General features: G+C 65.0%; 44 protein-coding genes and 1 pseudogene (2 of these 45 cut by a window edge). 22 read left to right on the forward strand and 23 right to left on the reverse strand.

The features are described 5' to 3' along the window. The 6 genes in view from panB to hda are tightly spaced (at most 43 nt apart) and all read right to left on the reverse strand, a layout consistent with a single transcriptional unit that may run on beyond the window. Positions 1-52, reverse strand: the beginning of a protein-coding gene (gene panB / locus BLA15945_RS20100) for a 3-methyl-2-oxobutanoate hydroxymethyltransferase (protein WP_059236002.1). Its footprint begins 764 nt before the window's first position; 52 of the gene's 816 nt are visible here — the first part of the coding sequence; it begins with the start codon at positions 50-52; the stop codon falls past the left edge of the window. Positions 53-95: 43 nt separating this feature from the next. Next, positions 96-782, reverse strand: coding sequence for a deoxynucleoside kinase (locus tag BLA15945_RS20105; RefSeq protein ID WP_059236000.1), 687 nt, complete (start codon positions 780-782; stop codon positions 96-98). Continuing rightward, the gene (gene folK, locus BLA15945_RS20110) at positions 779-1,321 is read right to left on the reverse strand and encodes a 2-amino-4-hydroxy-6-hydroxymethyldihydropteridine diphosphokinase (protein ID WP_006476832.1); all 543 of its coding nucleotides are present in this window, start codon (positions 1,319-1,321) and stop codon (positions 779-781) included. Before folK ends, BLA15945_RS20105 begins: the two co-directional genes overlap by 4 nt. Before the next feature lie 35 nt (positions 1,322-1,356). Then, a complete protein-coding gene (gene pcnB / locus BLA15945_RS20115; protein WP_174993220.1) occupies positions 1,357-2,895 on the reverse strand; it encodes a polynucleotide adenylyltransferase PcnB in 1,539 nt (512 codons plus the stop codon). Between the two features lie 5 nt (positions 2,896-2,900). Beyond that, entirely contained in the window at positions 2,901-3,578 is a 678-nt protein-coding gene (locus BLA15945_RS20120) for a histidinol-phosphatase (protein ID WP_034182802.1), read from the reverse strand. A gap of 11 nt (positions 3,579-3,589) precedes the next feature. Then, entirely contained in the window at positions 3,590-4,324 is a 735-nt protein-coding gene (hda, locus tag BLA15945_RS20125; protein ID WP_059235994.1) for a DnaA regulatory inactivator Hda, read from the reverse strand. 250 nt (positions 4,325-4,574) lie between these two features. Here hda and purM point away from each other — a divergent pair, with 250 nt between their 5' ends. After that, positions 4,575-5,630 carry a phosphoribosylformylglycinamidine cyclo-ligase gene (gene purM, locus BLA15945_RS20130; protein ID WP_059235991.1) on the forward strand — a complete coding sequence of 352 codons (1,056 nt, stop codon included), beginning with the start codon at positions 4,575-4,577 and terminating at the stop codon, positions 5,628-5,630. 106 nt (positions 5,631-5,736) lie between these two features. Then, positions 5,737-6,132 (forward strand): YybH family protein, encoded by a 396-nt coding sequence (locus BLA15945_RS20135; protein ID WP_059235989.1) that lies wholly within the window; start codon positions 5,737-5,739, stop codon positions 6,130-6,132. Positions 6,133-6,168: 36 nt separating this feature from the next. Here BLA15945_RS20135 and tet read toward each other — a convergent pair whose 3' ends face one another. Then, positions 6,169-7,362, reverse strand: a complete 1,194-nt coding sequence (gene tet, locus BLA15945_RS20140; RefSeq protein WP_174993221.1) for a Tet(A)/Tet(B)/Tet(C) family tetracycline efflux MFS transporter — start codon at positions 7,360-7,362, stop codon at positions 6,169-6,171. Positions 7,363-7,424: 62 nt separating this feature from the next. On the opposite strand from tet, the gene tetR reads away from it, so the two are divergent. Further along, complete coding sequence (tetR, locus tag BLA15945_RS20145) at positions 7,425-8,057, forward strand: tetracycline resistance transcriptional repressor TetR (protein WP_174993222.1); 633 nt, start codon at positions 7,425-7,427, stop codon at positions 8,055-8,057. A 5-nt stretch (positions 8,058-8,062) separates the two neighbouring features. Here the strand turns inward: tetR and miaA are convergent, their stop codons facing one another. Then, complete coding sequence (gene miaA, locus BLA15945_RS20150; protein ID WP_059235986.1) at positions 8,063-9,040, reverse strand: tRNA (adenosine(37)-N6)-dimethylallyltransferase MiaA; 978 nt, start codon at positions 9,038-9,040, stop codon at positions 8,063-8,065. Then, positions 9,037-11,040 carry a DNA mismatch repair endonuclease MutL gene (mutL, locus tag BLA15945_RS20155; RefSeq protein WP_174993223.1) on the reverse strand — a complete coding sequence of 668 codons (2,004 nt, stop codon included), beginning with the start codon at positions 11,038-11,040 and terminating at the stop codon, positions 9,037-9,039. Before mutL ends, miaA begins: the two co-directional genes overlap by 4 nt. 183 nt (positions 11,041-11,223) lie before the next feature. Here mutL and BLA15945_RS20160 point away from each other — a divergent pair, with 183 nt between their 5' ends. Next, positions 11,224-11,907, forward strand: coding sequence for a DedA family protein (locus tag BLA15945_RS20160; RefSeq protein ID WP_059235982.1), 684 nt, complete (start codon positions 11,224-11,226; stop codon positions 11,905-11,907). A 77-nt stretch (positions 11,908-11,984) separates the two neighbouring features. Here BLA15945_RS20160 and BLA15945_RS20165 read toward each other — a convergent pair whose 3' ends face one another. The 6 genes from BLA15945_RS20165 to BLA15945_RS20190 all read right to left on the reverse strand — a co-directional run bounded on the left by BLA15945_RS20165 (position 11,985) and on the right by BLA15945_RS20190 (position 19,765). Then, a complete protein-coding gene (locus BLA15945_RS20165; RefSeq protein ID WP_059235980.1) occupies positions 11,985-12,797 on the reverse strand; it encodes a mechanosensitive ion channel family protein in 813 nt (270 codons plus the stop codon). Positions 12,798-12,999: 202 nt separating this feature from the next. After that, positions 13,000-14,832, reverse strand: a complete 1,833-nt coding sequence (locus BLA15945_RS20170; protein WP_081051877.1) for an HAD-IIIC family phosphatase — start codon at positions 14,830-14,832, stop codon at positions 13,000-13,002. Positions 14,833-15,420: 588 nt separating this feature from the next. After that, complete coding sequence (locus tag BLA15945_RS20175) at positions 15,421-17,382, reverse strand: GSCFA domain-containing protein (protein WP_174993224.1); 1,962 nt, start codon at positions 17,380-17,382, stop codon at positions 15,421-15,423. Between the two features lie 434 nt (positions 17,383-17,816). Then, the gene (locus BLA15945_RS20180; protein ID WP_174993225.1) at positions 17,817-18,155 is read right to left on the reverse strand and encodes a hypothetical protein; all 339 of its coding nucleotides are present in this window, start codon (positions 18,153-18,155) and stop codon (positions 17,817-17,819) included. 177 nt (positions 18,156-18,332) lie between these two features. Then, the gene (locus tag BLA15945_RS20185) at positions 18,333-19,133 is read right to left on the reverse strand and encodes an ABC transporter permease (protein ID WP_059235975.1); all 801 of its coding nucleotides are present in this window, start codon (positions 19,131-19,133) and stop codon (positions 18,333-18,335) included. Then, positions 19,130-19,765 carry a hypothetical protein gene (locus tag BLA15945_RS20190; protein ID WP_174993226.1) on the reverse strand — a complete coding sequence of 212 codons (636 nt, stop codon included), beginning with the start codon at positions 19,763-19,765 and terminating at the stop codon, positions 19,130-19,132. Before BLA15945_RS20190 ends, BLA15945_RS20185 begins: the two co-directional genes overlap by 4 nt. 1,317 nt (positions 19,766-21,082) lie before the next feature. Here BLA15945_RS20190 and BLA15945_RS20195 point away from each other — a divergent pair. Together BLA15945_RS20195 and BLA15945_RS20200 are read left to right on the forward strand one after the other, a co-directional pair. Further along, positions 21,083-24,064 (forward strand): glycosyltransferase, encoded by a 2,982-nt coding sequence (locus BLA15945_RS20195; protein WP_081051876.1) that lies wholly within the window; start codon positions 21,083-21,085, stop codon positions 24,062-24,064. 62 nt (positions 24,065-24,126) lie between these two features. Then, positions 24,127-25,032, forward strand: a complete 906-nt coding sequence (locus BLA15945_RS20200; RefSeq protein WP_081051875.1) for an NAD-dependent epimerase/dehydratase family protein — start codon at positions 24,127-24,129, stop codon at positions 25,030-25,032. 132 nt (positions 25,033-25,164) lie between these two features. On the opposite strand, the gene BLA15945_RS20205 is transcribed toward BLA15945_RS20200, so the two are convergent. The 3 genes from BLA15945_RS20205 to BLA15945_RS20215 all read right to left on the reverse strand — a co-directional run bounded on the left by BLA15945_RS20205 (position 25,165) and on the right by BLA15945_RS20215 (position 29,871). After that, positions 25,165-26,595: a mannose-1-phosphate guanylyltransferase/mannose-6-phosphate isomerase gene (locus tag BLA15945_RS20205; RefSeq protein WP_174993227.1), complete on the reverse strand. Its 1,431-nt coding sequence runs from the start codon at positions 26,593-26,595 to the stop codon at positions 25,165-25,167. A gap of 76 nt (positions 26,596-26,671) precedes the next feature. Then, positions 26,672-28,720 carry a capsular polysaccharide biosynthesis protein gene (locus BLA15945_RS20210; RefSeq protein ID WP_174993228.1) on the reverse strand — a complete coding sequence of 683 codons (2,049 nt, stop codon included), beginning with the start codon at positions 28,718-28,720 and terminating at the stop codon, positions 26,672-26,674. Further along, on the reverse strand, positions 28,720-29,871 hold the full coding sequence (locus tag BLA15945_RS20215) for a glycosyltransferase family 4 protein (RefSeq protein WP_174993229.1): 1,152 nt from the start codon (positions 29,869-29,871) through the stop codon (positions 28,720-28,722). Before BLA15945_RS20215 ends, BLA15945_RS20210 begins: the two co-directional genes overlap by 1 nt. A gap of 175 nt (positions 29,872-30,046) precedes the next feature. On the opposite strand from BLA15945_RS20215, the gene BLA15945_RS20220 reads away from it, so the two are divergent. From BLA15945_RS20220 to BLA15945_RS20230, 3 genes are all read left to right on the forward strand, one after another. Further along, complete coding sequence (locus tag BLA15945_RS20220) at positions 30,047-31,225, forward strand: polysaccharide biosynthesis/export family protein (RefSeq protein WP_174993230.1); 1,179 nt, start codon at positions 30,047-30,049, stop codon at positions 31,223-31,225. A 154-nt stretch (positions 31,226-31,379) separates the two neighbouring features. Next, entirely contained in the window at positions 31,380-32,429 is a 1,050-nt protein-coding gene (gmd, locus tag BLA15945_RS20225) for a GDP-mannose 4,6-dehydratase (protein ID WP_059235963.1), read from the forward strand. Between the two features lie 121 nt (positions 32,430-32,550). Beyond that, positions 32,551-33,693: a glycosyltransferase family 4 protein gene (locus tag BLA15945_RS20230; protein WP_059236894.1), complete on the forward strand. Its 1,143-nt coding sequence runs from the start codon at positions 32,551-32,553 to the stop codon at positions 33,691-33,693. Here the strand turns inward: BLA15945_RS20230 and BLA15945_RS20235 are convergent. The 3 genes from BLA15945_RS20235 to BLA15945_RS20245 all read right to left on the reverse strand — a co-directional run bounded on the left by BLA15945_RS20235 (position 33,679) and on the right by BLA15945_RS20245 (position 36,940). Next, positions 33,679-34,818: a glycosyltransferase family 4 protein gene (locus BLA15945_RS20235; protein ID WP_233464264.1), complete on the reverse strand. Its 1,140-nt coding sequence runs from the start codon at positions 34,816-34,818 to the stop codon at positions 33,679-33,681. The two genes, BLA15945_RS20230 and BLA15945_RS20235, sit on opposite strands and share 15 nt — an antisense overlap. Before the next feature lie 165 nt (positions 34,819-34,983). After that, on the reverse strand, positions 34,984-35,643 hold the full coding sequence (locus BLA15945_RS20240; RefSeq protein WP_059235959.1) for an ABC transporter ATP-binding protein: 660 nt from the start codon (positions 35,641-35,643) through the stop codon (positions 34,984-34,986). Positions 35,644-35,788: 145 nt separating this feature from the next. Next, positions 35,789-36,940: a hypothetical protein gene (locus BLA15945_RS20245; protein ID WP_059235957.1), complete on the reverse strand. Its 1,152-nt coding sequence runs from the start codon at positions 36,938-36,940 to the stop codon at positions 35,789-35,791. 446 nt (positions 36,941-37,386) lie between these two features. Between BLA15945_RS20245 and BLA15945_RS20250 the strand changes: the two genes are divergently transcribed. The 7 genes and pseudogenes from BLA15945_RS20250 (at position 37,387) to BLA15945_RS20280 (ending at position 51,505) form a co-directional block, all read left to right on the forward strand. Continuing rightward, positions 37,387-38,592 carry a capsule biosynthesis protein gene (locus BLA15945_RS20250; RefSeq protein ID WP_174993232.1) on the forward strand — a complete coding sequence of 402 codons (1,206 nt, stop codon included), beginning with the start codon at positions 37,387-37,389 and terminating at the stop codon, positions 38,590-38,592. Then, entirely contained in the window at positions 38,585-39,376 is a 792-nt protein-coding gene (locus BLA15945_RS20255) for an SDR family NAD(P)-dependent oxidoreductase (protein ID WP_174993233.1), read from the forward strand. The genes BLA15945_RS20250 and BLA15945_RS20255 overlap by 8 nt, the downstream gene beginning before the upstream one ends. After that, positions 39,373-40,905, forward strand: a complete 1,533-nt coding sequence (locus BLA15945_RS20260; RefSeq protein ID WP_174993234.1) for an LTA synthase family protein — start codon at positions 39,373-39,375, stop codon at positions 40,903-40,905. The genes BLA15945_RS20255 and BLA15945_RS20260 overlap by 4 nt, the downstream gene beginning before the upstream one ends. A 3-nt stretch (positions 40,906-40,908) precedes the next feature. After that, positions 40,909-48,527, forward strand: a pseudogene (locus tag BLA15945_RS20265) (SDR family NAD(P)-dependent oxidoreductase). Next, on the forward strand, positions 48,524-49,441 hold the full coding sequence (locus BLA15945_RS20270) for a UDP-3-O-acyl N-acetylglycosamine deacetylase (protein WP_174993235.1): 918 nt from the start codon (positions 48,524-48,526) through the stop codon (positions 49,439-49,441). Before BLA15945_RS20265 ends, BLA15945_RS20270 begins: the two are co-directional and overlap by 4 nt. 64 nt (positions 49,442-49,505) lie before the next feature. After that, positions 49,506-50,834, forward strand: a complete 1,329-nt coding sequence (locus tag BLA15945_RS20275) for an aminotransferase class I/II-fold pyridoxal phosphate-dependent enzyme (protein WP_174993236.1) — start codon at positions 49,506-49,508, stop codon at positions 50,832-50,834. Further along, a complete protein-coding gene (locus BLA15945_RS20280) occupies positions 50,831-51,505 on the forward strand; it encodes a GNAT family N-acetyltransferase (protein WP_059235944.1) in 675 nt (224 codons plus the stop codon). The genes BLA15945_RS20275 and BLA15945_RS20280 overlap by 4 nt, the downstream gene beginning before the upstream one ends. Positions 51,506-51,529: 24 nt before the next feature. Here the strand turns inward: BLA15945_RS20280 and BLA15945_RS20285 are convergent, their stop codons facing one another. Both BLA15945_RS20285 and BLA15945_RS20290 read right to left on the reverse strand, forming a co-directional pair. Then, positions 51,530-52,363, reverse strand: coding sequence for a class II glutamine amidotransferase (locus BLA15945_RS20285; RefSeq protein WP_059236892.1), 834 nt, complete (start codon positions 52,361-52,363; stop codon positions 51,530-51,532). 156 nt (positions 52,364-52,519) lie between these two features. Beyond that, positions 52,520-52,849 (reverse strand): carboxymuconolactone decarboxylase family protein, encoded by a 330-nt coding sequence (locus BLA15945_RS20290; RefSeq protein WP_043189451.1) that lies wholly within the window; start codon positions 52,847-52,849, stop codon positions 52,520-52,522. A 130-nt stretch (positions 52,850-52,979) separates the two neighbouring features. On the opposite strand from BLA15945_RS20290, the gene BLA15945_RS20295 reads away from it, so the two are divergent. The 6 genes from BLA15945_RS20295 to BLA15945_RS20320 all read left to right on the forward strand — a co-directional run. Continuing rightward, the gene (locus BLA15945_RS20295) at positions 52,980-53,927 is read left to right on the forward strand and encodes a cupin domain-containing protein (protein ID WP_059235942.1); all 948 of its coding nucleotides are present in this window, start codon (positions 52,980-52,982) and stop codon (positions 53,925-53,927) included. A 103-nt stretch (positions 53,928-54,030) separates the two neighbouring features. Continuing rightward, a complete protein-coding gene (gene yiaA, locus BLA15945_RS20300; RefSeq protein ID WP_059235940.1) occupies positions 54,031-54,474 on the forward strand; it encodes an inner membrane protein YiaA in 444 nt (147 codons plus the stop codon). Positions 54,475-54,612: 138 nt separating this feature from the next. Continuing rightward, the gene (locus BLA15945_RS20305; protein WP_174993237.1) at positions 54,613-55,677 is read left to right on the forward strand and encodes a glycosyltransferase; all 1,065 of its coding nucleotides are present in this window, start codon (positions 54,613-54,615) and stop codon (positions 55,675-55,677) included. Between the two features lie 66 nt (positions 55,678-55,743). After that, positions 55,744-56,760 (forward strand): hypothetical protein, encoded by a 1,017-nt coding sequence (locus BLA15945_RS20310; protein WP_174993238.1) that lies wholly within the window; start codon positions 55,744-55,746, stop codon positions 56,758-56,760. Next, positions 56,757-57,506, forward strand: a complete 750-nt coding sequence (locus BLA15945_RS20315; protein WP_174993239.1) for a ferritin-like domain-containing protein — start codon at positions 56,757-56,759, stop codon at positions 57,504-57,506. Before BLA15945_RS20310 ends, BLA15945_RS20315 begins: the two co-directional genes overlap by 4 nt. Next, positions 57,503-57,671, forward strand: the 5' end (the start) of a protein-coding gene (locus tag BLA15945_RS20320) for a glycosyltransferase family protein (RefSeq protein ID WP_174993240.1). 989 nt of this gene lie beyond the right edge of the window; the window shows 169 of its 1,158 coding nt (coding positions 1-169); its start codon is at positions 57,503-57,505; the stop codon falls past the right edge of the window. The genes BLA15945_RS20315 and BLA15945_RS20320 overlap by 4 nt, the downstream gene beginning before the upstream one ends.

Here is a 57,671-nt window from a genome sequence, read left to right on the forward strand (position 1 = left end):
GCAGCTTGGGCACCGTCACGGCAGGCCGGCTCGATTCCTGGAGATAGGTCATGGGAAATCCGGGTCGATGGGTGAAGAACGACAGGCGGGACGCGTCAGCGCGTCGTCTCGCCCTTGACGAAGAATTCCTTGCGGCCGCGCATCGTCTCGATGCGCTCGACCAGCAGGGCGAGATCTTCGGGGGAGTCCAGCGGGTTCAGGTGTTCCGCGGCGACCGTCAGCACCGGCGTGCGGTCGTAGTGGTAGAAAAATTCGTTGTACGCGTCGACGAGCGAGCGCAGGTACGCATCGCTGATCTGCAGCTCCATCGGCAGCCCGCGCTTCTGGATGCGCGAGAACAGCACTTCAGGGCTCGCCTGCAGATAGACGACGAGGTCGGGCGACGGCGCCTGCGGCACGTCGACGTGCGTCGCGACCGAGCGATACAGCTGCCATTCGTCTTCCGGCAGGTTCAGCCGCGCGAAGATGTCGTTCTTCTGCGGCATGAAATCGGCGATGACGGGGCGGCCCGTTTCGAGCGCGCCGATCAGCTCGCGCGCCTGCTGCGCGCGCTGCAGCGCGAACGACAGCTGCACGGGCAGCGCGTAGCGCGCGGTGTCGCGATAGAAGCGTTCGAGGAACGGGTTGTCCTGCGGGCGTTCGAGCAGCGTCTGCATCGACCAGCGCTCGGCGAGCAGGCGCGCGAGCGTCGTCTTGCCGACGCCGATCGGGCCTTCGATCACGAGATAGCGGTGCGGGGCGCGCAGGTCGGGCGCGGTGACAGTCAGCGGAGTCGAGTTCATCGGCAGCGGGTCTTGTCGGCGTCTTCGCCGGCAGCGAGTGCCTTCTGCATCAGGCACTGGCAGGTTTGCACCTTCTCGACGCGCTGGTCTGCCACGGCGGCGAGGAAGGCGTCGGCACGGCCGCGCGCGGGAATGTCGAGCGCCGGCTCGATCTCGACGAGCGGCACGAGCGCAAACGCACGGTCGGTGAGGCGCGGGTGCGGGACGATCAGGTCGGGTTCGTCGATCGAATCGGCGCCGAACAGCAGGATGTCGAGGTCGAGCGTGCGCGGCGCATTGCGATACGGGCGCTCGCGCCCGAAGTGATGTTCGATCTTCTGGCAGAGCGCGAGCAGCTCACGGGCCGACAGCGTCGTGTCGAGCTTGACGACGCAGTTGTAATAGTCGTCGCCGCCCGCTTCGAAGGGCGCCGTGCGATACAGGCTCGATTTGCCGAGGATCGAGATGGTGCGCTGCTGCGCAAGGCACACCACCGCGTCCTTCAGGGTCTGGCGCGCATCGCCGAGATTCGCCCCCAGTCCGATATATGCAACCGTCATGGCATCACTTCCTACGTCGTTCGCCGGCGAGCGCGTCAGTCGTCGGAACCGCCCGCGGTATCCGGTGCCTGCTCGGCGGCACCTTCACCCGGCTGGCGGTTTCGCACACCGCCGCGGCGGCGCCGCTTGCGGGGCGATTTTTCCTTCGAGCCGCCCTGCGTGAGCAATGCCTCGCGAGCAGCCGCGTCGCCTTCGATGAAATCCGTCCACCACTGTCCGACTTCCGCATCGAGCTCGCCGGATTCGCAGCGTAACAGGAGGAAATCATACCCCGCTCTAAACCTTTGGTGTTCCAGCAGCCGCATCGCGCTGCGGCCCGAGCGTTTCTCGAGGCGCAACTGCAGGCCCCAGATCTCGCGCATGTCGGCCGAATAGCGTTTGTGGATCGCGAGTTTCTCGGTCTGCATGTCGAGCACGTCGTCCATCGCGCGATGGAGCGCCGGCACCGGAATTTCGCCTTCGGCCGTGTATTGCTCGAAGCGCTGGCGCATGTCGTGCCACAGCAGCGTCGCGAACAGGAAGCCCGGCGACACCGGCTTGCCGGCGCGCACGCGCGCGTCGGTGTTGTTCAGCGCGAGCGTGATGAACTTCTCGCCCTGCGGCTGTTCGAGTACGACGTCGAGGAGCGGCAGCAGCCCGTGGTGCAGGCCTTCCTTGCGCAGCCGCGTCAGGCATGCGAGCGCGTGGCCCGACAGCAGCAGCTTCAGCATTTCGTCGAACAGGCGTGCGGCCGGCACGTTGTTGATCAGGTCGGCGAGCGCGTTGATCGGCTCGCGCGTGTGCGGCTCGATCTCGAAACCGAGCTTCGCCGCGAAGCGCACGACGCGCAGCATCCGCACCGGATCCTCGCGGAAGCGGGTAGCCGGATCGCCGATCATCCGCAACAGGCGGGCGCGCATGTCGGCCATCCCGTCGTGGTAATCGAGCACCGTCTGCGTCGACGGGTCGTAGTACATCGCGTTGATCGTGAAGTCGCGGCGCGCGGCATCTTCATGCTGCTCGCCCCACACGTTGTCGCGCAGCACGCGGCCGCTCGCGTCGACCGCGTGCGTGCGGCGATCGAGTTCGTCGCGCTTCAGGCGCTTGGGCGGCTCGGCGGCGGCCGCTTCGGGCGGCGCATCGACCAGCGCGCGGAACGTCGACACCTCGATCAGTTCCTGGCCGAACTGCACGTGGACGATCTGGAAGCGGCGGCCGATCAGGCGCGCGCGGCGGAACAGGCGCTGGACTTCGGTCGGCGTCGCGTCGGTCGCGACGTCGAAGTCCTTCGGCGCGATGCCGAGCAGCAGGTCGCGCACGGCGCCGCCGACGATGAACGCGCGAAAGCCTGCCTGCTGCAGCGTGTCGGTCACGCGCACCGCGTTCTTCGAGATCAGCGCCGGATTGATGCCGTGCACGCTGGCCGGCACGACGGTCGGCTCATGGTTGCTGCGCGGCTTTTTCGCGCCACCGCCACGGGTGCCCTTCGGCGCGCGCGGGGCAGCAGGGGCCGCTTCGTCGGCCGGGGCCGCTGCGGGAGAGGTTTGCTCGCTTTCGTCCTGGCCGAGCAGCTTGCGGATGAATTTTTTGATCACGACGTTCAGAAGAGATCGAGGATACGCCAGCCGCGGGTGCTTGCATGCGCACGCAGCGTGTCGTCAGGGTTGGTCGCGATCGGGTCGGTGACTTTCTCGAGCAGCGGGATGTCGTTGTGCGAGTCGCTGTAGAAGTAGCTGTGCGCGAAGTCGTCCCAGTGCTTGCCGAGCGACGCGAGCCACGCTTCGGTCCGCACGATCTTGCCTTCGCGGTAGCTCGGCGTGCCGGTCGGTCGGCCCGTATACGGTGAATCGGGGTGCCCGTCGGTCGTCTCGACCTCGCACGCGATCAGCGTATCGACGCCGAACGCGGTCGCGATCGGGCGCGTGATGAATTCGTTGGTTGCGGTCACGACGCAGCACAGGTCGCCCGCATCGAGGTGCTTGCGCACCAGTTCGAGCGCGGCGGGCGTCATCGCGGGCCGGATCACCTCGTGCATGTACTGCTCGTGCCATTCGGCGAGCTGCGCGCGCGAATACTTCGCGAGCGGCGTGAGCATTGCCGTGAGGTACGCGTGGATGTCGAGCTTGCCGGCCTTGTAGTCGGCGAAGAACTGATCGTTCTGACGCGAGAAGCTTTCCGCGTCGACGATGCCGAGCTTCACCATGAAGCGGCCCCATTCGTGGTCGCTATCGGTCGGGATCAGCGTGTGATCGAGGTCAAAGAGTGCCAGATTAGTCATGGAAGCGCATTTTACTCGAAGCGGTTCGGGCCCGTGCCCGGTGGTGTGATGTCGTCGCCGGGACGCGCGAGCATCCGGCGCAGCAGCGGCAGCGTGACGGCGCGTTTCTGCTCGAGCGAAAAGCGGTCGAGCGCGTCGAGCAAGGCCATCAGGCTCGGCATGTCGCGGCGGAAATGGGTCAGCAAATAGGCGGCGATGTCGTCGGTGAGCGCGATCCCGCGCTCTTTCGCGGCGAGCTTGAGCACCGCGATCTTGCCGGCGTCGGACGGCGGCGACAGGTGGAACACGAGCCCCCAGCCGAGGCGCGTGCGGAGATCCTCGCGCACGTCGAGCGCGAGCGGCGCTGCGGGGCCCGCCGCGACGAACGCGCTCGACGGGTGCGCGCGCACTTCGTTGAACAGGTTGAACAGCGCGACCTGCTGCGTGTCGCTCATCCGGTCGCAGTCGTCGATCGCGTAGATGCCGATGCGCGGATCGAACGTGAACGCGCCGAGCGGGCTCTGCGGCGTCAGGTAGCGCGCGTAGCCGTACGACGCGTCGCTCACGAGCGCCTGCAGCAGGTGGGTGCGGCCGCTGCCGGGCTCGCCCCAGATGTAGAACGACCGGTCCGGCACGGGGCCCGCCGCGAGCGCGAGGTCGAGCTTCTGCAGGCGCGAGATGAGCTCGTCGTTCTCCTCGTTCATGATGAAGTTGTCGAACGTGGCGGGCGGCGGCGTGCCGAGATCGAGCGTCAGTTGACGGGACACAACAGTCACAATGCGGGTCGGTTGAAAATACGCGCGCCGTACGCCGGGCACGCGCCGGGGGCTGCGGTTCCATGGGCTTCACGCGCGGCCGCACGCACGGCGCCGCGCGGGTTTCGGCGCGGTTCGCTCGGCGTTGAAAACGGGGACGTGTTGACCAAGATGCAATCCCTGACGATTCGGTGCTGGGAATTCCGGCCAACGGGCCGGCTTCGGGTAAAATCGCATTTTACCGACCTTCTCGCATTCCCCCATGAATCCTCCGAAATCCGCTCCTGACGCTCAGGGTCTGTCCTATCGCGACGCAGGTGTCGACATCGACGCGGGCGACGCGCTCATCGACAAGATCAAGCCTTTTGCGAAGAAAACCCTGCGCGACGGCGTGCTCGGCGGCATCGGCGGGTTCGGCGCGCTGTTCGAAGTGCCGAAGAAGTACAACGAGCCGGTGCTCGTGTCGGGCACCGACGGCGTGGGCACCAAGCTCAAGCTGGCGTTTCATCTGAACAAACACGACACGGTCGGCCAGGATCTGGTCGCGATGAGCGTGAACGACATCCTCGTGCAGGGCGCCGAGCCGCTGTTCTTCCTCGACTACTTCGCGTGCGGCAAGCTCGACGTCGACACGGCCGCCACGGTCGTCAAGGGCATCGCGCAGGGTTGCGAACTGTCGGGCTGCGCGCTGATCGGCGGTGAAACGGCCGAAATGCCGGGCATGTACCCGGACGGCGAGTACGATCTGGCCGGCTTCGCGGTCGGTGCGGTCGAGAAGAGCAAGATCATCGACGGCAGCACGATCGCCGAAGGCGACGTGGTGCTGGGCCTTGCGTCGAGCGGCATCCACTCGAACGGCTTCTCGCTCGTGCGCAAGATCATCGAGCGCGCGAACCCGGACCTGTCGGCCGATTTCCATGGCCGCTCGCTGGCCGACGCGCTGATGGCGCCGACCCGCATCTACGTGAAGCCGCTGCTCGCGCTGATGCAGAAGCTGTCGGTGAAGGGCATGGCCCACATCACGGGCGGCGGTCTCGTCGAGAACATCCCGCGCGTGCTGCGCGAAGGCCTCACCGCCGAGCTCGACCAGAACGCATGGCCGCTGCCGCCGCTGTTCAAGTGGCTGCAGGAGCACGGCGGCGTCGCCGATGCCGAAATGCACCGCGTGTTCAACTGCGGCATCGGCATGGCCGTGATCGTCTCGGCGGCCGATGCGGACGCAGCGATCGCCGACCTGACCGCCGCCGGCGAACAGGTGTGGAAGATCGGCACCGTGCGTGCGACCCGCGAAGGCGAGGCGCAGACGGTCGTAGTCTGACCGCAGCAGCAGATGCAGCAAGGAAAGCCGCCCGGAGTCGATCCGGGCGGCTTTTTTTTCGGGTGCGCGTGCAGTACGGACGCGCGCCGATGAAGGAGGGACGACGATGACCGAAGACGAACACGCGATCCGCGCGCTCGTGGACAACTGGTTCGTGTCGAGCCGGCGCGGCGATCTGGCGACCGTGCTTGACCTGATCGCCGACGACGCGATCTTCATGGTGGCCGGCAAGCCGCCGTTCGACAAGGCAGCGTTCGCGGCCGCGTCGCGTGACGCGAACGCAGGCGCCGAGCATGCGCCGAAGGTCGACGGCCGTTACCGGATCGACGAGCTGCGCGTGCTCGGCGACTGGGCGTACATGCGCAATTTCATCGAGATCGAGGCGACGCCGCCGGGCGGCGACACGATCCGCCGCTCGGGCCATACGCTGACGATCTTCCGCAAGGCCGACGGCCGCTGGCAACTCGTGCGCGATGCGAATCTCGTGACGCTCGTGCATTGAACGCGGCGGCACGGGTGGCGGGGCACCCGCCGATGCTCATGCGGACGGCCGCGGCGCGTTTGCCGGGCGCGTGCCGGCCAGCAATGGCGGCACCAGCAGGTACAGCAGCGCCGCCGCGGCCCAGACGAGCCCCGGCCACGTCGTGCGCGTCGCCGCGTAGGTTGCGGTGACGACCAGCGGCCCTGCGACGCCGATCAGGCTGGTCACGCTCGCCAGCGTGCCTTGCAGTTCGCCCTGGCGCGCATCGTCGACCTGCCGCGCGAGCATCGCCTGCAACGCCGGCAGCGTCATGCCGCCGGCCGCGAACAGCGGCAGCAGCGTGAACGGCACCCATGCGGCGGTCGCGAACGCGATCACCGCGAGCCCGAGCGCATCGCCCGCGAGGCCCAGCGCGAGCGCGCGGCGCTCGCCGAGCCGCGCGATCAGCGGCCCGATCGCGAATGCCTGCGCAAGCGCGTGGCACGCGCCGTAGCCGGCGAGCGACAGCCCTGCGACCGGCGTCGACCAGCCGAAATGTTCCTGGCCGTACAGGATCCACAGCGTCGCGGGCGCTTGCGATACGAGCGCCACGATCACGTAGATGCCGACCAGCGGCACGAGCGCGGGTGCGCCGCTCAGCCGGCGCAGGCTCGCGAACGGGTTGAGCGAGCTGGCCGCATGGCCGTCGCGAGCCAAACGCGGGCGCGACTCCGGCAGCGCGCGCCACACGAGCACGAGATTGAGCGCATTGAGCAGCGCGGCCGCGACGAACGGCGCACGCAGGTGCAGCGCACCGAGCAGCCCGCCGATCAGCGGGCCCGCGATGAAGCCGATGCCCATCATCGCGCCGAGCTGGCCGAAGCGCCGGGCGCGGTCGGGTTCGGCCGTCACGTCGGTCACGTACGCGGTCGCGACCGCGACGTTCGCGCCGGTGATGCCCGCGACCAGCCGCCCGACGTAGAGCCAGGCGAGCGTCGGCGCGAGCGCCATCAGCAGGTAGTCGAGCGCCGCGCCCGCAAGCGACGCGAGCAGCACGGGGCGGCGGCCGAAACGGTCGCTCAGCGCGCCGAGCAGCGGGGCGCACAGGAATTGCGCGAACGCGTACAGCGCGAGCAGGACCCCGTAGTGGGTGTCGGTGCTGCCCGCGCCGGCGAGCGAGCGCAGCAGCCCGGGCAGGATCGGCATCACGATCCCGACGCCGATCGCGTCGAGCAGGACCGTGGCCAGAATGGCAATCAGGGACGGATTCAAGAAGGTAACTCTATCGATGATAGAGTGGTGATTATTCCATAGTTTCCCTATCGGTGATAGAGATGAAGGACACAGGGGCGCGGCTGACGCGCGACACGGTATTGCGCGCGGCGCTCGAATTGCTGGATGAAGTGGGGATCGATGGGCTGTCGACGCGGCGGCTGGCCGAGCGGCTCGGCGTGCAGTCGCCGACGCTTTACTGGCATTTCAGGAACAAGGGCGAACTGCTCGACGCGATGGCCGAGGCGATCATGCTCGAGCGCCACGACGCGTCGCCGCCGCAGCCGGGCGAAGCATGGGATGCGTGGCTCGCCGGCAACGCGCGCAGTTTCCGTCACGCACTGCTGGCCTACCGGGACGGCGCGCGCCTGCATGCCGGCACGCGGCCGCGCGCGCTGCATTTCAGCTCGATCGAGCGCAAGGTCGCGCTGCTCGGCGACGCGGGTTTCACGCCGGACGAGGCGGTCGACGTGATGTACGCGATCGGCCGCTTCGTGGTCGGATGGGTGCTGGAGGAGCAGGCGGAGCCGGACGGCGACGCCGAGGCGCCGTTGCCGGACGCGGCCGAGTATCCGCTGCTCGCAAAGGGCTGGAACGCGCTGCGCGAGCGCAGCGGCGACGAAGCGTTCGAGCGCGGCATCGCGTGGATCGTCGACGGCGCCCGTGCGCGCCTGGCGGCGCGTCGGGCGGGCTGACGCGTTCAGTTACCCGGTGTGCTGCCGTCGAGTACGCGTTCGAGCGCGTCGAGCGCGCGGGCCGTCGAATCCGGCGCGATGCAATCGACGACGATCCGCTCCGGCATCGCACGCAGCCACGTGATCTGGCGCTTGCAGAGCTGGCGCGTCGCGAAGACGCCCTTGTCGCGCATCGTCCGGTAGTCGGTCTCGCCGTCGAGGAATTCCCATGCCTGCCGGTAGCCGACGCAGCGCATCGACGGCAGGTCGGGATGGAGATCGTCGCGACGGCGCAGCCGTTCGACTTCGTCGATGAAGCCGGCGTCGAGCATCGCGTCGAAGCGCTGCGCGATCCGTGCGTGCAGTACCGCGCGATCCGACGGTTCGAGCGCGACCGGCACGAAGCGGTAAGCGGCGGCCGCATCGTCCGTGCGGCGCGGCGCGGCAAGCAGCGCCGACATCGGCTGCCCGCTCAGCGTGAAGATTTCGAGCGCACGCTGGATCCGCTGCGAATCGTTCGGCGCGAGCCGCGCGGCCGTGTCGGGATCGACCTGTGCGAGCCGCGCGTGCAGCGCGGGCCAGCCGTCGCGCGCGGCGTCGGCGTCGAGCTTCGCGCGCACGTCCGGATCGGCGCCGGGCAGGTCGTTGAGCCCCTGCGTCAGCGCCTTGTAGTACAGCATCGTGCCGCCCGCGAGCAGCGGCGTGCGGCCGCGCGCGATGATCTCGCCGATCAGGCGCAGCGCGTCCGCACGGAATTCCGCGGCCGAATACGCGTCGGCCGGATCGATGATGTCGATCAGGTGATGCGGCACGCTCGCGCGCTCGTCGCGCGACGGTTTCGCGGTGCCGATATCCATGTCGCGGTAGACGAGCGCCGAATCGACGCTGACGATCTCGATCGGGCGGTGCGCGGCGAGCGCCAGCGCCGCGGCCGTCTTGCCCGACGCGGTGGGGCCGAGCAGGCAGGCGATCGTCGTCGGAGAGGACTGCGGTGAAGCGCTCATTGGCCGCGCATGAACAGGCGGTCGAGATCGTTCAGCGTGAGCTGATACCAGGTCGGCCGGCCGTGATTGCACTGGTCCGCGCGCTCGGTCGCCTCCATCTGGCGCAGCAGCGCGTTCATCTCGTCCAGCGTCAGGCGCCGGTTCGCGCGCACCGCGTGATGGCAGGCGAGCGTGCCGAGCAGTTCGTGCTGGCGCTCGGTGAGCACGCGCGAGCCGCCGAACGCGTGCAGGTCGGCGAGCACCGCGCGCGCGAGCGACTGCAGGTCGGCGTCTTTCAGCAGCGCCGGCACCGCGCGGATCGCGAGCGTCGTCGGCGACAGCACCGCGAGGTCGAAGCCGAGCGATTCGAGCGTGTCGCGTTCTTCCTCGACCGTGCCGATCTCGACCGGCGTGGCCGTCATCGACACGGGCAGCAGCAGCGACTGCACGGCGACCGTGCGGTCGGCGAGCGCGTTCTTGAACTGCTCGTACAGGATCCGCTCGTGTGCCGCATGCATGTCGACGATCACGAGGCCGTACGCGTTCTGCGCGAGCACGTAGATGCCGTGGATCTGGCCGAGCGCGAAGCCGAGCGGCTGCTCGTCGTGCGCGGTGGCGGCGAGCGGCGCTGCGGCGAAGCCCTGCAGCGGCGCGACCGGCGCGCCGGCCGAATCGCGGGCGAGGGTCGTCGTGCCGTCCGGCGTGCCGGCACCGCTGTCCTTGCGGCCGAACAGCGCATCGTAGAGCGCGAGCGGCTGCGCGACGGGCAGCGTGCCCTGCGTCATGCGCGCCTGGCGCATCCAGGTGTTGCCGGACGACGAGGACGACGACGGCGACGAGAAGCCGCTACCGCCGAAGCCACCGGTGCTGCCGGCCGGGTGGCCCTGGCTCTGGCCGAGCGGCGTGTCCAGGAACGACGACGGCCCGCGCGGCGCGGGTTCGAGATGCGCGGCATGGCCGCCTGCCGTGGTTTCCGGCGATGCGCCCGCGTGGCGCGCGAGCGCGCGCTGGACCGCATGGAACACGTACTGGTGGATCGAGCGCGAATCGCGGAAGCGCACCTCGATCTTCGACGGATGCACGTTCACGTCGACGGCTTCGGGCGGCAGGTCGAGGAACAGCACGTACGACGGGTAGCGGTCACCGTGCAGCACGTCCTCGTAGGCTGCGCGCACCGCGTGCGTCAGCAGCTTGTCGCGCACGAAGCGGCCGTTGACGAAGAAATACTGCTGGTCGGCGCGCCCGCGGCTCGCGGTCGGCAGCCCGGCGCAGCCGTAGACGGCCAGCGGTCCGGCCTGTTCGTCGAGCGGCAGGTGCGCGGTCGCGAAGCTGTCGCCGAGGATCTTCGCGACGCGCTGCGCGGGCTCGGTCGCATTCCAGTGCTCGACGGCCTTGCCGTTGTGCAGCACCGAGATCGCGACGTCCGGCCGCGCGAGCGCCGCGCGGCGGATCATTTCCAGGCAGTGGCCGAATTCGGTCTGCTCGCTCTTCAGGAACTTGCGCCGCGCAGGGGTGTTGAAGTACAGCTCGCGCACTTCGATCGTCGTGCCGGTCGAGCCGGCGGCGGGCGACAGCACGCCGGTCTGCGCATCGATCTTCATCGCATGCGCGGCATCGGCCGTCCGGCTCGTGATCGACATCTCGGCGACCGACGCGATCGACGCGAGTGCTTCGCCGCGGAACCCGAGCGTCGCGACCGCCTCGAGCTCCTCGAGCGAGCGGATCTTGCTGGTCGCATGGCGCATCAGCGCGAGCGCCAGCTCGTCGGGCGGAATCCCGCAACCGTCGTCGGTGATCGAGATGCGCTTCACGCCGCCTTCTTCCAGCACGATGCGCAGTGTCGTCGCGCCGGCATCCATCGCGTTCTCGAGCAGCTCCTTGACGACCGACGCCGGGCGTTCGACGACCTCGCCGGCGGCGATCTGGCTGATCAGCTGGTCGGGCAGGGGCTGGATCGCGCGCAGCGGGCGCGGAGCGGGGGCGGGCGTGGCGCCCGCGGCCGTTTCGGTGATATCGGACATGGCCGAATTATAGCGAGGCGGCGGATGCGTGCCGGGGTGGCCCGCCGTTACGTTTTTTCACGGAGCCTTAAGGTAGTTTCGGTATCATGACTCCATTGCGCGCGCCGCCTTGGCTGGCGGGCGCCTCCGCCATCTCTGGCCTTTTCCGGCCGTTCCGGCCCTATCGCCTTCGAGGAATCGCATTTGGATACGCTGCTTCATTTCGTCAACCTTGTCCTGCATATCGACGCCTTCCTCGGCGATTTCATCCGGCAGTACGGCGCGTGGGTCTATCTCGTGCTGTTCCTGATCGTGTTCTGCGAGACGGGGCTCGTCGTGTTTCCGTTCCTGCCGGGCGATTCGCTGCTGTTCATCGGCGGCGCGTTTGCGGCGACGGGCGAAATGAACGTCGGCGCGCTGATCGTACTGCTGCTCGTCGCGGCGATTACCGGCAACACCGTGAACTACCTGATCGGCCGCTGGGTCGGCCCGAAGGTGTTCAATACGCATATCCCGGTGCTCGAGCGCTTCCTCGATCGCGCCGCGCTGCAGAAGACCCATTCGTTCTACGACAAGCATGGCGGCAAGACGATCGTGCTCGCGCGCTTCATCCCGGTCGTGCGCACGTTCGCGCCGTTCGTCGCGGGTGCGTCGTCGATGAGCGCCGCGCGCTTCCAGCTCTTCAACGTGATCGGTGCGCTGGTCTGGGTGCTGCTGCTCGTGCTGCTGGGCTATTTCTTCGGCAACATCCCGTTCATCCGCCAGTACCTGAACGTGATCGTGCTGGTCGGGATCGGCGCGGCGATCGTGCCGGTCGCGCTCGGCGCGGTGTGGAAGCTGGTGCGCGGGAAGCAGTCGGACAACGCGCAGAAGACGGGCGGGCGCTGAGCGCGCGCGTTACCGTCGCTTCGGGGCAATAAAAAAGCGTGGCGAGTGCCACGCTTTTTTTTCGTCCGTGAATGCCGTTACGCGGTGCGATGCGAGACGGGCGTTTCGGGCGTCGGGTATTGCGCGTCGCGGAACGTCTCGAGGATCACGCGGTTGGTGTCGCAGTACACCTGCCAGTAGTTCTCGGGCGCCGTGGACGGGCGCACGAACAGCAACGGGCCTTCCGGCGTGAACTGCAGCACGCCGACGTCCGGCGCCGGGCTGGTCAGCACGTTCGGGATCTGCTGGATCGACGACTTCAGGCGGTTGATCGCGTCGACCGCATCGACACCGTTCGCGATCTTCGCGGTCAGGTCGACACGACGGTACGACGTCGCGCTGTAGTTGGCGATGTTGTCCGAGAAGATCTTGTTGTTGCCGACGATCGTGACGATGTTGTCGGGGGTGACGATCGTCGTGCCGAACAGGCCGAGCTCCTTCACGGTGCCCGTGACACCGCCCGCGTTGATCACGTCGCCGATCTTGAACGGGCGCAGCACCTGCATGAACACGCCCGCGGCGAAATGCGCGAGCAGGCCGCCCCAGGCCGTGCCGATTGCGAGGCCGAGGCCGGCGAGCAGCGCGGCGAACGAGGTGGTCTGCACGCCGAAGATCTGCAGGATCGCGAGGATCAGCAGGATCGTCAGCAGCACGCCGACGACGGAGGTCAGGTAGTCGGTGAGCGTCGGGTCGACCTTGCCGCTGCGGCGGACGACCTTGCCGAGCAGGCGGGTACCGATGCGGATCGCCCAGCGGCCGATGAACCACAGGACGATTGCGGCGAGGAGGTTGAGGCCGAAGTCGAGGCCGCGGGTCATCAGGAATTGCTGGGCGGTGGCGAGATCGATCATGCGTTCTCCAGGTGGGGGATAGGGGCGCGATGTGCGCGTGGCTGCGCAGTTATACCTGTGCGATGACGACACGGCAACCGGGCCGGGCGATTGGACTGTCAGGGATTGTCAGGGGCAATTCGCTCGGCAACCCGACGATCGTGACGGAGGCGGTGTCCGGACCCGACAGGCAACGCGCGACGCGGCATCGCAACCTGCCGGGTTAGACGGCGGTCGGCCCGGCAACCGAGAACGTGACGTGCCGTGGCGCTGCAAGTCGCTGCTGGCGCGACAGTACCCATGTTCCCGGTACTGCTTCGGTGAAGCCGCATGTCGAATAGACTGCCCGGCCGAGTGCATTCGCCGGCGTTTCGACGACGTCGCCGACCGCATCGGAATGAGCGTGAATGGCTGCCGTGATGGAAGCCAGCAGGGATTGCTCGACGCCGAGTCCGAACACGCGGCAACTCATGACGTATTGCTCGATACGCTCGTGATGCACGATTGCGACGGCGACGAGACCGTAGTCGGTGTATTTGTCGATCACATGCGCGACAACCATCACTGTGCCGGCATCGAATGCGCGAGCGCACTCGTCGAACGACCATCTGCGCCCCGTCGTATTGAACTGGTTGGATTTGTTGACCAATTCGAACGCGCGCGTGAACCTGGCATCGTTCGTATTCGTCACGCGGTGTGCCGTTACCTTTACTTGCAGCGATTGCAGGAATGCTTCACGACTCATTTTCGAACGGGCATGCTCGCGCTCGATCTGGGCTTGAATCATTTCAGTGCGGCGGCCGGATTCGTCGGTGACGTGCGCAACCTGTGTTTCGCCGGACCAGAGAAGCACGCGGCGCAGACGATAGACATCGCCGCCGAGAACCCGCATGTCCGGAAACGCCTCCGCCACGGCGGCGCGCTCGGCCGGATTGTCGTCGATAAAGACGACGTTTCTCGGCAGCAGATTCGTTTCAGCGAGAATGTCCTGGATGTTTTCGACCTTGGGTTTCCAGTTGATCTTGATCGACGCGAAATCGGACATCGAGATCACGCCTCCGACGAAGCCCTCCGTGCTCCATAGTTCGCGGATGCGTTGCTCGTCGTTCTTGCTCGCGATGGCAAGCAAGATGCCGCGGCGTTTCAGGAATTGAAGCGCTTCGATGACGCCGAGCGGATAGCCTTCGATGGCGTTGAAGCGAATGCCTTCCTCGGCGATCACGCCTCGCCAGAGCGTATCGTCGAGATCGACGATGACAAGCTTGACGGAGTCGATCTGTTTCGCGGACGTATACATCGCCCGTAGCTCATGCCATACGGCGGCGCAAAACTGGTTCGTCTTGATTTCGTACTGTTGACTATATTGCGCGGGCGGTTCGATTCGCTGACTGTCGAGCGGGTAGTCGAAATCGAAGACGAACGTGCCGTGTGCGTGCACCCATATGCTGTCATCCTGAATGTATTTCTTGCCGATCGTCGACGAGATGGCGTCGATGTCGATCGTATAGGTGTTTTGACGTGCGGAAACTTCCCCGGCGATCAGTTCGTTCAGCTTCTCGGTGTAGAACACGGGATTGCGCAGATCGTATCGCGGCAACATGCGCCCCATGGCGTTCTGCTGCGGAACCAGGAAGTTCGCGACGAATGTCAGGATCTGATGTGAGTCGTTGTAGCTCAATGCGCCGCCCAGCAGTTGCAAAAGGCGTTGTCGTGACTCGTTGAACGTCTCGACGTAGCGCTGCGGATTCTGGTAGTTCAGGCGTGCCGTCATCGTTTCCGGCGCAACGGTGCGCATTGGGAGCACGATGAGCTGAAATGCGTACGCTTCGACCGGATGCGGCGGGCTGGGCGGCAATTGGCCTGCAAAATTGTAGGGGACGTAATCGACTGTCGCGCCATCGAACGCAAACGCCGCGTAGGGCGTGAGCAATTCCGAGAAACATGACCCGATAACCAGTATTCTCGATGCGCCGTGCCGGCTCGTGGAAAGGTCGTTGGGTACGCGATGCAGCCAGTCGTCGACCGGTTGTGCTGCGGGAGACGTGGTTTCTGTCATGTGTGGATGCACCTCGTCAGATGATGGCATCGAAGCATGTGAGGTAACCGGGCTTCCAGCGACGGGCAAATTTCAGGCCTGGCGCCGTGCTTGACGAAGATCGGCCTCGCGGCGCGTGTCGCTGCAGACGCATCCGAATTTCTAGCGCCGGCGCATGGCGACGATATGAATCTGGATGTTTTGCTGGCCGATGCGGCAATCAAGCGGCGTGCGTCGCACGTGACATGCCGCCCGGGGCTTCACGCGGCGTGACGTTCGCCAACTTGGTATATACCAAGCGCGACAGATGAGGCAACCACGGTGAGGCCGATGACGCGGAGGGACGGATGCGGTGTCGGGAGGCATCCTGGGCGGTTGCCGACTGGATGCCGCACGTCGAAAGAGGGCAGAGGCGGGCTGACGAGGTTCGCGTTGCGCGAAGAAGGCAATGCGACCGAAGCGGGCCCGACGCGGTCCGTGCATTGACGGCGAGGCGCGGGCTGGTCGCTTGCCAGCCAGCGGAAGAACCGGTGAACGCGCGCCGCGATGCAGATCGCGTCGAGCCGGGCAAGGTCGCGGCGCCGCAGCGACCTTGCCCTTGGGTGAAGCTCAGACCTGGAAGTTCGCGATGGCTTCCTCGTCACAGACGACGCCGGTGACGTTGCGATGCAGTGGAGCGGGTTCGTCGGCTGCCGGGGCTGCCGGCCGCTCGACCGGTGCTGCGGCGACCTGATCCGTACCGCCGCCGGCATAGTGCTTCATGAACAACCGCATCACGTGTGCCACGCCCGCATCGGTCACGGTACGAAGGTCGTCATCGAAGTACGCGCCGCGATTGTAGTTGCCGGTGATGACTTCGAACGACGGGAAGTAGCCGACGTGGGCATGCGCCGTGCTCAGTTCCTCCGCCGCGACGCGCAGTACCGACTTGCTGTACGTCGTTGCCGTCAGCGCATGCTTCGGTTCGTACGTTGCGATCAGCGGCACCGGTGATACGGTCAGGATCACTCGGCATGCCGGGTTGATGACGCTGAGCATGCCGATGAACTCGTTCATGTCCGCAATCACGTCGGCTGCCGAGAAATTGACGAATTCGTATTTGTCGGCATCCATCGATCCGCCAGCGACGCCCGGTGCGAGCGGGAAAACCGCTCCGTCCGATTTCGCGCGCCACGACTCGGTCAGCCCCAGCGTGAATACGAAAACGTCCATCTGCTCGAGCATGGTGCGAACGGCCGCAAAATGCTCGGCGCGTGATGCAACGAGTTCTGCCTCCGAACCGAAACCCTCAGGTTCGATCTGCGGACGGAACGGATCGACGAAGCGACCGTCCTTGCGTTGCCACACCTGGTCCTGCGGCACGAATTCGCCGCTCACCCGCTTGAGAAGCTGCACGAGCTGGCGCGCGGTGTAAATGTTGCCGTAGCGCGCCGAGAACACGCCAAAATTACGGTTTGCGGCCTGTTCTTTCGTCGATCCCTCGGGCGCTTGCTCGGGGATGAAGTAGTTGAAGCCGTTGGCGCTCAGCGTTCGCGCGATGTGTTGCGCAAAGCAACTGCCGGCAGTCGCGACCTTCTGCTCCTGTGCGACCGAAAACTTCCCGGACACGACCGGATCGACGTCGATCGCCGCCGGCGTTGCGACGCCCTTCTTCCAGAATTGATGGTCCGGCAGGTTGCGATACGGATTCGCGAACGCGTCGGCGGCCGGTTCTGCCAACCGTCGATCGAACTCGGCAAGATAGAAATTCACCGGCATGATCGAATCCCGGTCGAATTGCTGATAAGTCGCAATCGACCCGTCGATGAACGCGCGCAGACCGATGACGCCGTTCGGCTCTACCTGCTTGAAGGCGTAGTCCCCGGACTCGGGGTAGGACGTTGCTTCCGCGACCTCCGGATAAATCGGCCAGATCGGCAGCAAGGCGAGCGGATCGTGCGCGTAGCGCCCGGGATTCTGATTGATGACGGGCACGCCGAGACGCTCCAGAACCGCGCGTGCAACGTCGGCCACCGTCGACAGTGTCGGATGGTTGTACGTGTGCATAAAGCAGCCGCTGCGCAACCATTTGTCGACGGCACCCTGCAGATTCAGGCCGGTCGCCGCAATTTCTTCTCGCAGCGCCTTTTCGGCGTGCGACCAGGTGTTCAGGTAACCGAGCTTGCGGTAAGTCTCACGGGTGAACCTTGCTTCGATCTCGTCTGCAGACAGGCCGCGCAGATAGCCGTGAACCACGAGCGACGAGTTGTAATGCATCATCGGCCCCTGAATCGCCTCGGGAACGTCGCTGCCGATGCGCTTCCCCTGCAGATAGGTCATGTCAGGGTGATGGCCGACGAATGCGAGATCCGGGAAGAGCACCAGCCGGTCGCGCGGCATGTCTGCCATGTGCTGTTCGATGAATCGCTGTGCGATGACAACGTCGTATTCCTGGAACAGCCACGGTACCGTCACCGAACCATCCGACAGCGTCGTCAGCAGGAAAAACTGCGGCTCCAGCGTGCCGCTCATCTCGCGCATGCATGCCGCGAGACTGGCTCCCTGGCAATTCGAAATGATTGCAATTTTCACAGACCAATACCTCGAATATTAAAACCGCCGTTCATCGTGGAACGGCCGCATGTTTGAAAAACGAGCAACATCCCGGTGTCTCGCCGATTGATGTTGCGAAATTCACGCAAGTCGATTCTTGCAAAACGGACTATTGCTTCCGAACTCCCTCTGGTGCGGTCGGCCCACGTCTTGAGGTTGAGCGATGTCGCGTCGTCGTGAGTGCCTTCATTGGGGAGCTTCGAGATAGGGTCTTTAATGCGCTCAAGTCACATCCATCAAGCTGCCCGGGCACAATCGAGCACGGCCTGACGGATCCATTTCTATCGAAATGTAAGGCCCGCCGTGACTGCCGAGCCCGTCAAGAGGCCAATAATACACGGTAAGGACTGAAAGTATGTGGCATGGAATTCAGGCTGCATATGGACGAGCCGAGGCAGGACTTTTCTTGCCGTTTACCGGATCCGCAGGCTGAACGTCACGTCGTCGGCACACCTTGCGCTGCTTCCATGTCGATGCGCGATGGGCGGATCAAGTTCTTCGCGCAACGCATCGGTGAGGCCGCGCACGATGGCGGGCGTGACATCGTTGCGTGTCTGGGCCGGTGGCCCCGAGACAGTTTCCGGCAGAGAGGCTTCGCGGTTGATCAATCCGCGCCGGGCGGCCTGGAAGATCGGGAAGTGCTGCGGCTCGATGAAGTGCGGCCCGCTACATGGTCGAGGCGGTGCAGCTGCGAGCGACGGGGGAGGCTGGGGCGCCGGTATATTCATGGCCGCCGTGTGACCGCCGTCCATATCTGATGCGGTCCGGCCATACGCGCCTGATCCTCATCCAGCGCTGTTCTTCGATTCCGATGCGATTCGCGCGGGTGTCTGCGGACGAAGCTGCAGCCCCGCTTGCGGGTGCCGGGGGCGGGAAATGTTTTGCTTGATGGTGCCTCGCCCCGGCAACGCGTAGAGATTACCGATAGCTTAATCGGGCTGGACTCTTTTTCCTGCCTCGCGCGTGAAAAACAAGCCGACGAACAGAAGCGTCGCGTCGACGAATACCATGTACGTAACATCGTAATGCGTCTTGACGACGGATCCGAAAAACCCGGCGCGCAGCATTTCGGTGCCATTGACCATGGGCACGAGAAGTGCATATTTTCGCCACGCCTCGGGGAGCCATTCGACCATAAAGGCCGAGCCGGAAAGCGGAAAGACCAGATAGGCGATCGTATGCCAGAGCCGCTCGACCATTTCACTCCGCTCGGTCAGCGAGCCAATCGTCAGTGCCAATGCTGCCCCGAAAACGGAAAGATATAACCACCCGGCCAATACGAGCGAGATATCCTTCGGAGGCTCCATCCAGCCGACGATGATATAGATGACGCTCAGAATAATGCACGACATCGTGGCGCCGGAGATTTCGAGCAGGATGCGTGCCCAGAAAAAATCGACAACGCGGACGTTGCGGTGATAGAGCAAGCTCTGGTTCGGCAGGATCGCCAGTGCACAGCGGGTGGTGCAGTTTCGCCAGACCAGAACGGCGGAATAGCCGGTCAATGCGAACGCGGTAATCGAAATGGATGCGACGTGTTCGGCTTTGACCAGGTTCCACAGCGTCGTGACACCGACTGTAAATGTCATCGGCTCCAGGAAAATCCACAGAAAGCCTACGTTGTGGCGGCCATAGCGAGTCAATATTTCACGCATCAGCAACGCGCTGATGACGCGTAGCTGAATGCTGATCGATCGGACCAGCGGCGTATTGTGCTGAGATTCAATCATGTAAGCGTAAAGGTTTCGAGAGTGCCGGCGAAGCGGGGCAACCGTTCGATTGAAGGATTGCCTCTGTGAGGCGGGCAATCGGTGATGCGGTACTTCTTGCTTTCCACCCTGTCCTCGAGCACGTCGACGCCTTCTTTCAAAATTGGAAGCGATGCCGGGGCGATATCGGGCCTGCTGCTCTGCTGGCCGTGGCAGGTGACCCCATTGCGCTTGCGGTGCCCGGAACCCGATTTAGCGTCGTCCCGACGGAAGAATCCGGTCGAGAGTATATATGGAACGCAACACTGCATGCACGTATGGAATGCGTTTGAACTGGCCAGCGATCGGGATGCGAACGACGGTCTCACCATTCGGTGCATTCGTGTGTCGCGAACACGTTGCCCCGATTGGCGCAGGGCGTAGGCTGTCGAGATGCGTGGGCAGGGGGCGCAGCTGCGAGTGTCGTGCGCCGTCCGTTGCGTGCCGCCGGGGTGCCGGTCTGGCCAAGTCGTTTTGTTGCGCCCGGTATTTGCCGTCGCGCTGCTGGCAGGGCTCTTATCGTCGTTGCCGGTGTCCGGTACGTAAGCGCCGGACGACGGATTTTCGTCTGGCCCCGCGTCTTGATCGCAATCGTTGAGCAGCAGGAAGTCCATGTGAGTATTGCGGGAAGGCTGCATGCATCTTCGTGGGTCATTTTCATGACACCGCGCCCGCCCGAGAGCAAATCGTGCGAGCCGCGTTTCACCGGTTGGACTGGGCGACATGGACGGCTGCCAAGAAGGCTTTTTATTTTGCTGTCGCGTGCAAATGCATTTAAATTGAAAGGCGTCGATTTTTGTATGGTAATCGCGATGGTGAGTGGCGTTGTGTCGATCGTCCATTAATGGTGATTTGATGTTTTTCAGATCATTTTTATTTTCATGGCGAGGAATGTCGGTAAGGCGCTGCTTTACTGATCTCGCCGGAACGGATGTTGCACATCGGGTGAGTGGGGGTGGGGCTTGCCAAATTCGGGGCGACTTCGCATCCGGCGAACGATTCGACGGCCGTCACTCAAGCTTGCGATTCGAACGACCTGGTCCAGTCGTAACGCGCTTCGGTGATTCGAATTAAATGGCGAGTCGGAAAGACGTTTTGCAAGCGTTCCGTTGCGATGTGAGTTCGGCGCAAACGCTTGCGTTGCGATCCGGGTGGCGTCGGTGAAGCGGTTTCTACGGAGGACGCCGGCGATGAAGTGGCGCCTGGTGCGTGCCGAATCAAAAAGGGCGGATACCGGATGCCTCGGGGTCGCGTCGTTGTCGGTGCCGGGTGCCGTCTTGGTTGTTCTTGACAATGTGACCATTCGGCTTCGGGTGAATTCGATCTGGACGCCCGCGGCGGCGCAATAGATGGCTCGGTAGATTCGCGGTATCGCTGCCGGTGTCGGCGCGCTTTCAGGGCATTTCAAAGCGTCTCGATTCCTCGTGACGTAATTTTGTATTCATGCGGAAATTTGTGGAATTTGTTGCGTGGATGGTTCGGTTTTCAAGTAAATTTCGCTTGTATGGTATTCGACGCCGAGTGCGTGACTTATAATTGCCGGTCGCCGCTGGTCGGGACCGTTGTACGTGTCCGTGACGGCAACGAATTTTCCCGGTTTCGCTTCCTGCATCCGGCAGTGAGGCTGGCTGCGGCCGCATCGTTTGGTGCCGCGCGGGGGTATGCCGACGGCCCTCGTTGACGAGCCGGGCGGTGGATGCGGCGACTGCGCGCGAGGCGCGCAACTCCTTGAAACGGGCGGGCGGTGAAAGAAAAGGCGCAGGACGGGCGGCGTTTTGGGACTGACAAGAGAGTCACCTGTTTTGAATTTATTGATTTCGTGTTGTGGAGCGCGCCATATAAATGAGATCGAATTAGAGGGTAATGGGTCGTGCTCAATTTCGGTTTGTTGCTAATTCCAGTGGTGTCGCTTCGAATTTGGTGAACTCTTGATGAATATGAATGTCGCAGGCCTGCTGCGGGCCGATGGTGAAGATTTTGTTCGTAACGCCTATCTTTCGTTGCTGCGTCGTGAGCCCGACGAAAGCGGCCGGGCTCATTATCTGGAACGTTTGAAGTCAGGTGTGCCGAAGGAACGTATTCTCGCTGAATTGTATTTGTCGGCGGAAGGTCAGCAGAAGAGCGTTCGTGTCGATGGAATGGACGATGTGGTGGCCACGTATCAGCGCACCTCCTTTGCGCCGTTCAAATTCCTGAGCAAGCTTTTTTCTTCGAATGCATCGCCGTCGCTTTCCGAGGCGGTCGCGCCTCCGGTTCCCGTCACGGATGCACACCTCGAGGCGCCGGCCATGCCGGCGCACGAGATTGCTGTCGCGCGCGTCGAGCCCAAGCCGGTGATTCCGGTTCCGGTCGTGGCGCCGCGCGATGAGCCGGCGGTATGGATGGACCTGACCGCGACGATGGAGTGGCGCGGCGGCGTGGTGGGTATCATCCGTGCGGAGCTCGAAGTCGCGCACGGGTTGAAAAAGGTGCATCCGGGCATTCGCTTTTCCATGCAGCGAGGCGGCGGCTTTATTGAAATTCCGCAAGAGCAGATGCGGTGGCTGTTCGATGCCGACAACGTTGCGGAAACCTATATTCGTACGGTCGGCGCCCAGATCTCGAGCGAGCAAAACGACACGTCCGGCAGTCCGTGCCTGGCGGAGGTCCTGAATCTCGTCGCACCCGACAACGCACCGTTCTTTCATCCGTATATCGCAGGCGATGCGATCTTCTCGTGCGGCTGGATCACGAGCCAGAAGGAAGCTTATTTCTCGCGGCTCAAGAACGAGTGTCCGGGCGTGTATCTGTCGTATCTCGTCTACGACGTCATCCTGTTGCGCAAGGGAACGAGCCATCTGTACGACAAGCAGACGCGTGACCAGTTTGCGCAGTATCTCGAGTGGGTGGCGGAAAACGTCGATTTCATCCTCTACGGCGGACAGACTGCCCAGCGCGATGCGACGGAAATTTTCAAGGAGCGCGGCTGGCGCGTTCCGCATAGCGACTTCCTCAAGCTCGGGTCGGACATTGCGCGTGCGAAAGGCACCCAGGACGACCGGACCATCCTGCGCGACATCGGTATTACCGGGCCGTACCTGATTACCGTGGGCTCGATCGAGCCACGCAAGAATCACGACACGATTTATCGGGCGTACCTGATGGCGCTCGAAAAGGACCCGCGCAAGGTTCCGCAACTGGTGATCTGCGGCAAGCCCTGGTGGTCGGAGGATCTGCTGGATGCGCTCAATCGCGATCCGCGTCTCAAGGGGGTGATCATCCGGTTGTCCCCGACCGACGAGCAACTGGCGGCGCTGTATCGCAATTGTCTTTTCACGCTGTTGCCCAGCCTGTACGAAGGCTGGAGTCTGACGCTGCCCGAGAGCCTCGATCAGGGCAAGTTCTGCATTGCGAGCGATAACCCTCCGCTGCGCGAAGTGGGGCGTGACCTGGTCGAATTCGTTCCGGCCTGGGACGTCGCGACCTGGGCGGAAAAGATCGTGTTCTATGCGAACGACGCGCAGGCACTGCTGCAGCGCGAGTCGCGGATTGCGAAGGAGTGGACCAAGACGACGTGGCTCGATACGGCCGGCATGATCCGCAGCAAGATTGCGAACTACCGGGCGAATCATCCGGCTGCGCATGCGGAGCCGTCGATCTGGATGGATCTGACCACGACGTATCTGTATTGGCATGGCGGCGTGCAGGGCATTATCCGGGCCGAACTTACCTACGCACGGTATTTGCACGAGCTGGCGCCCAATACGCATTTCTTTGCCTGCCACAACGGCTTGATGTTCGAGATCTCGTCGGACAATCTTTCGTGGCTGTTCAATAGCGATGACCTGGCGACGTCTTACCGGCACTTCCACGAGTTCTACAAGGAGCATGAAGCCGACGGAACCGGTTGTCGTCATCCGTTCGCGCATGGCGCCGGCCCCGATCATCCGGGCGTGCTGCGAGAATTCCCGGACAACGCGATCGTGTTTTTCGCGGCGATCGACTGGAATCCGTCCCACGAAATGGCGCGATCCCATCAGGCGGTGCAGCTGGCGCGTCAGAAGAAGAACGTGACGGTTTCCCAGCTCATCTACGATTTCACGCCGATGCTGATTCCGCACCATCACATGAAGGAAACCGCGGACGCATACGAGCCCTTCATCAAGTACTCGTCGGAAAACTTCGATCATCTCGTGTACGGCGGGCAGACGGCACGACGCGACGGCATCTCGTTCCAGAAGGCGCATGGGTGGCCGACGCCTCCCAGCGATTACGTCGAATTCGGATCGGACATTTCCGAGTCGGATGTCGTGTCGACGCGTGCGAGCGCATCCGCCGACGCGGCGGTGCTGCAGAGACTCGGTGTCGCATCCCGGTTCATCATTACGGTTGGAACACTGCAACCGAGAAAGAATCAGGAAATGCTCTATAAAGCGTATGTCACGCTACTGGAGCAAGGGCACGAGGCGGAATTGCCCCAGATGCTGTTCATCGGCGGAAAGGGTTGGAACTCGGATGACTTCCTGAAGGTCTTCTCGGAGGATGAGCGCATCAAGGGCAAGATTTTGCTGCTCCGCCCGACCGATGCCGAACTGAATGTGCTTTATCGACATTGCCTCTTTACGCTGCTTCCGTCCTTCTACGAGGGATGGAGTCTGACGTTGCCGGAGAGCCTGAGTTACGGGAAATTCTGCCTGACGTCCGACTGCGATCCGCTGCGTGAAACAGGGCGGGATCTGGTCGAATACATCAACCCGCTCGATACCTATCGCTGGGCGGAGCGCATCCTGCATTACTCGACGCATCACGAAGAGGTCGCAGCGTGGGAAGACCGAATTCGTCACGGCTGGAAGTCCAGGACGTGGCGTGAATCGACCGAGATGCTGCTTGAATCGCTCCGTCGTGCTCATCTCGAACGCGGCGCGAAGAGATAAGTACCGAGGCTGTATTCGAGGCCGCCCGCCTGGGGTGGCCTCCACTATGAATTCACGACGAAATGGCAACGATACTCATCACTGGCATCACGGGTTTCATCGGGACGCATTTGGCGGCGCATCTGACCCGCCAGGGGCATCGGGTTTTCGGTACGACAACGGGTACGTCGGACAACGCGTTGCAGTGTAGTCTCCACGACTACGAGCAAGTGGCTTCCGTTGTTCGAACGGTCAATCCGGACGTGCTGATCCATCTTGCAGCGTTGTCGTCCGTGACGAGCGGTACGACGATGCAATACTACGAAACGAACGTCCTGGGCACGGAGCACGTACTGAAGGCCATCGACAGCCTCGGTGGGCGGCGACGCATCATGTTTTCCAGCACGGCGGGCGTTTATGGAAATCAGAACACCGAAGTCCTGACGGAACTGTTGACGCCGAAACCCGTGAGTCACTACGGCATCAGCAAGCATGCCGCCGAATGCCTCGTCATGAATTATCGCGACAAGCACGACATCACGATCCTGCGGCCGTTCAATGTCGTGGGGACGGGCCAGAATGCGGACTTTATCGTGCCGAAGCTCGTCAGTCATTTCGCGAGGAAGGCGCCGTCGATCCGGTTGGGCAATCTCGACCCGGTGCGCGACTATATCGATGTCGATGTGTGCTGCAGCATGGTTGCCGATGTGCTGGATAAGTCCGCTTCCTTCGGGGAGGTGCTGAATGTTTGCGCGGGCGCCGGCAAATCGGTCAGGGATCTGCTTGCAATCATGACCCGGATCTCCGGTCACGAGATCGAGGTCGTGTCGGCGCCGGAATTCATGCGCAAGAACGAGGTGATGCGATTGCTGGGCGATCCTGCCAAGATCAACTCCATTTTGCCTGCCCGGGACAATACCAATGATCTGGAGAAGGTGATCGGCGAGATGTTGTCGGATGCCCGGAACCGGTTGGCGGGCACGCAGTAACGCGGCTTCGCTCGCTGCAGGGCGGGCTGCCATTCATTCGTGGCAGGTCGATGTCGTGCGAAGGGTGGCGGTAATTGAAAACGGCGCATCTCATGATGCGCCGTTTTATTTTCTCGCGGTGTAATCGCGGGATTACTTTTGCGGGACGCGGCCGTAGGTGTCCTCGAACCGGACGATGTCGTCCTCGCCGAGGTACGGGCCGGACTGGACCTCGATCAATTCGAGCGGAATCTTGCCGGGATTCTGAAGACGATGCGTGGCGCCGAGCGGGATATAGGTCGACTGATTTTCGGTCAGCATGATTTCCCGATCCGCATTGGTGACGAGCGCGGTGCCCTTCACGACGATCCAGTGCTCTGCCCGATGATGGTGCATCTGCAGGCTCAATTGTGCGCCGGGATTCACGACAATGCGCTTTACCTGGAAGCGGTCGCCCTGATCGATGCCTTCATAGGATCCCCAGGGACGGACGACGCGTCGATGCGTGACCGATTCTTGACGGCCGGACGCGTTGAGTTGCTCGACCACCTTCTTCACGTCCTGCACTCGATCGCGATGTGCGACGAGCACGGCGTCTGCCGTTTCGACGACGACAATATTCTCGAGACCGATCGCGGCGACCATCCGGTGTTCGGCGCGAATATACGAATTCTTTGTCGCGTCGGAGAATACGTCGCCGATCAGGGTGTTGTCGTCGTCGTTCTTTTCGGCAAGGTCGGCCAGCGCGCCCCAGGTGCCGATGTCATTCCAGCCCAGATCCGTCGTTGCGATCACGGCCGCGCGATCGGTTTTCTCCATGACGGCATAGTCGATCGAATCGCTCGGGCTCAGTGCGAAGGCCTGTGCATCGAGGCGGACGAAATCGTTGTCATGTTGCGCCTGTTCGAGGGCCAGTGCCGTCTGCGTGGCGATTTCAGGCGCGTAGCGCGTGATCTCGTCCAGATACGTCGAGGCCTTCAGCATGAACATGCCGCTGTTCCAGTAGTAATCCCCGGACTTCAGGAAAATTTCGGCAGTTTGAGTGTCGGGTTTTTCAACGAACGCGTCGACCGAATAGATCGGCTTGCCGTCGACCAGGGCGGAGCCGCGGCGGATATAGCCAAAACCGGTATGCGGACTTTCCGGCGTGATGCCGAAGGTCACCAGATGATTGTCCTTCGCGATCGATGCGGCATGCTGGGCCGCCTTGATAAAGGCGGGTTCATTCAGGATCGCGTGATCCGACGGCAATACGAGCAGCAGCGCATCCGGATTTTTCCTGACCGCCATATGTGCTGCGACCGCAATGGCGGGAGCAGTATTGCGGCCGATCGGCTCGAGGACGATCGACGACGGCGCCACGCCGCATTGACGGAGTTGCTCCGCGACAAGAAAGCGCTGTTCGCTGTTTGTCAGGATGATCGGGCGTTCGGTATTGGGAAGATGCTGCAGTCGAACGGCAGTCTGCTGAAGCAGCGTCTGCTCACCGGTGAGCTTCAGGTATTGCTTCGGGTAACCGCCGCGCGACATGGGCCAGAGCCGCGTGCCGCTGCCGCCGCAAAGAATAACGGGAAAAATGGTCATCGAAAATCTCGGAGGTGGTTATGTAAAAAATTTTATGACACTCAAACGTTGGCAGCAGCGTGTCACTATGAATGCGTTAAGGGTCGTGATATCCGGTTCGTGACTGGGTCGTGCGAACGAGCCGCCAGTGAATGTGGCTAAATGCGTTGTAGCACCATCTGAATATTTTCAATGCCGTGCGCTGGCGATTTTTCCCGGCCGATATAAGAGGCCTCTCTATGAGCGGTGCCAACTGTAAGGCGACGGCTTCGGGCGTAGTATAAAGCTTTGTCTGCCAGTGCCAATATATCGGATATCGTAATAATGTTCCCGCGACCAGCATGTCGAGCGTCAGTGAGCGCTTGCGCCACGGTTGCGGGCTGATCGCGTCGTTTGTCAGGCCCCAACCGGCGTAAAACGGCAGGCCATACGTAAATACAGCCTTATTGCGCAGCAAAGCGTCGAAGCCCGACAGCGACGAGAGCGTATGCACTTCGTCCGCCTGCTCGATCAGCGACACGATGTCCGACGTGACGTCGATTACATCCGCATGCCCGTCGATGTCGATCGCGCCGACCCGGTTGCCGGACAGCACGTCCGGGTGCGGCTTGTAGACGATGAACGCATCGGGACGCTGCGCCCGGACTTCGGCGAGCAAGCCTTCTGCGGTATTGATGGCGCGAGTGCCCAGCCGTATCGACGCGTCGTCGGCGACTTGTCCAGGCACGAGGATCACGCGCCGGTCGCGCGGTGCTTGCCACTCGGGACGGCGCCGGCCAAGGTTGTACTTGGTGATTCCGAGGCGAACAATCGTTTCGCGAAGCGCCGCTGCGCGCGCGAGTTCGGTATTGCCGAACGGGCTTTCGTTGAGAATCTGCGTGAGGTCGCTCGGCACGCTCGGATCGAAATACAGGCCGGAGTGATCGATGACCTGGCTGTAAGGCGGGGTCATGTCCGACCCGAGCCCGGCCGAATGAATGAACCCGTCTTCGATTCGATGCCGTTTCACGTCGCCGGGAATGCCGTCAGCCGGGCGAGCGCCCCACAGCACGGCGCTTTCGCCGGCACGCAGCCGTTCCGGCGATTTGCTCCAGCGTAACGTACCGCCGCCGGCGGTCAGATAAGGCGTTGCCAGTCTGCGTTTCCACCATTGGAAGCGCAATCCGCAAACATCATTCAGGTCGGCGAAGCGTGCGCGTACGTCGTGCTGCAACTCAATCGCGTCGAGTGCGCTGTCGAGTGTGCCGGTTTGGCCGGGTAGCGTGTCGAGATAGCGCGAGAAACGCAGAAACGCGGCATGGAACAGCAGCGGAAGCGTCGGGCGGGCAGTACGGGACGCGAACGGCACGTTATCGTCGGTCAATCCCCAGCCGGCGTAGTACGGGCGCCCGAACACGTGGAGCGGCACGCCAGCCAGCAGCGCGCCGAAGCCTTCCGAGGCGCTGACGACGTAGACGCGATCGAAGTGTTCGAGTGCCGCGGTGAGCGAGTAGGAGGGGGGCAGCCGCGGGAGGTCGCTCGAGATTGCCCGGGACGCATGCGACAGCCATCGGCCTTGCCCTGCATCGGATGTCGGTCCGAGCCAGAGTTCGGCGTCCGGGTGTGCGCGGCGGGCGGCGTCCACCATCGAGCGAAATGCATCGACGCGCGCCGTCGATCGTTCGCGGGGGCCGGCCATGCTTTTTTCGCGCTCGTCGATTAGCAAGATGCGCTGCGCGGGTCCGCCCTTGGCGAGTGCCGGTGGAAGCGTCGCCGCACGCTGGCGGAGGTGCAAGGCATCGCTTGTCAGCATGCGACGCATCAGGCGATCCGCTTCGGCGGCGTCGAAATCGGTGGCGCCGGACCCGAACCATTGGTTCATTGCGGTTGCGACCGGGTCGCAACCCGTGGCTGTCAGCGGCAGGCAGAACCATGAAAGGGGTGGCGCGTAGCGCGCATCGCGCGCGGGAAGCGGTCCAGGCCAGGCTTGCCATCCGGTCGCGCCGGTCGCGCGTGCGATCCTGGCGCACCATGCCCCGACGGTGTCGCGGGGCCACAGGTATCGAGTCCGGCCGGACAGCCATCCGATCAGGCGTCTGCCTTGCCTGAGATAGCGAGGGTCGCTGGCCGTCGGGGACGGCAGCGATGTCTGATTGAGGCGGTGCATTAGTCCAGTGCCGCGATGAATCTGTCGACCTCGCTGAAATGCGCATCCCACGTCGGCTGTCGAAATCGTTTGACGCGTTGCAACTGCTCCGAGCGCTCGACGCTGTTGGCCTCCGTATAGGCCGTGATGCGGGCGATCCAGCCTGGGCCGTCCAGCGGGTCCAGGTAGTCGGGCACGTCGCCGGCGATTTCGTGGAAGACGCCCAGATTGCTGGCAATGACGGGGATCTGTGACGACAGCGCTTCGACGAGCGGCATGCCGTAGCCTTCCGCAAATGACGGAAATAGCAGTGCCCGCGCATGTTGCAGCCATGCGTGGAGCTGATCGTCGGTGCAGTTCGCCTCTTCGATAACGACGTTTCGAATGCTTTCGCAGCGTTCGAGCATGTCGATCACGTTTTCGCATTCCCAGCCGCGCCGACCTATGATGACGAGCTTCGGCGCTGCGTCACCGTATTTTTCAACGAGCTCGCGCCAGACATGCAGAAGGAACCAGTGGTTCTTGCGTGGTTCGATCGTGCCGAGCATGACAAAGTAAGGTGTGCCGATCGGTGCGGGGCGAGACGGATAGGCCGATACGCCCGGTGCGAGATGGGCGACGACGCATGGGGGCAGCGCCAGGCCGGCGCGCTGCGCCTCGTCCTCGAGCGCATGTCGTGTGTCATGCGAATTGGCGATCAGGCCTTTGGCGAGTCGCAGCGCGGTATGAATCCGTGTCCGATGGATATCGGCTATGCCGGGTCGGCAATACTCGGCGTGCGTCAGTGGAATCAGATCGTGCACCATGAAAACCGGGCGCGCGTTGCGTTTCGTCATCGCCCGGTAGTACCGGGGAAATTCCATGCCGCTGTGGCTCGTATGCAGCAGGATCGCGTGCTCGAACCGTTGAGGCTGCATCGCCGTGGCGAGTGCGCGTGCAATGAGCGATCGCGTGGCCCAGGGTTTTCGCGTTGAAGTCGACAAACGGGAGAACAACAGCTGCGAATGGCTTTCCGACAAAACCGCTGAATAGCCGCGTTCGCTCAATACGGCGCGTGCTTGCGTGCCATATCTCTGTATATAGGCGAGGCCTACTCTGTCGACGCCCGTAGGGAGCGTGCCTTCCTGGAGTCGCGTGACAAGGCGTGTGACGTCAAGGAGTATGGTTGTCACGCGAATGTCGTCGATTGATGTTAATGGGCGCCGGTTTGTACAAAAAGCTGCATTTTCTACCGCGCCTCTGTCGTCCGCGGGCGACAGGTTCGTTTGCGACGAGTAAAAAAGAAGTTTATTGTATCTCGCAACGTGAGACAATTCACGACTTTGGAATTTTGCTTGCTCGTAACAAATGTCGCGATTGCTCCGTTGTGTTACTTGGTCCGCACTCTTGTTGAGCGGCGTACTTTCCGGTTGTTCCACGATTCCTTCCTCGGGGCCGAGCCGTTTTCAGGTCGAGCGCGCCGGTAGCGGGTCCGGGCAGTCCGAGGCGGGCACCGCCGGCATTCAGGTCGTCGACCTGACCGATGCCGTTGCGCGCAAGCTGTTCTCCGAGCGAGGTCAGGGCGATTTTGTCTCGACGCTTGGCGCTGACACGAATTTCAGGCAGCAGCTCGGCGTGGGCGATACGATCGAAGTCTCGATCTGGGAGGCGCCGCCCGCGACCTTGTTCGGTGCCGCGCAGGTCGACAGCAAGTCCGGGCCGACCAACGCGCGCGTGACGGTGCTGCCGGATCAGACGATCGACGGCGACGGCACGATCAATGTGCCGTTCGTCGGCGCCGTCAAGGCGCAGGGCCGCACGCCGACACAGCTCGGGCGTGATATTTCGGCTCGACTCAAGAACATCGCCCATGACCCTCAGGTGCTGGTCAAGCTTTCGCAGAACGTGACGTCGTATGTAACGGTTGTCGGGGATGTGAACACGAGCAGCAGGATGCAACTGTCGGCGCGCGGAGAGCGCCTGCTCGATGCGCTCGCGAGCGCGGGCGGCGTCAAGCAATCGATCGACAAGATTACGTTGCAGGTCACGCGAGGCGACGTTGTGGCGTCCATGCCGATGCAGAACGTGATTCGCAATCCGCGCCAGAATGTCCCGCTGCGTGCGGGCGATGTCGTGACCGCCCTGTACCAGCCGTACAGCTTCACGGCACTGGGTGCGACGGGGAAGAATCAGGAAGTCAATTTCGAGGCGCAGGGGATCTCGCTGGCGCAGGCGCTTGCGCGCGCAGGCGGGCTCGACGATGCGCGCTCGGATGCGAAGGGCGTGTTTATTTTCCGCCTGGAGGACGCCAAGGCGTTGTCGTGGCCGAATCAGCCGGTACGGACGACTGCGGACGGCAAGGTGCCGGTTATTTACCGGCTGGATTTGCATGATCCGAGCGCGATGTTCGTGGCGCAAAGCTTCGTGATGGACAACAAGGACATGCTGTACGTGTCGAATGCACCGATCGCAGAGCTGCAGAAGGTGTTGAACCTGGTGTTCTCCGTGGCCTTCCCGGTTGTCAGTGGCGTTCAGGCATTCAGGTAAGCAATCAAGGCTGCGTACTATTACACGGTGAGTCATGGCAGCGGATGTCGCGCATTGCTTTAGCCATGCTATGTATCGTCAGGCCGGCGTTCCGCTGAACATCGGGTCGCAGCGTCGATCGGTAGTTCGCAATATCGGTGCATAACATTTCATCATGGAGTCTGAGTTTGTGAAAAAGGCGATTATTACCGGCATTACCGGTCAGGACGGGGCCTATCTCGCGCAATCCCTTCTGGAAAAGGGCTACGTGGTATATGGGACTTACCGCCGGACGAGTTCGGTCAACTTCTGGCGAATTGCCGAACTCGGGATCGAGGATCACGAGAACCTGCATCTCGTCGAATACGATCTGACGGACCTGGGTGCCAGCATTCGCCTGTTGCAGACCACCGGTGCGACCGAGGTGTACAACCTCGCCGCGCAAAGCTTCGTTGGCGTATCGTTTGAACAGCCCATCACGACGGCTGAAATCACGGGTATCGGCCCGCTGAATCTTCTTGAAGCGATCCGCATCGTCAATCCGGAAGTGCGCTTTTACCAGGCCAGCACGTCGGAGATGTTCGGCAAGGTCCAGGCGATCCCGCAGGTCGAAGATACGCCGTTCTATCCGCGCAGTCCTTACGGTGTCGCGAAGCTGTATGGCCACTGGATCACCGTCAACTATCGCGAGAGCTACAACATCTTCGGTTGCAGCGGCATTCTGTTCAACCATGAATCGCCGTTGCGCGGCCGTGAATTCGTGACGCGCAAGATCACCGACAGTATGGCGAAGCTGCGTCTCGGCAAGCTGGACGTTCTCGAACTCGGTAACCTCGACGCCAAGCGCGACTGGGGCTACGCGAAGGAATACGTCGACGGCATGTGGCGGATGCTGCAGGCTGACAAGCCCGACACTTACGTCCTGGCCACCAATCGCACCGAAACCGTGCGGGACTTCGTCTCGATGGCGGCGCGCGCAGCGGGCTTCGAACTGGCATGGGAAGGCAAGGACGCGTCGGAAGTGGGCATCGACATGGCGACGAACAAGACGATCGTGGCGATCAATCCGAAGTTCCATCGGCCGGCCGAGGTCGATCTGTTGATCGGTAATCCCGAGAAGGCGCGCAAGGATCTGGGCTGGGAGCCGAAAACGACCCTGGAAGAGCTGTGCCAGATGATGGTCGAGGCTGATCTGCGTCGTAACGAGGCTGGCTTCTCGTTCTGATCGCGACGTTTGCCGGTGCCCTTCGGGGTATCGCAAACGTATCGCAATGGGGTATCGCACGGGCCATGATGTCATCGCATCAGGCCCGTTTTGCTTTTAGTGGATGGCGTTCGGGAGGCATGTGAAGGTAATTCTTGCAGTGGATTCGATCCGGCCTCCGCTCACGGGGATTGGCCGTTACACGTGGGAATTGGCCAAGCATTTCGCTTCACCGGAAGGCGGTCTCGACGCGATTCGTTTCTACTTCGCGGGGGCATGGGTCGACGACGTGGCTGGATTGCTTGACGGCCAGCCGGTCGCGCCGACTCGCAGCCGTTTGCCAAAATGGGCGCGATCGTTGCCGCCGGTCAAGGCTTTCCAGCGATGGAGCGGTGACCGGAGGTGGCGTGACCATCTATTCCATTCGCCTAATTATTTTCTGCCCGACGAATGTGCGACCGGTATCGTCACGGTGCATGATCTGTCGGTATTCAAGTATCCGGAGACCCATCCGGTCGAGCGATTGCGTCATTTCGAGCGAGGCTTTGCGTCGACGCTCGCGCGCGCCGCGCACCTTGTTACCGATTCCGAATTTACTCGCCGCGAGGTCGCCGATTTCTTCGGCTGGCCAATCGACAATATCACTGCCGTCCCGCTTGGCGTGCCTGCGGAGTTCCGGCCGCATACGAACGACGAACTTGCTGCGCCGCTCGCCGCCTATCAACTGTCCGCGGGTGGCTACGGACTGAGTGTATCGACGCTCGAGCCACGCAAGCGTATTGATCGCCTGATCGACGCATACGCGGAGCTCCCTGTTGCCCTGCGCACCCGATACCCGCTCGTATTGGTCGGCAGCAATGGATGGTTGAACGACGATCTTCACGCCAAGATCAGGAAAGGGGAGAGCGAGCAATGGCTGCGCTACCTCGGATTCGTGCCGGAAGCCGTATTGCCGGCCCTTTATGCCGGCGCTCGCGCGTTCTTCATGCCGTCAAAGTACGAAGGCTTTGGCTTGCCCGTGCTCGAGGCGCTGGCGAGTGGCGTTCCGACGCTGACTTCCAATGTCTCGTCGCTGCCGGAGGTGGCGGGTGATGCTGGCTGGCTGGTTGAGCCTGACGATCACGATGCATTGCGACATGGCATCGAGCGTGTGCTGAGCGACGATGGTTGGCGAGATGCCGCGAGGGCCCGTGGCTTGGAACTCGCTCGCGACGCGACGTGGGCGCGTTGCGCGCGCCGCATGCTGGCTGTCTACGAGCGGTTCGAGCAGTCAGCGCGACTCTGACAGGTCTGAAAGCAGCGTCTTTATCTGTGCCGCACTTTCCTGCCAGGTGATGGGGCGGATCGCGCGACTGTCCGGTGCGATGTCGTCGTCGATTGCGCGCAGCCAGGTGTGTAGCGACGTCGCCAGCCCGGTGCCGTCGCTGGCCGAGAAGTAGGTGGCATGTTCGCCGGCCACTTCGCGGAAAACGGGTAGGTCGCGCAGCAGCAGCGGCAGACCGTGTTGCGCGGCTTCAACGATTGGCAGACCGAAACCTTCCCCTTCGGATGCGAACAGCAGCCCGTCCGCGCGAGCGTACAAGTCCGCCAGCGCCGCGTCGTCGATGTCCTGCAGCCAGTTCAGGCGTTTTCCGCGCTCTGCATGGCCGTCGAGGCGCATCGTCAGCTCCTGGACCGCCCATCCTGCGTTACCGACGATCACGAGCGTTGCATCGACGCCGTCGTTCCAAAGTGCTTCGAACGCGTCCAGCACCTGCCGGTGTCCCTTGCGCGGCTCGATCGTTCCGACCATCAACACCGTGTGTCCGCGTCCGGTCATGCGCGGCTTGCGTGGCATCGTACCGGTCGCGTTGGCGGGGTGCGGCTGGAAGTCGGCGCCGAGATGGAACCAGCCTGCCGGTACCTCGTGCTCGGCGATGCCGAAGTACGTATCGAGGAAGGCCTGTGCCTCGACGGCAACCGATCTCGAGATGCAGTACAGCGCGTCCGCGTGGATTGCGATGGTCGACAGCCATTGCTTGAATGATCGGGCCGAGCGCGGCGTGAACCACTCCGGGTGCTGTATCGGCAGCAGGTCGTAGACGACGAATGCCAGCAGGACGCCTTGCTGTTTCCATTGAAGGAAATCACGCTGTCGCTTCGGGGCGATGCGGCTCGTCAAGTCGAGACCGAGGAACACGTCCCCGGGATTCGCATGAACCGGTGCGTCGCTTGCCGGAGGCGGGGTGCCCGCCAGTTTGGCCGTGTAGATGTCGGCATAGCGATAGCGGTCGCGCCGATTGGCGCGCACCAGTCGAACCACGAAGCCGGGCGGGGGGGACGCGATCAATTGCAGGGCGAGCGAGCGCACCACCCGCTGAATGCCGGTGCCTGCATCATGTTGCGCAATGATTGACACGTCGATGAGCAACTGGTGTTCCCGCGACGCTGGCGCTGATTGCGTGCTGGTGCGCAGCCGGTCGGCTGCGTGACGTGCGTATCGGGTCAGCGGGGCATGCCAGTGCGTTGCGGCGCAGTGAGCGAGCGCGGCGCGATTGAACCTTGTCAGGGGCATCGGTCGGGTGGAATGGGCGCGTCAGTTGATGGCGCTGTTTTCCTGGTAGAACGCGTAGGCCTCTTCGATCTCGTCAAACATGCGCAACCGGCCTTGCACCAGCACGGCTGCCCGGGTGCAATGTTCGCGGATGTACGCGGCATCGTGGCTGACGATGATGAGGGCTCGATCCGCACGTCGCTCAAACAATTCGTGGTGGCACTTGGCGTGAAACCGGCTGTCGCCGACCGCAATGATTTCGTCGATGAGGAAGCAGTCAAATTCGATCGCCATCGACAATGCGAATGCGAGGCGCGCACGCATACCTGCCGAATAGCTCTTGACCGGCTCTCGCAGGTAATAGCCCAGTTCCGAGAACTCTTGTACGAACGGTTCGGCGTCTTTGACGTTGACGCCGTAGATGCGGCAGATGAACCGCAGGTTGTCCATCCCGGTGAGGCTGCCCTGGAACGCACCGCCGAATGCGAGCGGCCACGACACGCTCATGCTGCGATGAACCATGCCGGCGCTCGGGAGTTCCGCGCCGCTGATGAGCCTGATGAGTGTCGACTTGCCGGCGCCGTTCCGTCCGAGAATGCCGATTTTCTCGCCCCTGTTGACGCGCAGGTCGATCTTTTCGAGGACCCTGCGTCGGCCCTGTCGCGTGTAGTAGTCTTTGGCGATGTTCTTGAGTTCGATCATCCGAATTCAACTATTGAGCGTGCGTTACTGGGGCGATTGAGCCGGAGTCGGGCCAGCACGGCGCCAGCTCCGGCATGTTTGCAGTCCGATCCCGGGCATCGATTCCACGACCGATACGGCGTGGAGATGCCGGATGAGTCGCGGCTCAGTTGTGGTGCTCGCGCAGGCCCGCCAACAAAAGCGACAGAACGCCCCACGCGATCATGCCCAGCGCAAATACTTCGAAAATCGACTTCAGACGCTTGGGTTCGACTGCAATGTCGGGGGTATTCGGCTGGATCAGGCGTTCCAGATAAAGCTGCTTTCGCTGAGCTTCGGCCCGTGCGTTTTCCAGGGCGGTCATTGTCGACGCGAGTTGCTTGTCGGCGAACTGCGCGTCGAGCTGCATGCGAGCGTAGGTCGCGGCCTTGGCCGAAAGCGAGTTCTTGCCGCCGGTAACGCCCGTTGTCGCTTCCTCGATCTGTTTCTGCAGATTGGCGATATTCGTTTTCAGGACGGAAATCTGCGGGTTTTGCGGCGCGATCGACTGAATCTGGGCGAGTTGCGTCTGCGAGGCAAAGAGCTGCGCCTGAAGCGTCGTAACCTGTTGCAACTGCAGCGCGGATTGCTTGTCCGGGTCGAACACCGTATATGACTTTCGGTATTCGGCCAGCGCTGCTGCCGCGTCTTTCGCTTTCGCGGCCGCTGCATCGACTTCACGTTGTGCGAACTGGACCGTATCTGCCGCGGCGCGCTGATTCATCTGGTTGATCAGGCGCTCGCCCATTTCCAGCAGACGTTCGTTGATTCGCTGAGAGTCTTCCGCGGTATATGCACGAACCTGCAGCTTCGTAATGCCGGATTCGGAATCCAGTGTCGCCGTGACAACGTGCTTGTCGTAATATTTCCACAGCTCTTCAAAGCTGCTGTCCGGCCACGTGTGAAACCGGCTGACAAAATCGCCGTGCTTCGTATAGGCGTCGAAAATATAATTGTTGGCGTTCAGTTCGCGAAGCGCATCTCGCGACGCCATGTAGTCGAGGACGGAGAACGTGTCGTCCGCGGAGCGCGAGAGTCCGGTGCCTTGCAGGAATGCGCCGACGATGCTGCTCTGGGTCTGCTTTTGTGGGCTTTTTACCACGAAGCGCGATTCGGACACGTAGACGTCCGATGCAATGACGCCAAAATACAGCGTGGCAATTGCCGTGGGAATAATAACGGTTGCCGCGAGCAGGCGATTGACCCGCTTGAGCCGCTGAACGAGACCGGGTTTCTCTTCGGTCGGGGTTGTCACGTCGCTGGTGGTTACGTTTTCCAACTTTTTTCCGTCAATACAGAGTGCAAAGTGGCTGGCGAGCATGACGTCAACATGCGTCAGCCCGGGAGCCGAATTCGGATAAGCGGGGCCGTAGGACCGGCAGCCGGTGCGGGCGAAGTGCCCGGGCTGCCGGGTCCGCGCCGGACATCTATATCGGCTGCTCCGCCTCGATCGGGTAGAGGGTGCGTCGACCTGCGTCTGCTCAAGGCGCCTGATTATAGGCTAGCTGTGCGCCATTCGGCTATGATCGGGGCGGCGGCCGGTGCCGGCAGGGCACATGCGGACGACTTTATGAATTTTGTCTTCATTCTGTCGTTCTTTCGGCATAAAATTGCGCCCAGCCGCCAGCGGAGTTTGGCTCTTGCCGATGTCGATGGGGGCTCGTCAGAAGAATAAAGCCTGTCTGGCAGTTTCCAGAGAAATTTTCGCTCCCCTTCCCGATATCCATGCCTCGCTCATTTCTAGTGCTGCAAGGCACGGCTTCAGTGTTTTTCAGTCGTCTTTCAGAAGCACTCGCATCACGTGGCCACGACGTTCATCGTGTCAATTTTTGCGGTGGCGACTGGTTTTACGGTAGAGCCGGGAAGGTGACCAACTATTCCGGGAAATTTGCGCACCTGTCGAATTGGTATTCGGACCTCGTGCGCGCCAAAGGCATTACGGATGTCTTGATGTTCGGTGACTGTCGCGCGGTCCATCGGCACATGCACCCGATTTCCGAGCAGTTCGGTCTGCGCGTGCACGTGTTCGAGGAGGGCTACGTCCGTCCGCACTGGATCACGCTTGAAAGCCACGGTGTGAACGGTCGCTCGCGAATGCCGGTGGATCCGCGGGAATACATGAGGCTGCGCGACGTCATCCCGGCGGCGGAACCCGGCGTGCCGACCGGTTACAACCTGTATGAGCGGGTGTTTCATGACATCACGTACCGGGTCGCCAATGCGCTGCTGATGTGGCGTTTTCCGCTGTATCGCAGCCACCGGCCGAAGAACGGCGTGTTCGAGTACACGGGCCTCGCGGTTCGCGCGCTGCTGCAAGGCAAGCATCGGCGAGAGGCCGAAGCTGTCACGCGCGAACTGCTGGCGAACCGGCGGCCGTACTATCTGTTCCCGCTGCAGCTCAACTCCGATGCGCAGATCGTCGTGCATTCGCCCTTCGACGGGGTACGCGATGCGATCGACCACGTGGTGCGCTCGTTCGCCCGGCACGCGCCGCGCGATGCAACCCTGCTGATCAAGAACCATCCGCTCGACACGGGGATGATCGAATACCAGCGCTTCGCGATGTCGATCGCGCGCGAGGCCGGTATTGGAGATCGGGTCCGCTTCATCAACTCGGGCCACTTGCCGACGCTGCTCGAGCATGCGCGTGGCGTGGTCGTGGTGAACAGCACGGTCGGCCTGTCGGCTTTGCACCACGAGCGCCCGCTAGTGGTGCTCGGGACCGCCATTTATAATATGCCCGGCTTGACCTGGCAGGGAAAACTGGACGATTTCTGGCACGGCGGCGATCTGCCCGACATGCACCTTTATCACGCCTTCCTGGACTACGTGATGCATCACACGCAAATCAACGGCGATTTCTACACCCGAACCGGCATCGAGATGGCGGTCGCGGGGGCGGTCGAGCGCCTGGATCGCGCGGATGCCTGATCAGCGGCCGCGAAACATCGTCATCACCGGCGCGAGTGCCGGTCTCGGTCGTGCGCTTGCGCTTGCCTATGCGCAGCCGGGCACGACGCTCGGCATCGTCGGCCGCAATCTCGCCGAGGTCGAGAAGACGGCGGCGGCCTGCCGGGCGCGCGGCGCCACGGTCGACACGGGCGCGGTCGACGTGCGCGATGCCGCGTCGATTGCCGCCTGGCTGACCGATTTCGACAGCCGTCACCCGATCGACCTCCTGATCGCGAACGCCGGCGTGGCCAGCACGATCGCCGATACGAGCGACTGGGAAGGTTTGGAGCGCACGGCTCGCGTCATCGATACGAATCTCTACGGTGCATTGCATACGGTCCTGCCGGTCATCGACCGGATGCGCGAGCGCAGGCGCGGGCGAATCGCGATGGTCAGTTCGATCGCCGCGCTGCGCGGCATGGCGATCTCGCCGGCCTATTGCGCAAGCAAGGCCGCAATCAAGGCCTACGGCGATTCCGTGCGCCCGCTGCTGGCGCGCGACGGCGTGGGCGTCACGGTCATCCTGCCCGGCTTCGTGAAGACGGCGATGAGCGACGTATTCCCCGGCGACAAGCCGTTCCTCTGGAGTGCCGATCGTTCGGCCGCGTACATTCGCCGACGGCTCGATGCGGGCCGAAGCGAGATCGCGTTCCCCGGATTGCTTGCGTTCGGCATGCGCCTCCTGCCGCTGCTGCCCGCCGCGCTCGCCGACGCGATCCTCGACCGCCTGTCCTATCTGCCGTCGAAGGACCGGGCCAATTGAGCGCGCGTCTCGCCGTGACGCTGACGGCCGCCGTCGCGCTGTCGTTTGCGGTCGACGCGATCGCGATCCCGCGCGCGCCGCTGCGGCGGCCGCCGCTGTCGTCAGTGCTTCATATTCTGGCCGTACTCTTCGTGCTCGACCTGGTGTTCGCCATCACGTCGCGGCCGCTGTTTTCGGCCTGCGCGTCGCTTGCGCTCGTCGGTTTAGTCGCCGCAGTCAGCAATGCGAAGTATGAGTCGTTGCGCGAGCCGTTCGTATTTACCGATCTGAGCCTGTTCAGCCAGTTGTTTTCGCATCCCCGTCTTTACCTGCCGTTCCTGAGCGTCGGCAAGGTCGTCGCGATCGGTGCCGGCATCGTGCTCGTGATCGTGGGCTTCGTCGTCGAGCGTCCCGTGCTTGCAGGCTCGCGCGTGCTGGTCTGGTTCACGGCGGGGTTGGCGTTCATGCTGGCCGTGCTCGTGGCCGCCCGTGTGCCGCTGACACTCGATCCCGAGGCCGACCAGCGTCGTCACGGTTTTTTTGCCGTATTCGTCGCCTATCTGCTCAACGGCTTGCGCCCTGCGACGTTCCGGCGGTTCCGCGAGGTCATGGCAGCGGGGCCGTTCACCACGGGCAAGCCGACGCAACGCCCCGACGTGATCGTGATCCAGAGCGAATCGTTCTTCGATGCACGCCGGCTCGGAGACGCGGTCGAGCCGGGTCTTTTCAGGCGTTTCGACGAAGCGCGTCGCGAGGCCGTCTGGCATGGCGAGATGACGGTGCCTGCGTGGGGAGCCAACACCATGCGAACGGAATTCGCGGTGCTGACCGGCACGGAATCCTTTTCGCTCGGGTATGCGCGTTTTTATCCTTACGCATTTGTAAGGAATAAAATCGCTTCGCTGGCATCCTGGTTCAACCGTTGCGGCTACGATACAGTCGCGATTCATCCCTATTACGCCGATTTCTTCGGGCGGAACCGGGTATTTCCGTTGCTCGGCTTTACGCGCTTTCTCGACATCCGCCACTTTGCATCGGCGTCCCGCGCCGGCCCGTACGTGGCGGACGCGGCAGTGTCCGAGTCGATCATCGCGGAACTCGACGCGGCGGGCGGCGGCCGCCCGCGCTTCGTCTTTGCGATGACCATGGAAAACCACGGGCCGCTGCATCTGGAGCAGGTTTTGCCTGGAGAATCCTCTTCGCGGCATACTCTCGGCGAGGATGCATCCTGGCGCGATCTGACCGCCTATCTGCGGCACGTCGAAAATGCAGACGCAATGATCGGGCGCCTGATCGATTACCTGCGCACCAGCAATCGTGAAACGATCGTTTGTTTCTACGGCGATCACGTTCCCGCTCTGCCTCGTGTTTTTCATAAGCTGGGCGTGACGCCGCAACGCAGCGACTACTTCATTTGGCGAAATTACGGCTCAGTTAGCGCGAATTGCCGGGATTTGGCGGCCGAGGAGTTGGGGGCGGTCCTGCTGCGCGTGGTACAAGAGGACGGACATCGCGCGGAAGGGCCGTGCGCATCCGAGAAAGCGACATAAAAGATGAACAGTAAGATTGCAATAATTGGGATGGCTTGTCGGTTTCCCGGGAGCGCGAACAATCTTGGCGACTTCTGGCAACTGCTGCGCGACGAACGCGACGCAGTGACCGAAATCCCCGCCGACCGTTTCGGTACCGATTTCTATCGGCACCCGTCCAAACGCGAACCGGGCAAGAGCTATACGTTCTCGGCCGGCGTCCTCGACAACGTCGCCGGCTTCGACGCCGCGTTCTTCGGCATTTCCCCGCGCGAAGCGGCCCAGATGGATCCGCAGCAGCGCCTGCTGCTCGAACTCGCCTGGGAAGCATTCGAGGACGCCGGCGTGCGTCCGGCCGACATGCGCGGCAGCAACTGCGGCGTCTTCGTCGGCGCGGCCAGCATGGACTACGGCAACCGCAACATGGACGATCTGAACGTGATCGATCCGTATTCGGCGACCGGCAATACGCTGAGCATCGCATCGAACCGCGTGTCCTACCTGTTCGACCTGCGCGGCCCGAGCATGTCGGTCGATACCGCCTGCTCGTCGTCGCTCGTCGCCCTCCATCAGGCGGTCAAGGCGCTGCAGTCCGGCGAAGCCGACGTGGCGCTCGCGGGCGGCGTCAACCTGCTGCTGCATCCGTTCGGCTTCGTCAGTTTCTCCAAGGCGTCGATGCTGTCGCCGCGCGGCCGTTGCCGTGCGTTCGATGCGACCGGCGACGGCTACGTCCGCTCGGAAGGTGGCGCGTTCGTGCTGCTCAAGCCGCTCGATCGCGCGCTGGCCGACGGCGATACGATCCATGCGGTGATCGCCGGCTCCGGCGTGAATTCGGTCGGCCACTCGCCGGGCGGCATCAGCGTGCCGGGCGCGGACGCACAGGCGTCGCTGCTCCGCAGCGTGTACGCGCGCGCGGGCATCGATCCGCGGTCGCTCGCGTACCTCGAGGCACACGGCACCGGCACGGCGGTCGGCGATCCGATCGAGGCGCGCGCGCTGATCGATGTCGTGTCGGGCGAACGCCCGGCGGATCGTCCGCTGCTGATCGGTTCGGTGAAGACCAACATTGGCCATCTCGAGACGGCCTCCGGCATGGCCGGCCTGCTGAAGGCCGTGCTGTGCCTGAAGCATCGCGCCGTGCCGCGCTCGCTGCATTTCGTCACGCCCAATCCCGGGATCGATTTCGACGGCGGGCGTCTGCGGGTCGTCGATCGCTACATGCCGCTCGACGCGGGCGACACGCCGCTGACGGTCGGCGTCAATTCGTTCGGCTTCGGCGGAACGAACGCACACGTCGTGCTGACCGAAGCGCCGGCGGCCAATGAGGCGTCGGCGGCTGCGCCGGAGCCGGCCGATACGCCGTCTCCGCTCGTCCTGACCGCGCGTAGCGCGAGTGCGCTCGGTGCGCTCGCGGGCCGCTATCTGGCCACGCTCGACAACGGCGGCGACTGGCAGGCGCTTGCCGCCGCGGCCGCACGTCGTCGCCAATGGCTCGAACATCGCGCGATCGTCGCGCCGGCCGACCTGGCCGAAGGCCGTGCGGCGCTTGCGGCACTGGCCCAGCCGGCGCAGGAAGGCCTGCCTGCCTGCGTGGCAACCGGCCAGGCGCCCGCCGACGCGCCGCGCACCGCGCTCGTGTTCTCGGGCAACGGTTGCCAGTGGGTCGGGATGGGCAACGAACTCTATGCGGAGAACCCGGTTTTCCGCGCGGCGCTCGACGAAGTCGATGCGCTGTGGTGTGCCGACGGCAGCCCGTCGCTCGTCGATGTGATGCGCGGCGGCCCGAGCGCGGAATGGCTGGCCGGCGCAGGTGCCGAATGGCTCGCCGCGACGGAAAACGCGCAGCCGCTGCTGTTCGCGATCCAGGTCGGCATGATCCGCGTGATCGATGCACGCGGGATGCGTTACGACGCGGCGATCGGCCACAGCGTCGGCGAAATTGCCGCCGCGTGGGTGACGGGCGCGCTGTCGCTCGCCGACGCGGTTCGCGTGATCAAGATCCGTAGCCGCGCGCAAGCGATGACGCGCGGCAGCGGCCGGATGGCGGCCGTCGGCATCGGCGAGGCGGCGGCGCGCGAACTGATCGCGCGCCACGGGCTCGCTCGTCGCGTCGAGGTGGCCGGCATCAACAGCCCCGATGCAGTGACGCTCGCGGGCGAGCTGCAGGGCCTGCAGGCGCTCGAGGCGGCGCTGCGCGGCAGCGGCAAGTTCTTCCAGATGCTCGATCTCGACTATGCGTTCCACAGCAGCCACATGGATCGCATCGAGCCGGTCGTGCTGGCCGAACTGGCCAGCCTGCGGCCGCAGCCGGGCAACGGCGCATACGTGTCGACCGTGACCGGCGGCGCGCTCGCCGGCACCGAGCTCGACGCGCGCTACTGGTGGCGCAACATCCGCGAGCCCGTGCGCTTCGGCGACGGTATCGCGCACCTGATCGAGCAGGGCGTCCGGCTGTTCGTCGAAGTCTCGCCGCATTCGATCCTGCGCACGTACGTGAAGCAGGCGTTCGCGGCCGCCGGTGCAACCGGCGTGGTGCTGCCGACGCTCAAGCGCGATCACGGCAGCGCAGCGACGTTGCGGCAAGCGATTCTCGCGGCGATCGCGCACGGCGCGAGCGTCGACTCCGACCGCTTTGCGCCGGGCGCGTCGCGTGCGGCATTGCCGTCCTATCCGTGGCAGCGCGACCGCTTCTGGCTGACGCCGACCGTCGAAGGCTACGGTCTCGTCAATCGCCACCGCGAACATCCGCTGCTCGGCTATCGTCTGCACGAACACGCGTTCGGGTGGGAAAACCAGCTCGATCCGGCGAAGCTGCCGATGCTGGCCGATCACGTCGTCGACGGCGGCGTGGCGTTCCCGGGAGCCGGCTACGTGGAAATGGCGCTCGCCGCGGCGCGCACCTTCTTCGATACGCCGGATGCGGCGCTCGAGAACGTCGAGATCCGCACGCCGGTCGTCTTCCAGCCGCAGCAGGCGAAGCTGTTCCGGCTCGTGATCGAGCCGCGCACCGCGACCTTCACGATCGAGACGCGCGACCGGATGTCCGACAATGCCTGGACGCTGAACGTGACGGGGCGGATGCTCGAAAGCGGCAACGCGCTCGGCGCCGCGAGCGTCGTGCCGGCCGATACGCTCGAGCGCCTGCTCGCGCTGCCGGCTGCTGACGGCGACACGCTGTACGCGAACACGGCCGCCATCGGCCTCGGCTACGGGCCGGCGTTCCGCTGGGTCCGCACCGTGCGGGTCGCCGCGGCCGAGGACGCCGCGCTGGCCGACGTGGCCGCGCCGGCCGCGTGCGGCGACGCGCGGGCGCTGTCCGCCTATCTGCTGCATCCGGCTTTGATGGACAGCGGGTTTCATCCGCTGTTCGCGTTGCTGTCGGCGCAAGCGCGCGACGGCGAGCATCCGGCCTACGTGCCGGTGCAGATCGGCCGGGTCGACTATCTGCGCGGCGACACGGTCGCCCGCGTGCTCGCGCGGATCGACCGGCGCAGCCCGCATTCGATCGTCGCGCATTTCGAATTCCTCGACGCGCAGGGCGCGATCGTCGCGCGGCTGGGCGGGTGCCGGTTCCGGCGCGTGGATCTCGTCGGGCGCCGGCAGAACCTGCCTTCGCGCTTCGTCTACCGCCTCGAAGAGATGCCGTTGCCGAACGACGTCGACGCGGCCGGTTTGCCGGCGCCCGACGCGCTGCTCGCGCAAGCCGTCGCGCGGCTCGAGGCTGCGGGGCTCGACGGCCGCCGGACGCAGCATCTGACCGAAATCCTGCCGCTGCTCGACGTGCTGGCGAGCCTGTACGTGCTTCGCGCGTTCGATGCGCTCGGCGCATTCGCCGGCACGTGGCAGCCTGCACCGGAGCGGGCGGCGCTGGCCGCGCGTCTCGCCGACATGCTCGTCGAGGACGGTCTCGCCCGTCACGACGGCGCCCGTCTCGTGCGCGACGACGCAGCGTGCGCGGCACTGCCGCCGCTCGACGATCTGTGGCGCGGGCTGCTGGCCGAATCGCCGGGGCACGTGGCCGAACTGACGTTGCTCGCCCACTGCGGCGCGGCGTTGCCCGACGTGCTGAGCGGCACGAAGGACGGCGCACGCTGGTTGTCGCCGACCGGCCACAGCCTGGTCGAGCAACTGCTTGCCGCGTCGCCGACCTGGCAGCACGTGCACGCGCTGCTGACGGCCGGCGTCGAGCAGGCGGTCGACGCCTGGAAATCGGCGCGCCGGCTGCGTGTGCTCGAACTGGGCGCGACGGACGGCGACGTGCTGCAGACGCTCGGCATGCATCTCGCCGCCGCGCGCTGCGATCACACGATCGCCGCGACGGCCGGCCAGCTGGCCGGGTTCGACGCGGATGCGGAAGCGGCGGTGCGCACGGTGGCGCTGCAGTCGGGCGAACGGCTGTCGCTGTCCGCCGACGAAGCCGGGCCGTACGACCTGATCGTCGCGAACCGCGCGCTGAGCGGCCGCCACGATGTCGCCGATGCGCTGAACGCGATGCGGTCGTGGCTGGCGCCGGACGGATTGCTGCTGCTGGCCGAGTCGCGCCGCGGCCGCTTCTCCGACATCGTGTTCGGCTCGCAGCCCGCATCGACGGACGCCGGCACGCCTGCGCCGCTGGCGCCGGCGGATCTCGAGGCGGCACTCGAGCGCGCGGGTTACGTCGACGTCGTGCGGCATGTCGAGCAGTCGCTCGATCTGGACGGCACGCCGTCGTTCGTCATCGCGCGCAACCCCGCGAGCATCGCTGCCGCCCAATGCGGCAACGACGCGAGCGAGCTCGATACGCTCGCCCGCAGCGAACAATGGCTCGTGATGCACGCGCCGGACACGGCCGGCGGTTTCGGCGGGCGGCTGGCCGATGCGCTGGCGCACGCGGGCTATCCGGCGGACATCGTGGACATCTCGCATGCAGCCGATGCGATCGCGTCGCTGCCGGCCGGGCAGCCGGCGCACGTCGTGTTCTGCGCACCGGAAACGCCGTTTGCCGAAGCGGCGACGGGCGACGACCTGATGGCCGCGCTGCGTCATGGCGTGATCGCGCTGGCGGCGCTGGTCCGCGCGCTCGGCGCACAGCCGAACGCGGCCACGCGGCTGACCGTCGTCACGCGCGGCGGTGCGCCGTTCGCGGGGACCGCGAATGCGCACCCGGAGCACGCGACGCTGTGGGGCCTCGGTCGCGTGCTGGCGAACGAGCATCCCGAACTCGCGTGCCGCCTGATCGACGTCGAACGCGCGGCGGACGGGATTCCCGATACGCTGATTCGCGAGCTGACCGGCGCGGCGGTCGAGGAAGAAGTGATTCTGACCGCACACGGCCGCCTGGTGCCGCGCAGGCTGCGGCGCGCAACGACGGCGCGATCGCACGCGCGGCCGTGCTCGCGTTTGACGCACCGGGCTCGTTGCGCAACCTCGAATGGTTTGCGTTGCCGGACAGCGCGCTGGGCGAGGACGAGGTGGAAATCGAGCCGGTTGCCACCGGCCTGAATTTCCGCGACGTGATGTATGCGATGGGGCTCCTGTCCGATGAGGCGGTCGAGACCGGCTTCGCGGGGGCGACGATCGGCATGGAACTGTCGGGCCGCGTCGTGCGAACGGGGCGCGCGGTGACGGAATTCGCACCGGGCGATGCCGTCCTCGGCTTTGCACCGGCGTCGTTCGCGTCGCGCGTCAGGACGCGCGCGCAGGCGATTGCGCCGAAACCCGAGCGCCTGTCGTTCGAGGAAGCGGCGACCGTGCCGACCACGTTCTTCACCGCGTACTACGCACTCGTCGAACTCGCGCGGCTGCGCCGCGGCGAGCGCGTACTCGTGCATGGCGGCGCGGGCGGCGTCGGCATCGCCGCGATTCAGCTCGCGCGCCACTTCGGCGCGGAGGTGTTCGCGACGGCCGGCAGCGACGAGAAGCGCGAGTTCGTGCGCCTGCTCGGCGCCGATCACGTGCTCGATTCGCGCAGCCTGGCGTTCGCGGACGAGATCCGCGCGATGACGGGTGGCCAGGGCATCGACATCGTGCTCAATTCGCTCGCCGGCGAAGCGATGGTGCGCAGCATCGATACGCTGCGTCCGTTCGGCCGTTTCCTCGAACTCGGCAAGCGCGATTTCTACGAAAACAGCCATATCGGGCTGCGGCCGTTCCGCAACAACATCAGCTATTTCGGCATCGATGCCGACCAGTTGATGGGCGCATTGCCGGAGCTGACCGCGCGCCTGTTCGGCGAAGTGATGGCACTGTTCGCGGCAGGCGCGCTGCATCCGCTACCGTATCGCGCGTTCCCCGCCGAGCGTGCCGAGGATGCGTTCCGCTACATGCAGCAGGCGCGCCAGATCGGCAAGGTGCTCGTGACCTATCCGTCCGGCACGCCGGCGCCGACGCGCGGCGTCGCGCGCGCGGGTTCGCTCGCGCTCGATCCGCATGGCGTGTACCTGGTGGTCGGCGGCACGGGCGGCCTGGGCTTCGCGAGCGCGCGCTGGATGGTCGAGCACGGTGCACGCCGGCTGACGCTGGCGAGCCGCACAGGCGAGCTCGCCGCCGCCGCGCGCGAGGAAGTCGCGCACTGGCGCGACACGCTCGGCGTCACCGTCGACGTCGTGTCGTGCGACGTCACCGATGCCGCGGCGGTCGATGCGATGATTGCCGCGATCGTCCGGCGCGATCTTCCGCTGAAGGGCGTACTGCATTCCGCGATGTCGATCGACGACGGCCTCGTGCGCAATCTCGACGACGCGCGCATGGCCGCGGTGCTCGCGCCGAAGGTGGCCGGCGCGTGGAACCTGCATCGCGCGACGCGCGGGCTGCCGCTCGACCTGTTCGTCGTCTATTCGTCGGCGACGACCTATCTCGGCAATCCGGGGCAATCGAACTACGTCGCGGCCAACAGCTTCCTCGAGGCGCTGGTCGAACATCGCCGCGCGGCAGGATTGCCGGGCACGTTCATGGCCTGGGGGCCGCTCGAGGACGTCGGCTTCCTCGCGCGCCACGCCGATACGCGCGAAGCGTTGCAGTCGCGGATCGGCGGTGCATCGATCACGTCCGGCGAGGCGATGGCCGCGCTCGAGCGCGCGCTGGTCGCGGGTACGGCCGGCGAAGCCGTGGTGCGGCTCGACTGGCACGCGGTTGCGCGCGGGATGCCGGCCGCGAAGGCGCGCCGCTACTCGCTGCTGCAATCGCAAGCGAAGGGCGGCGATGCGCGCGACGGTGGCACACAGTTGCGCGAAGAGGTGCTCGCGTTGCCGCGCGACGAAGCGATTGCGCTGGTTGCGCGCACGCTGCAGGCGCAGATCGCGCGGATTCTGCACATGACGCCGGATCGCATCGCGCTCGACAAGTCGGTGCTCGACATGGGCATGGATTCGCTGATGGGGATGGAGCTCGGCCTCGCGGTCGAGGAGGCGTTCGAGGTCAAGCTGTCGGTGATGGCGATCGCGGAAGGGGCGTCGGTGACGACGCTGGCCGGGCGCATCGTCGATTCGATCGGCGCGTCGGCCGATGCGGGCGCCGATGCCGCGCCGGCGACCGACGCCGCGCACGAGGCCGTCGCGGCGCTCGCCGCGAAGCATGCGATCGACGGTGAAGCGCGCGCGATGCTCGATACGCGGCCGGCGCCCGTCGCGGGCCACGCGACGCCGACGCTGGAGGTTGCCCGGTGAGCGCGCCGACTGGCTGGGCGACGCGTCAGGGCACGCTGGCACGCCCGCTGACGATCGACGGGCACGGGTTGCACACGGGGCGCCGGGTGAGCGTGCGGATCCTGCCCGCACGGCCGCAAGACGGCTTGACGGGCATCGCGTTCCGTCGCATCGAGCACGGGCGCGCGCTCGCGACGCTGCCGGTCGATCCCGCGCTGCGGCGCGCGCAGCCGCTCTGCACGATGCTGCGCAATGCCGACGGCGTCGGCGTTCGCACGGTCGAGCATCTGCTCGCGTCGCTGCTCGCGTGCGAGATCGATCACGCGATCGTCGAGCTCGATGCGGAAGAAGTGCCGATTCTCGACGGCAGCGCAACGCCATGGGTGGACGCGATCCGCGCGTGCGGCCGCGTCGCGCTCGACGCGCCGAAACGTTTCATCCGCGTGCTGCGACCCGTCGTCGTCACGGACGGCGACGGCGACCAGCGGCGCGAAATGCGGATCGAGCCGGCGCCGCGCTACGAGCTGAGCGTGCGCAACGACCTGCGCGGCTTCGGCGACATGCACTGGGACGGCGCGCTGACGCCGGCCGCATTCGCGACCGAAATCGCGCCGTCGCGCTCGTACGGGCGCGTGAAGTGGGCCGTGCCGGCAATCGTCGCCGGCTATCTGCGCGGCGTGCCGATCCTGCGCGGCGCGCGGCCGTCATGCACCGCGTCCATCGTCGGCAATCGCGTGCTGGGCGGAATGCGGCTGCCGGAGGAGTTCGTCCGGCACCGCGTGCTCGACCTGGTCGGCGATCTCGCGCTGGCGGGGGCGCCGCTGCTGGCGCGCGTGAGCGCGCTGCGGCCGAGCCACGAGATGAATTTCCGGCTGGTCGATGCGCTGCTGGCCGCGCCCGATGCGTGGCAGTGGGCCGAGTTTTCCGACGCGTGACACCATGCTTTTTCAAAATGCGCGGCGTAACATAGCGTCTTTTCGAGATACAGCGAAGGAAGCAATGGCACTGGGAGAGCATCTTCGCCAGCAACTGGCGGCGAAAGCCCTGAAACGGCAACTGGAGCGCGCGACCGATGCCGCAGCGGCGCCCGGCGTGCCCGGCACGCCGGCAGCACAGACCGTGTCCGCACGCAGCCGCTTCGAATCGATGCCGCAGTATCAGCAGGTCCGGATCATGCGCGAGATGGGCGAGAAACTGCGTGTCGACTCGCCGTTTTTCCGTGTGCACGACGGCGTTGCCGGTGCGACGACGCAGATCGGCGGACGCGAATACCTGAACTTCGCGAACTACAACTACCTCGGCCTCGCCGGCGACCCGGCGGTGTCCGCGCGTGCGAAGGCCGCGATCGACCGCTACGGCACGTCGGCATCGGCGAGCCGGATGGTCGCGGGCGAACGCCCGGTGCAGCGCGACCTCGAGCGCGCGCTGGCCGCGTTCTACGAAACCGACGACTGCGTCGCGTTCGTGAGCGGCCATGCGACGAACGTGACCGTGATCGGCGCGCTGTTCGGCCCGGGCGATCTGATCGTTCACGATGCGCTCGCGCACAACAGCATCGTGCAGGGTGCGCAACTGAGCGGCGCGAAGCGGCTGAGCTTCGCGCACAACGACTGGCAGGCGCTCGACGAGCTGCTGTCGCGCGTACGCCGCGAATACCGGCACGTGCTGATCGCGATCGAGGGGCTGTACAGCATGGACGGCGATTTCCCCGACCTGCAGCGCTTCGTCGACGTGAAGACGCGCCACGGCGCGTTCCTGCTGGTCGACGAGGCCCATTCGCTCGGCGTGCTCGGCGCGACCGGCAAGGGCATCCGCGAGCATTGCGGCGTCGCGCCCGACCAGGTCGACATGTGGATGGGCACGATGAGCAAGACGCTGGCCGGCTGCGGCGGTTTCATCGCCGGCTGCCAGCCGCTCGTCGACATGCTGCGCCACCTGGCGCCGGGTTTCCTGTACAGCGTCGGGCTCGCACCGACGCTCGCCGAAGCGTCGCTGGCCGCGCTCGAACGCCTGCAGGCCGAGCCGGCGCGCGTCGCGCAACTGCAGGCGCGCGGGCGGCAGTTCCTGACCGAGGCGCGGGCCGCCGGGCTGAATACGGGCACGAGTGCCGGGTATGCGGTCGTGCCGGTGATCACCGGGAGTTCGCTGAAAGCCGCGCAGTGGGCGAATGCGATGTTCGACGAAGGGATCAACGTGCAGCCGATCTTCTATCCGGCCGTCGAGGAAAAGGCCGCGCGCCTGCGCTTCTTCATCTGCTCGACGCACGAGCCGGAGCAGATCAGCCGGACCGTTGCCGTGTTGTCGCGGCTTGCGGGACGCGCCGCATGACGCAGGCCGCCGCGTTCGCACAAGCGGTCGCGCGCACCGGTGAACCCGCACGGTTTCGCGCGGCGGATGCGGATGATGCGGCCGCGTGCGGGCCGCTCGTGTTTGTGTCCGGCGTGGGCGAATTCGGCTTCTTTCTCGGCGAGAGCGATGCGCGCTGCATCGCTTTCCTGCAACAGGCGTTCCGTTCGCGCTACGGACGCTTTTCGTGGCGCCGGCATCGCGTCGCCGTTGCCGGCGACGGCGCCGTGCTCGCGGTGATGGCGATTCACGACGGGCAGCGGACGATGTTCGACGACCTGCATGTCGTGTGGGCGCTCGCGCGCTTCTTCGGCGTGCGCCGCACCATCGGCCAGTTGCTGCGCGGGCTGATCCTCGAAACGGAGCTCCCGGCGCCGAAGCGTTCGCAGATCCTCGTCGCGCATTGCGCGACGGACGAGCGCCTGCGCGGCACAGGCGTCTTCAGCGCGCTGTTTCGCGATGCGCTGGACACCGGCGCATTGCCGGCCGACGGTAGCCGCGACGTCGTGCTCGACGTGCTGACCCGCAACGTGCGCGCCCGCACGCTGTACGAACGCCTCGGGTTCGTCGCGCTGCCACGGCCGCGCGCCCGTTCGCGCCGGCTGCCCGCCGGGCTCGATTCGATCCGGATGCGCTTGTCGCGCCACGCCTGACGGCGCGCGCGGCGCCGGCCGCCGCTACTTGTGTCGCGGTGCGAACGGCTGCTGCTGCACGTCCGCGCCGTGCGCGACGATCGCCATCCCTTCCGGTACTTCCTCCCACGCGCCGCGCAGGTCGACGAGCGGTTCGGATACGACCATGAACGCGTCGTCGCCGGCCTCGGCGATGCGCGGGTTATGCGGATACAGCTCGTGCAGGTGCTTGAACGACGTGCTGTGGAACAACGAGCGCGATTGCCGTTCGCTCGAATAGCGCACCGCGACGATCCGTTCCCCGTCGGTCGCGCAGATCGTCATGTTGAGCGGATCGGCGACGCGATGCCGCGCGGCGGTTTCCTCGACCACGCCGACCATCCGCTCGAGCGCCGGCAGCGGCGTCTGCTCGAGGCCGTACGTCAGGGCGAGGCGGAACATCAGCTCGGAGTCGGTCGAGCCTTCGAGTGTCGGGAACAGCGCGGGATCGACCTTCAGCGTCAGGTCGCGGCGCAGCTTGTGGAAGTCGCGGATCAGCCCGTTGTGCGCGAACAGCCAGCGGCCGTGGCGGAACGGATGGCAGTTGGTTTCCTGTACGGGCGTGTCGGTCGCCGCACGAATGTGCGCGATGAACATCCGCGAGCGGATCGCACGCGCGGCTTCGCGCAGGTTGCGGTCGTTCCATGCGGGATGCACGGAGCGGTAGCGGAACGGGAGTTCGTCGGGATGGCCGTACCAGCCGATGCCGAAGCCGTCGCCGTTGGTGGTCGTGGCGCCCAGCTCCGAATGCAGGCTCTGGTCGATCAGCGAATGCTTCGCACGGAACAGCACGGTTTCCAGATGGATCGGATTACCGGTATAGGCGAGCCAGCGGCACATGGAGCGCTCCTTCGCGACGGTTCGTTCGCGCATGGTAGCCGACTTCGCGGTGCAGGCGCGCCCGGGTGAGGTGGCCGCAATCGTCAGACATGGCGGCCGGTGCGCGCGATGCGCAACGCAGCGGCGCGGCGCGCAGGCCGTGCCGCTGCCGTCGGCTCAGTCGCCGAGCGCGTCCATCACGCGCGCCGAATAGACGAGCGCCGCGCCCGCATTCAGCGCAATCGCGACGCCGAGCGCCTCCGCCACTTCCTCCTTGGTCGCACCATGCTTGGCGGCTTCGGCCGTATGCACGGCAATACAGCCGTCGCAGCGCGTCGTGACGGCCACGGCAAGCGCGATCAGCTCGCGCGTCTTCGCATCGAGATGGCCGGTCTTGGCGCCGGCGCCGGACAGCGCCTTGTAGCCGGCCAGCGTATCGGGCGACAGCTTGGCGATTTCACCGATGCGCGTCGAGAGTTCCTTCCGGTATTCGTTCCAGTTCAGCATGATGCGTCCTTTTCGAGAAGAGGTGAGGAGGGCGGCGGGCGCCGCGATCTCGGGCGATGCAGACCTATTCTGATCGCTCGCGCTGAGGGTTTCGATACGCTAGAGTGTCAATTTTTAGCGCAATCGTCTCATGGACGCGTTGAGTCAACTGCTGTCGCTGGGCCGCAGCCACGTCGAGCTCGACGTGCGCTGCCTGCTCGACGGGCCGTTCGCGATGCCGCACGACCCGCTGCCGCCCGGCGAGGCGGCGTTCCACCTGGTGCTGACCGGCACGTGCCGGCTGCGCACCGCCGACGGGCGCACGCTGCAGCTCGCCGAAGGCGATTTCGTGCTGCTGCCTGCAGGCGTTGCGCACGACCTGCTCGACACCGGGAGCGGCCGGTCACAGCCGGCCGCGCCGCTGCGCGATTCGGGCGCCGGCGACGGCGCGGTACTGCCGGTCAAGTCGAATCTCGATCCGGCCGGGCCGGGCGGCGCGAGCGTCGACCTGCTGTGCGGGCGGTTCGTCTATGCGCGCGGCGCCGGCGAACTGCTGATGCGCACGCTGCCTCAGGTGCTGCACGTCGGATTGCGCGAAGCGTCCGGGTTCGCGCCGCTGCAGCTGCTGACGAGCGTGCTGCGTATCGAGGCATCGAATGTGCAGCCGGGTGCCGGAGCAATCGTGAACGCGCTCGGGCAGGCGCTGCTCGCATACGCGCTGCGTGCGTATGGCCGAGGCGCGCGCGTGCCGTCCGGCTGGCTCGCGCTCGCGGCCGATGCGCGGCTCGGTCCGTCGGTCCAGGCCGTGCTGCAGGCGCCGGAACAGCCGTGGACGGTCGAATCGCTCGGCGCGGCGGCGGCGATGTCGCGCGCGACCTATGCGCGGCATTTCCGCGAGAAGGCCGGGATGAGCGTCGGCGCGTTCGTCGCGCAGATCCGGATGATGCATGCGTGTGCGCTGTTGCAGGACACGCAGCGCGGGCAGGCGGAAATCGGGCAGGCGGTCGGCTATCAGTCCGAAGCCGCATTCGGCAAGGCGTTTCGCGCGGTGCTCGGCACGACGCCGGGGCGCTGGCGGCGTGCGCGGCGCGAAGCGTAAGACTGCAAGCACGGCCGTCTTGGCGCGTGCCAAAGCTGCTACCATGCGCCAAACGCAGTTCAACGATAACGATTTCGAACAAGAAGAAAGAGAGGGCAAAGCAATGAACCAGACCACCATCCAGCAGCCGTCGTTCGCGTTCGTGGCCGCATCGTGGGCCGCGCTGCTCGCCGGTTTCGCCGCATTCCTGATCGGGCTCTGGAACGCCGGCATGCAGCTCAACGAGAAGGGTTACTACTTCACCGTGCTGGTGTTCGGCCTCTATGCGGCGATCTCGCTGCAGAAGAGCGTGCGCGACCGCGCGGAAGGCATTCCCGTCACCGGCATCTATTACGGCCTCAGCTGGATCGCGCTGCTGCTGTCGATCGCGCTGCTGGTCGTCGGCCTCTTCAACGCGACGCTGCAACTGAGCGAAAAGGGCTTTTACGCGATGTCGTTCGTGCTCGCACTGTTCGGCTCGGTGGCCGTGCAGAAGAACACGCGCGATCTGCAGAACGCGAAGCCGCGCTTCACCGACGCCGATTCCGCGCCGTCCGTTCAGGAGTGACGGCACGCGCAACGGGCGCCCGCCGCGGCCGCCTGTTGCGCCATGACGCGTGCGGTGCCCCGCACTCGCCGGCGCGCCGCAGCCCACCGTCCTTTCGTTTCATCCATGCCGTCGCGCATGACGATGGAGATATTCCGGATGCCGAACTTCAATGAACCCGCACCGCGCACGCGCGCGGCCGCCCGCGCCGTGGCGGCGCATGCGGCGCTCGTGCTCGAGACGAACAACCTGCGCGGCGGCGCGGGCCTCGTGCAGGCCGTCGACAGCCTGAAGCGCCTCGTGTCGGCGCTGTCGAAGCAGACCGTGCCGCCGGCGGCGCTTGCGCAATGGATCATCACGCACGACGGGCTGCCGGCCGATGCCTGCGCGGACATCGCCGCACTGGCCGGCCGCCCGATCGACTTCGTCGAGATCGGCGCGAGCACCGGTTACTACGATGCGAAGAACGACGGCTTCGATCGCGTCGACGCTTTGCGCTGCGACGTCGTCGTATTCGGCGATGCCGATTGCCGGCCGGCCGACGACTGGCTCGAACACCTGCTGGCGCCGTTCGCACGCGACACGGGCGACGCGCCCGTCGCGGTGGCGGGGCGGACCAGTTATGCACCCAACGTGCTCGGCATCGCGCTGACGTCGATCGATTTCATGTACTTCCCGAGCCCGCTGCGCGACGGTGCCACGCGCAATTTCTACGCGAACAACGTCGCGTTCCGGCGCGACGTGTTTGCGCGATTCCGCTACGAGCCGCTCGACGGCGTCTATCGCGCGCATTGCCAGGTGATGGGGCTGCGGATGCAGGCGGCCGGCGTGGCCGTCGAGTTCGCGCCGGCCGCGCACACCGAGCATCGGCTGCCGGACACGCATCGCGAATCGCTGAAGCTGCGCTGGATGCGCGGCGAAGACAGCGTCGGGCTGACTCCGTACCTCGTGAATGCTTATCTGCCGCGCCAATGGCAGTGGCTCGGCCGCAGTGGCCCGCTCGGCCCGTTCTGCGTGATGGCGATGCGGCTCGGCTACAGCCTGCGCGCGCTCAATCGCCAGCAGTTGCCGCAACTGGGCGCGATCCGCTATCTCGCGGCCGTCGGCGTCACGATCGCCGCATCCGCCGTCGATACGCTCGGCGCGCTGGCGCGCGGCTTCGGGCTCGCGGGACGTGCGTCGACCCGGCGCGATCTCGACGCGTTGTCCTATCACCGCCACTGAAGTGACGCCGCCCCTCGCGGCGGCGCCACGCGACTTCGACATCCCGACTCCCTTCCGACGACGACCATGCCCTCACGCGCCACCCGTATCGCCAGCCTCGCCCTGTTTGCCGCCAGCGCCGGCGCCCATGCCGCGCCGGTCGATCATGCGGGGCGCGGGATCTACCACTTCGCGTCGCAGAGCGGCTGCCCGTTCGCGACCGCGGCCGCGGCGGACTGCAATCGCGTCGCGCTCGATGCGCCCGACGTTCACGCGAGCATCGATACCGGTGCGCACACGATCGTTTTCTCGAGCGATGCGGCGCGCCGCACGAAGGACGTGCTCGGCGACGTGCTGCTGCAAGGCACGGGTGTCGATGCCGACGGCCGGCGCGTGCCGTTGAGCGTGCATGTGCTGCTGCGTCGCGATGGTGCGAAATGGGACCGCGACGTGTACGTCCATGCGCCCGTGCACGGCAAGTTCACCGATGTACGGATCGATCCGTACCGCGTGCGCGTGAAGGAGGGTGACGGCGAGCGCGACGTGCTCGCGCCGGACGAAACGCTTGCGCTGTTCGCGCATCCGTCGCTTGCGTCGCGGCTTGCGCGGCATTTCGTGAAGGTGAGCGCGACCGATCCGAAGCAGCCGTCCGCGAACGACATCACGATCGCACTCGGTGTCGGCGGCCTAACGAAGCCGGTCGCACGCGCGAGCTTCACGTCGAACGCGCCGCACGATGCCGACGTCGATCGCGCGCTCGCGTCCGGCACGTGGTCGGTCCGCTTCGATGCGCTGAGCAATCACATCCCGGTGTGGGTTGCGCAGCGCGAGCTGTTCCTGTTCGGCCTCGACGGCAGCGCACTCCTGAAGGACGTGCGCGAGCGCGGCTTCCGGAAGAACGACCGGATCGAATTCGGCGCGCGCGACGGCAACGGCTATCTGCGCGTGAATGGCCGAGAGGAAGCATTCGCGGGCGCGGCCGCCTCCGCGCATGCATTCATGCAGGAAAGCTTCGTCGGCCTGATCCTCGGCTGGCGTCGCGATCCGGCGGCCGCAGCGGCAGCCGCGGCGAAGTCTGCATCCGCGCGGAACGAGCCGGCATGACCGCGACAGGCGAATTGCCCGCAGCGTCGCAGGCGCCGCACGGCGAGCGCCTCGGCTGTCTCGACGCGCCGGTGCCGCGCGGCGCGGCGCGGGTGCGCGCGTATCTCGTCGATCGCATCAAGCGGGCGGCGATCCGGCAACTTCATCGCAGCACGCATGGCGAGCGCTGGATGCTGCGCATGTACCTGATCGGCGAAGAAGCGACCGAGTGCGCGTTGCACGACGACTGGACCGGACAGCCGCCGGACTGGCTCGCGCCACGCATCGAGCAGCATCTCGCGGACGAGCGCCGTCACGCGGCGGCGTTTGCCGATGCGCTGCGCCAACGCGGTGTCGAGGCTCCGGCCGGCCCGCACGAACCCGACTGGCTGAGCCGGCGCAAGATCATGCGATGGCGCCGGCTCGCGCAGCGCTACGCGCCGCATTTCGCGCAAGGCGTGCTCGTGCCGGCGTATGCGACCGGACTGTGCGCGGAACAGATGGCGATGCGCGTGCTCGCGCGCCACTGCGCGACGATCGGCGACGCGCATCCGCTGCATCCGTTGCTCGCGCGCGTACTCGCCGACGAGGCGCGCCACGTCCGGCTCTGCTCGGACACGCTGCGCCGTCTCGTCGAGCCGTCCGAGGCCGCCTCGCTCGCCGCGTTGCTGGGCGAGATCCGCGCGATCGACGCCGGTTTCGGCGTGACGGGCGCGCTGGCGATGTATGCGGCCGGCTGGGCGCAGTCGCTGCGTCCGCGCACATGATGCCGCGCATCGTCTATCTCGCGACGGCCGACGCGCGCGGCCACCTGATGCGTGCGCAACTGCTCGTGCATGCGTTGCGTGCGGCCGGCGCGCAGGTCGACGTGCTGACGACGTCGGATGCCGGTCGGGCATTCCTGGCCGCGTTCGACCTCGACGCGGCCGTGC

The organism is Burkholderia arboris (genome assembly GCF_902499125.1).
Classification (GTDB): Bacteria; Pseudomonadota; Gammaproteobacteria; order Burkholderiales; family Burkholderiaceae; genus Burkholderia; species Burkholderia arboris.

Coding starts and splice junctions, on each gene's coding strand:
- BLA15945_RS20190 (WP_174993226.1), bottom strand. CDS start 19,765: ATGGACTTCCTGCTGCTCAACGATTGCGATCAAGACGCGGGGCCAGAC.
- purM (WP_059235991.1), top strand. CDS start 4,575: ATGAATCCTCCGAAATCCGCTCCTGACGCTCAGGGTCTGTCCTATCGC.
- BLA15945_RS20275 (WP_174993236.1), top strand. CDS start 49,506: ATGGCACTGGGAGAGCATCTTCGCCAGCAACTGGCGGCGAAAGCCCTG.
- BLA15945_RS20185 (WP_059235975.1), bottom strand. CDS start 19,133: ATGATTGAATCTCAGCACAATACGCCGCTGGTCCGATCGATCAGCATT.
- BLA15945_RS20210 (WP_174993228.1), bottom strand. CDS start 28,720: ATGCACCGCCTCAATCAGACATCGCTGCCGTCCCCGACGGCCAGCGAC.
- BLA15945_RS20310 (WP_174993238.1), top strand. CDS start 55,744: ATGCCCTCACGCGCCACCCGTATCGCCAGCCTCGCCCTGTTTGCCGCC.
- BLA15945_RS20220 (WP_174993230.1), top strand. CDS start 30,047: ATGTCGCGATTGCTCCGTTGTGTTACTTGGTCCGCACTCTTGTTGAGC.
- BLA15945_RS20285 (WP_059236892.1), bottom strand. CDS start 52,363: ATGTGCCGCTGGCTCGCCTATACCGGTAATCCGATCCATCTGGAAACC.
- BLA15945_RS20165 (WP_059235980.1), bottom strand. CDS start 12,797: ATGATCGATCTCGCCACCGCCCAGCAATTCCTGATGACCCGCGGCCTC.
- BLA15945_RS20180 (WP_174993225.1), bottom strand. CDS start 18,155: ATGGACGGCGGTCACACGGCGGCCATGAATATACCGGCGCCCCAGCCT.
- BLA15945_RS20315 (WP_174993239.1), top strand. CDS start 56,757: ATGACCGCGACAGGCGAATTGCCCGCAGCGTCGCAGGCGCCGCACGGC.
- BLA15945_RS20105 (WP_059236000.1), bottom strand. CDS start 782: ATGAACTCGACTCCGCTGACTGTCACCGCGCCCGACCTGCGCGCCCCG.
- BLA15945_RS20240 (WP_059235959.1), bottom strand. CDS start 35,643: ATGATCGAACTCAAGAACATCGCCAAAGACTACTACACGCGACAGGGC.
- BLA15945_RS20205 (WP_174993227.1), bottom strand. CDS start 26,595: ATGACCATTTTTCCCGTTATTCTTTGCGGCGGCAGCGGCACGCGGCTC.
- BLA15945_RS20120 (WP_034182802.1), bottom strand. CDS start 3,578: ATGACTAATCTGGCACTCTTTGACCTCGATCACACGCTGATCCCGACC.
- tetR (WP_174993222.1), top strand. CDS start 7,425: ATGAAGGACACAGGGGCGCGGCTGACGCGCGACACGGTATTGCGCGCG.
- BLA15945_RS20290 (WP_043189451.1), bottom strand. CDS start 52,849: ATGCTGAACTGGAACGAATACCGGAAGGAACTCTCGACGCGCATCGGT.
- yiaA (WP_059235940.1), top strand. CDS start 54,031: ATGAACCAGACCACCATCCAGCAGCCGTCGTTCGCGTTCGTGGCCGCA.
- mutL (WP_174993223.1), bottom strand. CDS start 11,040: ATGTCCGATATCACCGAAACGGCCGCGGGCGCCACGCCCGCCCCCGCT.
- miaA (WP_059235986.1), bottom strand. CDS start 9,040: ATGAGCGCTTCACCGCAGTCCTCTCCGACGACGATCGCCTGCCTGCTC.
- BLA15945_RS20255 (WP_174993233.1), top strand. CDS start 38,585: ATGCCTGATCAGCGGCCGCGAAACATCGTCATCACCGGCGCGAGTGCC.
- BLA15945_RS20170 (WP_081051877.1), bottom strand. CDS start 14,832: ATGACAGAAACCACGTCTCCCGCAGCACAACCGGTCGACGACTGGCTG.
- BLA15945_RS20295 (WP_059235942.1), top strand. CDS start 52,980: ATGGACGCGTTGAGTCAACTGCTGTCGCTGGGCCGCAGCCACGTCGAG.
- BLA15945_RS20195 (WP_081051876.1), top strand. CDS start 21,083: ATGAATATGAATGTCGCAGGCCTGCTGCGGGCCGATGGTGAAGATTTT.
- BLA15945_RS20250 (WP_174993232.1), top strand. CDS start 37,387: ATGCCTCGCTCATTTCTAGTGCTGCAAGGCACGGCTTCAGTGTTTTTC.
- BLA15945_RS20135 (WP_059235989.1), top strand. CDS start 5,737: ATGACCGAAGACGAACACGCGATCCGCGCGCTCGTGGACAACTGGTTC.
- BLA15945_RS20305 (WP_174993237.1), top strand. CDS start 54,613: ATGCCGAACTTCAATGAACCCGCACCGCGCACGCGCGCGGCCGCCCGC.
- gmd (WP_059235963.1), top strand. CDS start 31,380: ATGGAGTCTGAGTTTGTGAAAAAGGCGATTATTACCGGCATTACCGGT.
- BLA15945_RS20280 (WP_059235944.1), top strand. CDS start 50,831: ATGACGCAGGCCGCCGCGTTCGCACAAGCGGTCGCGCGCACCGGTGAA.
- BLA15945_RS20200 (WP_081051875.1), top strand. CDS start 24,127: ATGGCAACGATACTCATCACTGGCATCACGGGTTTCATCGGGACGCAT.
- folK (WP_006476832.1), bottom strand. CDS start 1,321: ATGACGGTTGCATATATCGGACTGGGGGCGAATCTCGGCGATGCGCGC.